Source organism: Salinicola endophyticus (genome assembly GCF_040536835.1).
GTDB lineage: Bacteria > Pseudomonadota > Gammaproteobacteria > Pseudomonadales > Halomonadaceae > Salinicola > Salinicola endophyticus_A.
In genome coordinates this window covers 2,161,876-2,218,539 of record NZ_CP159578.1, presented here as the reverse complement: position 1 = coordinate 2,218,539, position 56,664 = coordinate 2,161,876, and the positions used below count along the sequence as shown (strand labels likewise).

Genomic DNA, 56,664 nt, shown 5'->3' with positions numbered 1-56,664 from the left:
GCCCGGGGGGGCGCACGGCGCAGAAGACGTTGTCTGCGCGGTTGCCGCAGACCAGGTCTACCCCCTTGATCGCGGCACCGGCGGCAAGCGCCGCGGCTTCGAGCGTCCATGGCCCCATCCGCGTGTCGTTATCCAGCGTCTGCAAGCCGTTTTGGGGACGCTGGCTCGCGAGTGTTTCCAGGTAGTCTGGGGCGTGAACGCGCGCCAGAGCGAGCGGCTTCGCCGGGGGCGCTTCCGACTGCATGGTCTGTTGCAGCAGGCCGCTGAGCATCAGGCGCTTGCGAATCACCTCGAGGCGTACGGGCGCTTCCGGGTGCGAGCCGCCCATGTCGTGCCGAGCGAAGTCGGGGTGAGTGAGGTACGACGTGATCATCGGCGGTTTCGACCCTCCGGGGCGCTGGCGTGCTGGGGTACCGATCCCATGGGTTCGGGCGGTATGGCTAAATCCAGACCAGGGCTCAACGTGAGAGCGCTGAGCGTGTAGGGTTGAAATAACCATAACCCGAGCCGTGAGGTCCACCGTGGCCACGCAATTCCTGCGTCGATTTTTCGCGCCCCAGTCACTGGTCGTGATTGGAGCGTCCCCCAAGCCCGAGTCGCTGGGAGGAGTGGTATTGCGCAACCTGCTGGAAGGGCAGTTCGACAAGCCGCTCTGGGCGGTCAACCCGCGCGGCTACGCCGACGTGCATGGTGTCGAGTGCCTGCGCCGCATTGCCGATCTGCCACACCCGCCCGATCTGGCCGTGATCTGCTCGCCGCTACGCAGCCTGCCCAAGGTGATCGACGACTTGAGTGCGATCGGGGTGCGTGCTGCACTCATTCTTTCCGGAGGCGCCTCGCTCGAACGCGAGGCGTCTTTGCGTGGGCGCCTGCAAAAGGCGACCCGGCGTTCGGGCATGCGCGTACTGGGGCCGGAGTGTCTGGGGGTGGCGGTACCCTCCTGGCGGCTCAATGCCACCTATGCCGCGCAGCCGATCGCCGATGGCAGCGTCGCCTACCTGGGGCAGTCGGGCATGCTCGGCAATGCCATGATCGACTGGGCGGCGGGGCGCGAAGTGGGGTTCTCGCACTTGGTCACCCTCGGCGACAGTCTCGATGTGCGCCTGCCCGATATCATCGACTATCTCAATCTCTCCAGCAAATGCCGGGCGTTGCTCCTGCACCTGGAGAGTATCCGCAATGCGCGTCATTTCATGACCGCCCTGCGTGACGCCTCGCGCAACCGTCTGGTGCTGGCGATCAAGAGCGGGCGTACGCCCCAGGCCACCCTGGACCAGCTACCGGAAACGCCTGGTATCGAACGCCGCGACGCGGTGATCGAGGCCGCACTGGCGCGGGCCGGTGTGGTACGGGTGGAGGACTCCGATGAGCTTTTCGATGCACTGGAGACGCTCTCCCGACTCAAGCCGCCGCGGGGTGATCGCCTGGCGATCGTCTCCAACGGCGTGGGGCCGGCGCTGCTGGCGATCGACAAGCTGATCGATGGCGGTGGCCAGCTGGCGGAATTCGGCGAGACCACGGTGGCCGCGCTGCTCGAGTCAGGACTCGATGTCAGCCGGCCAGGGCGCAATCCGATCGATCTCGGCGGCTCGGCGACCCCTGCGGACTATCTGGCGGCGCTCGATATCGTCACCCGCGATCCCCAGGTGGACGCGGTGCTGGTGCTCCATGCGCCGACCCGGCTGGCGCCAGCGCAAGCCACCGCCGAGGCGCTGATCGCGGCGCGGGAGCGCTATCGCCATCGGCTGCTGGTGAGCTGGATGGGGCTCAAGGAGGCGCTGGTGGCAAGGGCGGCGTTCAATCGCGCCGGCATTCCCAGCTACCTCTCGCCGGAGAAGGCGGTGCGTGCGTTCCTGCACCTGGTGCGCTATCGCCGGGTGCAGGCGCTACTGCACGAGACGCCCCCCTCGCTGCCGTTCGACTCCAGTTCCGAGATTCGCCAGCGCTGCCATGCGCTGATCGAAGAGTCCCTGAGCCGCGGGCGTGATCGCCTGACCCACGAAGAGACCGCCCAGGTGCTCGCGGCCTACGGTATCGACAGTGCGCCCAGTCGCTATGTGGCGGATTTCGAGGAGGCCGAGCGTGCCACCCAGACACTGCCGGGGCCCTGGGCCGTCAAGGTGGTGCACCGCGACAACTGCGAGCCGTTTCGCTACTGGCGGGAAGCCTCGCGTCAGACCAGCGCGCTGGCCCAGGACCTGGAGCAGCCCGGCAGTGTGGTCGATGCGGTGGTGCGTCTGGGTGAGCGTATCGCCGAGACGCTGCCGCAGAGCCCCATCTACAGCTACTGCCTGCAGACCATGCAGCGCGGCAAGGGCTCCTGGCAGCTGAGCGCCGGTATCACCCGCGACCCCGAGCTGGGTCCGGTGATCGTCTTCGGCAGCGGCGGCTACAAGATCGACGTGCTGGCGGATCGCCAGATCGCGCTGCCTCCGCTCAACATGCGCCTGGCCGAGGAGCTGATCGATCGAACCCGGGCCGGGCGGCTGATTCGCGCCCATAGCGAGGATGCCGCCGCGGAGATCACCCAGGTCGCGCAGCTGCTGGTCAAGCTGTCGCAGATGGCGGCGGATCTGCCACGGCTGAAGGGCCTCGAACTCAATCCCTTGCTGCTCAATCGCGACGGGCTCACTGCGGTCGACTTCGCCCTCGATCTGGGCGAGCGCGCGGTGCAGGCGATCATGCCTTATCCCGAAGAGCTGCGTGAGACGGTGACTCTGGCGGGCGACGAAGTCGAGGTACGGCCGATCCGTGGCGAAGACGCGCCCTTGATCACCCAGTTCCATACCCGGCTCTCGGAGCAGAGCATTCGTTACCGCTATTTCCACCACAAGGCGGTGCTGTCGATGCGCGAGCTGGCCCAGCTCAGCCAGATCAATTATGACCGCCAGATGGCGTTCATTGCGGTTCGTCGCTCGTCGCCCGCCGAGACCGATGGGGCGCAGGAGGTGCCTCGGGAGGAGATGCTCGGCGTAGTCAGAGTGTGGAACGATCCCGACAATATCCGCACCGAATTCTCGATCATCGTGCGTGATGACCTCCACGGGATCGGACTCGGGCGGCTACTGATGGAGAAGATGATTCGCTACAGCCGGCAGGTGGGCACCCTGGTCATGGTCGGCACCGTGATGACCGACAACCAGCCGATGCGACGGCTGCTCAAGCAACTGGGATTCACGCTCGTCACCAATCTGGAGGAGGGTGTGATCGAGGCGACGCTGAAGCTCAATGCGCCGCAGAGTGAATGGCAGCGCCACCGTCTGGAGGCGGCGCTGGATTGATGCCGGCTGAGGCACGATGCGTCGAGTCGATGCCGGCGATGTTGCCATCGAGTGGTATAGCGCAGAGGAGGGGAGGAACCGAGCGCCACGGTATCGTGCGCCAGCAGAAATGACGCCTTGAATGGGTTTCCAATTACAAATTATCGCCGTTTGAAGGGTTTTTCATAATTTCGTATGATGCGACCGGGCCGAGCGCGTGTAAGCCATCAGAAACACTGCGTATCCAAAGCAACACAGTGTGTCTTCGGCGGCCTTTTGGTGACACTCGCGCGGGACCTTTTTGCTCAGCCAAACCAGGCCACAAAATGACAAACGCACAGCAAGCCAAGATTCAAGTTCGTAACTTGAGCAAGGTGTTTGGTAGCGACACCAAGAAAGCGCTCCAACTACGTGACCAGGGACTCAACCGGTCCCAGATTCTGGAGCAAACGGGGCAGACACTCGGCCTTTCCAATATCGATTTCGACGTCCATGAGGGCGAGCTCCTGGTCATCATGGGGCTCTCGGGGTCAGGCAAGTCCACCCTCATCCGCTGTCTCAACCGTCTCATCGAGCCCACCGAGGGCGATATCATCATCGATGGGGAGAACATCCCCCAACTGAGCGAGAAGGCGCTGCTGCAGTGCCGTCGTAAACATTTCTCGATGGTGTTCCAGAACTTCGCGCTGTTTCCCCACCGTACGGTGCGCATGAATGCCGAGTATGGGCTCGAGATTCGCGGCATCCCCAAGGAAGAGCGAGCCAAGAAGGCAGCCGATGCGCTCAAGCAGGTCGGGCTCGAAGGGTGGGAGGACTCCTATCCCAACCAGCTCTCCGGCGGCATGCAGCAGCGCGTCGGCCTGGCCCGGGCGCTGGCCAACGACTCCAGCGTACTGCTGATGGACGAGGCCTTCTCGGCGCTGGATCCGTTGATCCGGCGTGACATGCAGCAGGAGCTGATCGAGCTTCAGCACCGCATGCAGAAGACCACGATCTTCATCACCCACGATCTCGACGAGGCGCTCAATATCGGCGACCGCATCATCCTGCTGCGCGATGGTGAGGTGGTTCAGATCGGTACGCCGGAAGAGATCCTCACCTCACCTGCCGACGACTACGTGGCGCGCTTCACCCAGGGGGTCGACAGATCGCGGGTGGTGACGGCACGTCGGGCCATGCGTCCGGTAAGGGCGACTGCCCGCATCGAAGACGGTCCGCGTACCGTGCTGCGCAAGATGGTCGAGAGCAGTCTCGACTCGATCTATGTGATCGACCGCGAACGCAAGCTGCTGGGCGTCGTCGATGCCGAGAGGGCCGACGAAGCGGCCAAGGCCGGCTCGGACTCGATTCGTGACCTGATCGATGACGACTATCCCTGCGTCGGGCCGGACGAATCGCTCTCCCGGCTCTATTCCATGTTCACCAAGCGGCACTGTCCGATTGCCGTGGTCGACGAGGAGCAGCGGCTGCTCGGTGTGGTGGTCAAGGGCGCAGTACTCGAACAACTGGCGACGGCGGGAGACGCATAAATGGACTTCGAGATTCCAAGAATTCCGCTCGGCAATTGGATCGAGAGCGGCCTCAACTTTCTGACCACCGAGTTCTCCGGGGTGACGCGGGCCATCTCGCGCACCACCCAGGCGGGCATCAATCTGCTCAACGACGGCCTGATGTGGCTACCGGAGTGGGCCCTGCTGGGGCTGATCGTGCTGCTGTGCTGGCGGCTCAGTGGGCATCGGCTCGCCATCGGCGCGGCCCTGGGTCTGGCGCTGATCTGGAACCTGGGGCTGTGGAACCCGATGATCCAGACGCTGACCCTGGTGGTGATCGCCACGCTGGTCGCCGTGGTGATCGCGCTGCCGCTGGGAATTCTGGCTGCGGTCTCCGATCGCTTCTATCGTGTGATCATGCCAGTGCTGGATTTCATGCAGACGATGCCGGCCTTCGTCTATCTGATTCCGGCGATTCCGTTCTTCGGTATCGGTTCGGTCTCCGGCATCTTCGCCACGGTCATCTTTGCGATGCCGCCAGCGATCCGCTTCACCACTCTGGGGATCCGACAGGTGCCCACGGAACTGGTCGAGGCCGCCGATGCCTTCGGTTCCACGCGGACCCAGAAGCTGGTCAAGGTGCAGTTGCCGCTGTCGCTGCCGACGCTGATGGGCGGGATCAACCAGACCATCATGCTGTCGCTGTCGATGGTGGTGATCGCGGCCATGATCGGTGCCAACGGTCTGGGTAGCGAAGTGTGGCGGGCGATCCAACGCCTGCGCCCGGGCGATGGGTTCGAGGCGGGCCTTGCGGTGGTCATCATGGCCATGCTGCTGGACCGCCTGACGCAATCCTTCCGCGGTCGCAAGCGGGCCAAGTGACGAAGTGCCGCCAGTGCACGGCTGGCGGCGTTCTGTCACCCGAGTTCGGCGCGTCGGCTCAGGCCGCCGCGAACGCTGCCGCCCGCGGCAGCCTCGGGTCACGGCGTACAGGCCGCGACCCGGATCGGTACCGAGCGTTAGTACGTCAAGTCAGTACGTCAAGCCAAATCAAGCACAAGAAGGGGAAGTCGATGACACGCAATCTACTGTCGCAGTCGGTTCGTTACACCATGCTGGCCATGGCCGCGGGGATCAGCCTGGGTGCCGGCACTGCCCAGGCCGAGGAGAGCAAGGGCACGATCAACCTCGCCTACGTGGAGTGGGCGTCGGAAGTCGCCTCCACCAACGTGGTACGCGCGGTGCTCGAGCAGGAGGGCTACAAGGTCAACATGGATTCGCTCTCCGCCGCGGTGATGTGGCAGGCGGTGGGCACCGGCGATGCCGATGCCATGGTCGCCGCCTGGCTGCCGACTACTCATGGTGACTATCTGGCCAAGGTGAAGGACAAGGTCGAAGACCTCGGGCCCAATCTCGATGGCACCAAGCTGGGGCTGGTGGTGCCCGAGTACACCTATGAGAAGGTCTCCTCGATCGCCGATCTCAACGCCAACGCGGATCTCTTCAATGACAAGATCGTCGGCATCGATCCCGGTGCCGGCCTGATGTCGATGACCGAAAAAGCGATGAAAGATTACGACATCGACAACCTCTCGCTGCAGTCGAGCAGCGGCGCGGCGATGACTTCTGCCTTGAGCAATGCGATCAAGAACCACGAGGATATCGTGGTCACTGGCTGGACTCCGCACTGGATGTTCGCGCGCTGGGATCTGAAGTATCTCGAAGACCCCAAGAAAGCTTACGGTGACGCCGAGCACATCGACACTGTCGTTCACAAGGGGCTCAAGGAGCGCATGCCGCAGGCTTACGCGATCCTCGACAACTTCTACTGGACGCCGGAACAGATGAGCGAGGTGATGCTGATGAACCAGGAGCCGGGCAGCGACCCGTACGCGAACGCCAAGAAGTGGGTCAGCGAGCATCCTGAGTTGGTCAAGAAGTGGACCGAAGGCACTGCCGAGTAAGCTGGCGGCCGAGTCCGAACGAGAACGCCCGGTCATGACGACCGGGCGTTTTTGTTGCTGCCTGTTGTTGCCCGTTGCTACCTGAAGGGGCCTGCTCGACGGGCGCTACCTACCTGCCTGAGGGGCGTCGTCGGCCCGGGCGGTCATCGCCTCAGGGGGCCAGGCGGGTGCGGTGCCAGGTGGCGTCGTGCTCGTCGTGGCGTGAGTAGCGCACACGGTCATGCAGGCGGCTGCGCTGCCCCTGCCAGAACTCCATCGCCTGCGGCACCACGCGGTATCCGCCCCAGTGCGGTGGGCGCTCGACGTCCTTGCCCGCATACACCTGCTCGAAGCGGGCCAGGCGCTCCTTGAGCCAGTCGCGCCCGGGAATCTCCACGCTCTGCTGGGAGACCCAGGCCGCCAGCTGACTCTTGCGCGGGCGGCTGGCGAAGTAGTCGTCCGAGCGTTCGAGTGTGACCTTTTCCACGCGCCCCTCGACCCGCACCTGACGCTGCAGGCCGGGCCACCAGAACACCAGTGCGGCGTGGGCGACGTGGGCCAGCTCGTTGCCTTTCTGACTCTGGTAGTTGGTGTAGAACAGCAGACCGTCGGGATCGACCCCCTTGAGCAGCACGATACGCGCGTGCGGATAGCCGGCACCGTCGACCGTGGCCAGGGTCATGGCATTGGCGTCGAGCCCCTCACTGGCGATCGCCTGCTCCAGCCAGTGGTCGAACAGTGCCATCGGGTCGTCGGGGGTGTGCTCGGGTGCCAGGGACTCGCCCTCGTAGTCGCGGCGCAGGCCGGCCAGGTCGCTCATGATGGTTCTCCGTTGGCGTGTCTTTGACTGTCATCATTGCAGCCCGGTGGCCGGCGTCAAGCCGTTCCTCACTCGGGCGGCATCATGCCGCGGCGGCGTGCAGTGCGAAAACCGCGCCACAGGCCAGCCAGCCACCGCATGCATAGGCCAGATTCCAGCGCAGCATGTGGCGCGCCTTGATACCGTAGCGCACGCAGATCGCCAGGTTGCTCCCGGAGAGCGGGCTGCTGCCGGTGCCCAGCGCCCAGCTCATCAGAAACAGCATGCCGAGCAGCGTCGGGTCCGGGTGCAGCGGTGCCACCAGTGGCGCCAGGGTGGCGATACCGATCAGCGGATGCACCCCGGTGAAGGCGATGACCACGATCAGCCCTAGGGCAAACCACGCCTGCCAGTGGCCGAAGTGCGACAGCGGGAGGTCGAGCCCCTGGGGCAGGCTCGCCAGCAGCGCGCTCAATCCGGTGGAGATGACCCCAGCGGCGAGAAACAAGGCGAACTGTGGCGCCAACCCTTGCAGCCCTTGGGTGAAATGGCGTCGCAGACGCGTGCGGCGGTCGTCACGCGGCATCAGCAGCAGCGCGAAGGGCGGTGCCACCAGGGCAATGATCAGCGGGATCGAGAGTGCCGGCCACAGCAGGTGGAGGGAGATCACCGCGAGCGCCAGTAGACACGGTAGCAGCAGGGCGCTGCGCTCGATCGGGTAGCCCTGGAAGGACTCATCCAGACGCGCCACGTCGGCCAGGTTGACCAGCAGCAGCGCCGCACCGGCCAGCAGGCCCCAGGGCAGCAACGCCAGATAGTCGAGCCCGGGCGCGTAGGTGAGCGCCACGCCCATGGCGACGAAGAAGGGCGACCAGGTCGCGGCGGCGGCGAAGCTGCGACCGAGGATGGCCGCCTGGGTGCGGTTGAGGCGGCCGTCGCGCTGCATGCGCTCGCCGAATAGAAACACCACCGAAAGATTGATCGCGGCGCCGAACAGATGCGCGCCCAGCAGCGTCCCCAGACGGCTGCCGCTGCGCGTTTCACCGCTACGCACCGCCGGGGTCGCCAGGGTCAGGAAGCTGACCCCGGCGAACATCATCAGCAGTGTCTGGTTGGTGGTGAAGGCGTGCCACAGCGGGTATGGCGTACCACGTGCCAGGGCGACTCCCCAGAGCAGGGCCCCCGCGGCCAGCAGCAGCCCGGCCTGCCGACGTGAGGCGCGCGGTAGACCACGCAGCAGGCGCAGGGTCGCCAGCCAGGCGAGGATCGCCGCCGGCCATAGCGGCCAGTGGAAGAGGCTGGCGATGACGCTGAGCGCCAGCATGGCGAGGATCAGCGCACCGGAAGGCCTCATGAGGAAGGGCGTTGGCGTGGACTCTGGCTGCGGAAATAGCGGAAGGCGGAGACCGCAAGCGCCGCCGCGGCCAGCATCTCGACGATCACCAGCGCTGAAACGCCGCCATTGGCCATGATCAACCCGCCCTGGGCCAGGTAGAGCAGACCCACCGCGGTCAGCCACAGATGGCCACGCCGGCGGCGCAGCAACAGCGTTGGCAGGAACAGCAACAGCGGCAGCGCCCGAACCACCAGGGCCGCGGCTTCCGCGTGAGCCTGTGAGTAGCGCCAGATGCCGCCGAGGATCAACAGCGCCAGCAGCACCAGATAGGCGATCCACACGCCACGGCGTGCCTTGATCGAGGCGTCTGACGAGGTATCGGCAGAAGGCTCGGCTGCGGGTCCCTCACTCATCCGCGCGCCTCCCGCATTCGTTTCAGACCCAGCGACAGTTCGGCGATACGCCGGCCCTGGGCACGGGCCAGGTGGCGCTCGTCGTCGTCGACTTCACGCGAGCCATCGGCGCCGGCGACATGGCTTGTGCCGTAGGGCGTGCCGCCACTGCGGGTATGAATCAGGCGGGTCTCGCTGTAGGGCACGCCGGCATAGACCATGCCGTGGTGCAGCAGCGGGATCAGCATGGTCAGCAGGGTGCTCTCCTGGCCACCGTGCAGGCTCGCGGTGGAGGTGAAGGCGGTGGCCGGGCGATCCACCAGGACGCCGTTCATCCACAAACCGCTGGTGGTATCCAGAAAGTACTTGAGCGGCGCGGCCATGTTGCCGAAGCGAGTCGGGCTGCCGAGTGCCAGGCCGGCGCACTGGCGCAGGTCCTCCTCCTCGACGTAGATCGCCCCCTCGTCGGGAATCGTCGGTGCGGTCGCTTCGCTGACCGGGGAGACCGCCGGAACGGTGCGCAGACGCGCCTCGATACCGGCCACGCTGTCGACGCCCTTGGCCAGCTCATCGGCCAGGGTCCGGGTAGCGCCGTGACGCGAATAGTAGAGCACCAGCACGTAGGGCAGGTCGGTGCCTCGGGTAGCGCTGTCAGAGTCCATCGGATCTCCTCGGAAGTCGGTGGGGTAGCGGAGACGGCCTTGTCGGCGAGGCGTCGAGTGGCATTCAGATCAGCTGCAGCACGGCCTGCGGCGGCCGCCCGATGACCGCGTACTCGCCATCATCGGCGATGGGACGCTGCAGCAGACGGGGGTGCTCGGCAATGGCATCGAGGATCTGCGCCAGGGTCGGGTCGTCGATGCCCAACTGGCGCCACTCCGACTCGTCGCGGCGCAGCATCAGCGGGGCGTCGTCACCCAGGCGACGGGCCAGTGCCGCGAGCTGTTCGCGGTCGAGAGGATCGTCCAGATAGCGGTGCAGTGTGACATCGATGCGCCGTGATTCGAGCAGCGACAGGGCTTCGCGTGATTTGGAACAGCGCGGGTTGTGATAGAGCGTGAGCGTGGCCATGGCGCCTGCTGGTTTCGATCGGGGGAAGAGTCTGTATTGTACGGTCGCCCCGGATCGGGCTCAAACGAGAGCCCATGTGGGGCGACCTGCTTTACCCGATTTATACCGTTATCTTTGATCTTGAGGTTTAAGATCTACTGATCGATGAGTCGGTAGATCCAGACGATGCCGCCATCTTCGAGCTTGACGCTTTCGCGTTGATAACGGACACCGACGCGCTCATAGCGATCGAGCGCGCGTAACTCATCCGGGGTGACGCTGATGATCTCGCCGTCGACCTGACCCTCGTCATCCGCGATCACATCGAGGTCCTGCTTGCGGTAACCCGCTAGTGTAGCGGGGCGGCTATCGCCGGCACGGCCGGTGACCAGCCAGCGGATCCAGCTCTGACGCAGCGTACCGTAGACAAAGACATCCTGGCGCGGAATACGCGTATCCACCATCGCCGGCTCGGCAGGGTGGTAGCCGTAGGGGCTCTTGTAGGTGTACCAGAACCAGCCCGCTGCCGTGGCCAGCAGCACCAGGAGCGCGATGAAAATCCATTTCAGCGTACGTAGCATGGGCGTATCGGGATTCCTGAGCGTGAGGTTGGGGTGGTTGACCCGATGACCGGGGCGGCATATCCCGAGAGCATAGCGGTGCTCGCGCGATGGCGGGAGTCTACAGTCACGGATTGAGGCAGTCGCTGATCCTCGTGCTAGCATTCGAAGAGGCTGATTCGCCTGTCAGCCATGTGTCATCACGCTGTAGTCATCCCGTGGTATCACCCCATCGCCCGCGGTGCGGGGTGCCCGAGCCGATCACAGGAGGAGCGCCATCATGAGTCATGCCACCAACGAGCATCAGGCCTTCCGACAAGCTTTGGGCAGTGACGTTCGCCCGCTGACCAAAGGCGGCGACAAGGCCCGGGTCGAACGGCGTCGCGCAGCGCCCTCGGAAGCGCAGCTGGCCCGCCGCGAGAGTGCACAGCAGGGGCTCGCCGACGAGCGCGATTTTCTCTCCGACGAGTTCGTCGATCTGGTCGGCGCCCACGACCCGATCGAATACCGCCGTGACGGTATCCAGATCGGCGTCCTCGAACGCCTGCGCCATGGCGGCTACGCCGCCGAGGCGCGTCTGCATCTGCTGCGCATGCCGGTACTCGAGTGCCGGCGCGCGCTATTTGGCTTTCTCAAGGATGCCTACGCCCACGATCTGCGCAGTGTGCTGATCGTGCACGGGCGCTCCAGCGAGGACAGCGGCCGCGCCAACGTCGTGCGCTCTTATCTCCATCACTGGCTGCGGCAGTTCGAGGAGGTGCAGGCGTTTGCCTCGGCGCCACCGCAGCAGGGTGGGCTGGGCGCGACCTTCGTGATGCTGCGCAAGTCGGAGCGCGCCCGCGCCGCCAACCGCGAGCGCCAGCAGAAGCGCCGCGGCTAGAGGATGCGGGAGTCAGCGTAAAATCATAAAAAACCCCGGTGCTAACCGGGGTTTTTTCATCGGCGGGCCAGGCTCAGCCGGCTCGATGCTCGCGCAGACGGCGAACGAACAGCGGCTCGTGGAGATCCACCGCCGGCTGATAGCTGACGCTGAACGCGGTGAGCGCGCGCAGCGCCGATTCGATGTCTTGATCCTCGCGCAGGGCCAGGGCATCGAAGCCGCAACGGCTCATGTAGTAGAGCTGATCGATGAGCACATCACCGATGGCACGAATCTCACCGGCGTAGCCGAAGCGTTCGCGCAGCAGCCGGGCCAGCGTATAGCCTCGGCCGTCGGTGAAGGCGGGGAAGTCGATCGCGACCAGCGCCGCCTGCTCGAGGGTGGCGGCCAGTGCCGGCGTCAGCTCGGTATCACTGGGCAGCCAGGGCGCCAGCTCGCCGTCGGCGCTGTGCGCCTGCCACAGCGTCAGCGGCACGATCGCCGGACGGCTCTCCGGCAGCGTCTCGGTATCGCGCGACAGCACCCATGTATCCTCGACCTGCTGACCCAGCTTGAGCAGCGGCGCGCGAGTCGTGACGACTTCGCGTGTTTCGAGTGAGGTATCCGATTCAGGCATAGACCCGCTCCTTGAAAGCCTGGTGACCGACACGGCGATAGGTATCCAGGAAGCGCTCGTCGTCGAGACGCTTTTCGACGTAGACCTGGAGCACCTTGTCGATGACACCGGGCACGTCTTCGCGATAGAACGACGGGCCGAGGATCTTGCCCAGCGAAACGTCGTCGTCGGCGTTGCCGCCCAGCGAGATCTGATAGTACTCCTCGCCCTTCTTGTCGACGCCGAGAATGCCGATATTGCCCACGTGGTGGTGGCCGCAGGCGTTCATGCAACCCGAGATATTGAGATCGATCGGCCCCAGATCGTAGAGGTAGTCGAGGTCCTCGAAACGCTCCTGGATCGCCTGGGCGATCGGGATCGACACCGCGTTGGCCAGCGAGCAGAAATCACCGCCGGGACAGCAGATAATGTCGTTGAGCGTGCCTACCGTGGGGTTGGCCATGCCCAGAGCATCGAGCTGCTGCCATAGGGTCTCGATCTCGTCCACCGGCACGTCGGAGAGCACCAGGTTCTGCTCGTGGGTGACGCGCAGTTCACCGAAGCCGTAACGCTCGGCGAGCTCGGCCACCGCGTCCATCTGGTCGGCGGTAATATCGCCAGGGGCCGCCTCGCGCCGCTTCAACGACAGCGTGACTGCCTTGTAACCCGGCACCTTGTGGTCCATCACGTTGTTGGTGACGAAGCGCGCGAAGGCACGGTTGTCTTGCCGGAGCTGTTCGTACTCGGCGATGGCGGCGTCGTCGACCGGGCGGCGCGCCGGCTCGGGGAAGTGGACCCGGGCGGCCTCGACGGCGGCTTCGTTGAGGGTCTGCGAGCCATCCTTGAGATGCGCCCATTCGGCCTCGACGCGACGGGTGAACTCCTCGATGCCCAGCGCCTTGACCAGAATCTTGATGCGCGCCTTGAACTTGTTGTCACGGCGGCCGAACTGGTTGTAGACGCGCACGATCGCTTCGAGATAGGTGAGCAGGTGCTGCCACGGCAGATCGTCGCGCACCACTTCACCGATCATCGGCGTGCGCCCCATGCCGCCGCCGGCCAGCACGCGCACGCGCAGCTCGCCGGCATCATCGAGCCACAGTCGCAGGCCGATGTCGTGGACATGGATCGCCGCGCGGTCGTCGGTAGCGCCGGTCACCGCGATCTTGAACTTGCGCGGCAGATAGGCGAACTCGGGGTGCAGCGTGGACCATTGCCGGATCAGCTCGCACCAGGGCCGTGGGTCGACCACTTCGTCCTTGGCGATACCCGCGAACTGGTCGCTGGTGGTGTTGCGGATACAGTTGCCGCTGGTCTGGATGGCGTGCATCTGCACCTTGGCCAGGTCGGCCAGGATCTCGGGCACGTCCTCCAGCGCCGGCCAGTTGAGCTGCAGGTTCTGACGCGTGGTGAAGTGGCCGTAGCCGCGGTCGTAGCGGCGGGTGATCGCCGCCAGCGCGCGCAGCTGCTCGCTGCTGAGCATGCCGTAGGGGATGGCGATACGCAGCATCGGCGCATGGCGTTGAATATAGAGACCGTTCTGAAGGCGAACGGGACGGAATTCTTCCTCGCCCAGCTTGCCGGCGAGGTAGCGATCCATCTGGTCGCGGAACTGGTTCACGCGCTCATCGACGAGCGTCTGGTCATAGGCATCGTAGCGATACATCGGGCCGAATCCTGCTAGTCATGGATTGCCAACAAGGGCACCTTAGCGCCTCTGCTTTATTCTACAAAAGAATAAATGATCATAATTTGTTGCTTAAGCGTTATTAGCCGCCGGGTCACGCTCATGACGCCTGGGCGGCCGGCGCCACCGCATCGTCCGGATCATAGGAGAGCACCGGGGCCAACCAGCGTTCCATCTCGGGCAGAGCGAGCCCCTTGCGCGCGGCCAGCGCCTCGACCTGATCGCGGCCGATCTTGCCGGTGGAGAAGTACTTCGACGCCGGATGCGCGAAGTACCAGCCGGAGACCGCCGCCGCGGGCCACATGGCGAAGCTGTCGGTCAGGGTGAGACCGCTGTGCTCGGTGGCGTCCAGCAGCCTGAACAGCGTCGCCTTCTCGGTATGATCGGGGCACGCCGGGTAGCCCGGGGCAGGGCGAATCCCCTGATATTTCTCCGCGATCAGGGCGTCGTTGTCCAGCGTCTCTTCGGGCACGTAGCCCCAGAACTCCTTGCGCACGCGCTCGTGCAGGCGCTCGGCAAAGGCCTCGGCGAGGCGGTCGGCCAGGGCCTGGACCAGAATCGCATTGTAGTCGTCGCCGGCCGCCTCATAGCGCTTGGCCAGCTCGTCCGCGCCGTGTCCGGTGGTGACGGCGAAGCCGCCGATCCAGTCGAGCTGATCGCGCTCGCGGCCATCCGCGGCGTAGCGCGGGGCGATGAAGTCGGCCAGGCTGTAGCAGAGCCCGTCGCGCCCCTTGGTGCTCTGCTGACGCACATGGTGAAGGCGCTCGATGACCCGCGAGCGCTGCGGGTCGGCGTAGACCTCGATGACATCGTCGTCGACGCTGTTGGCCGGCCACAGCCCGATCACCCCCCGCGCGCGCAGATGCTTTTCGTCGATCAGTCGGCGTAGCATCGCCTGGGCGTCGCGAAACAGGTTGCGTGCGGCTTCACCGACCACTTCGTCGTCGAGAATGCGCGGATACTTGCCCGCCAGCTGCCAGGTCATGAAGAAGGGGGTCCAGTCGATGCGCGGAACCAGCTCTTCGAGATCGTAGTCGTCGAATACCGTCAGGCCGGGCTGTGCCGGCGTCACCGGGGTGAAGTTCTGCCAATCCGCCTGGAATCGACGCTGGCGTGCCTCGGCGTAGTCCAGGTCGGCCGCCTTGGGCCGGCGCTTGGCGTTACGTTCGCGCACCTGATCGTACTCGCGCCGGATCTCGGCGACATAATCCGGCTTGAGCGTGGGCGAGAGCAGGCGGCTGGCCACACCCACGGCGCGCGAGGCGTCGCTGACGTAGATCACCGGCTCGGCGTACTGGGGGGCGATCTTCACCGCGGTGTGGGCCTTTGAGGTGGTGGCGCCGCCGATCAGCAGCGGCAGGGTGAAGCCCTGGCGCTGCATCTCCTTGGCCACATGAACCATCTCGTCGAGCGACGGTGTGATCAGCCCTGAGAGGCCGATGATGTCGGCACCCTCGTCGCGGGCGGTCTTGAGGATCTTCTCCGCGGGGACCATCACGCCGAGGTCGATTACCTCGTAGTTGTTGCACTGCAGGACCACGCCGACGATGTTCTTGCCGATATCGTGGACATCGCCCTTGACCGTGGCCATCACGATCTTGCCCTTGGACTGGCTCTCGCCGGACTTCTCCGCCTCGATGTAGGGGATCAGATAGGCCACCGCCTGCTTCATCACACGGGCCGACTTGACCACCTGGGGCAGGAACATCTTGCCCGCACCGAAAAGATCGCCGACCACGTTCATGCCATCCATCAGCGGGCCTTCGATCACCTCGATGGGGCGCTCGGCCGCCGCCCGCGCGGCTTCGGTATCCTCTTCGATGTAGGCCGTGATGCCCTTGACCAGAGCGTGCTCGATGCGCTTGTCGACCGCCCAGCCGCGCCACTCGAGATCCTCCTTCTTCGGCCCTCCAGCGCTATCGCCACGATACTGCTCGGCGATCTCGAGCAGCCGCTCGGTGCCATCGCTGCGGCGATTGAGGACGACGTCCTCGACCGCCTCGCGCAGGGCTGCGGGGAGATCGTCGTAGACCGCCAGCTGGCCGGCGTTGACGATACCCATGGTCAGGCCGGCCTTGACCGCGTGATAGAGGAAGACCGAGTGGATCGCCTCGCGCACGGTGTTGTTGCCGCGGAACGAGAACGAGACGTTGGACACCCCGCCCGAGATCATCGCATGGGGCAGGTGCTCATGGATCCAGCGGGTGGCTTCGATGAAATCGACGGCGTAGTTGTCGTGCTCCTCGATCCCGGTGGCAATGGCGAAGATATTGGGGTCGAAGATGATGTCCTCGGCGGGGAAACCGATATCATCCACCAGCAGCCGATAAGCGCGCTCGCAGATCTCGGTCTTGCGCGCGAAAGTATCGGCCTGGCCCTGCTCGTCGAACGCCATGACCACGATGGCGGCACCGTGACGCCGACACTCGGTGGCCTGGTGGCGGAACGACGCTTCGCCCTCCTTCAGCGAGATCGAGTTGACGATCGCCTTGCCCTGGATGCACTTGAGACCGGCTTCGATGATCTCCCACTTGGAGGAGTCGACCATGATCGGCACCCGGGCGATATCGGGCTCGCCGGCGATCAGGTTGAGGAAGCGCACCATCGCCTCCTGCGACTCCAGCATGCCCTCGTCCATGTTGATGTCGATCACCTGGGCGCCGTTCTCGACCTGCTCCAGCGCCACTTCCAGGGCGGTGGTGTAATCCTCTTCCTGGATCAGGCGCTTGAAGCGCGCGGAGCCGGTGACATTGGTGCGCTCACCGACGTTGACGAACAGCGACTGCGCCTCGATGTTGAACGGCTCGAGCCCCGAGAGGCGGCAGGCGGCGGGGCGCTCGGGGATCTGCCTTGGCGCCAGGCCGTCGACCGCGCGCCGGACTGCGGCGATATGCTCAGGCGTGGTGCCGCAGCAGCCGCCGATCACGTTGAGCATGCCGCTCTCGGCGAACTCGCGCACGATCGTGGCCATCTCCTCGGCGCTCTGGTCGTACTCGCCGAACTCGTTGGGCAGGCCGGCATTGGGGTGCGCGGAGACGAAGGTATCGGCCTTGAGCGAGAGCTCCTCGAGGTAGGGGCGCAGCTCCTCCGCGCCCAGGGCGCAATTGAGCCCCACCGCCAGCGGTCGCGCATGGCGCACCGCGTTCCAGAACGCCTCGGTGGTCTGCCCGGAGAGGGTGCGCCCGGAGGCGTCGGTGATGGTGCCGGAGATCATCACCGGTAGCCGCTTGCCGCGCGCTTCGAACAGCGCCTCTAAAGCGTAGATCGCCGCCTTGGCGTTGAGGGTGTCGAAAATGGTCTCGATCAGGATCAGATCGGCGCCGCCTTCGATCAGCGCGCTCGCGGCTTCGGTATAGTTGTCGCGCAGGGCATCGAAGGTGACGTTGCGCTTGGCCGGATCGTTGACATCGGGGGAGAGCGACGCCGTGCGTGAGGTCGGGCCGAGGACTCCGGCCACGTAGCGCGGCACGCCGCTCTCGGCGGCCACCGTATCGCAGGCCTCACGGGCCAGGCGGGCAGCTTCGCGATTGAGTTCGGGTACCAGTGCCTCCATGCCGTAGTCCGACTGCGACAGCCGGGTGGCATTGAAAGTGTTGGTCTCGACGATATCGGCGCCCGCTTTCAGATAGGCGCGGTGGATCGCGCCGACCACTGCCGGCTGGGTCAGGGTCAGCAGGTCGTTGTTGCCCTTGAGTTCACTGGGCCAGTCGGCGAAGCGTTCGCCGCGGAAATCGGCCTCGTCGAGGCGGTATTCCTGAAGCATGGTGCCCATACCGCCGTCGAGAATCACGATGCGCGCTGCGAGGGTCTGGGTCAGGGTCTCGATCGACGGTCTGCGGTGAGCGGCCATGCGGATCTCCTGCGGCGGAAGGGCTCGGAAAAGGATAGTGGGTGCGCCGGAGCGCGCGCCTGGCTCAGTCGAGCGTGACGGGGGCCACAGGGTAGCAGAAAGCGCGGGCGGGGGAGACTCGCCGGGACTGTCGGAGGAATACCGGCACTTTCCTGACTAAATCACTCGGGATTGTCTTGGGGGCTGCTTTTTTCTACCATGGTCACCATCCACGAGACCCAAGCCTCTAGCGTCACGCCGTCTCGTTTCACCACTTCTCAAGCAGAGTTCGCAGCGACATGAGCCAACCGATTCAGATCACCGAAAGCGGACAGGAGTACCTGGCCGAACTGCTGGCCAAGCAGAACGTCGAGGGCATTGCGGTGCGGGTGTTCATCACCCAGCCGGGCACGCCCTACGCCGAGACCTGCCTGGCCTACTGCCGCCCAGGCGAAGAAGAGCCCAGCGACGAGCGCCTCACGCTGGAGAAGTTCGATGTCTTTTTGGACAAGAACAGCGTGCCGTTCCTGGAAGAGGCCGTGGTCGACTTCAATCCGGACCGCATGGGCGGGCAGCTGACGATCAAGGCGCCCAACGCCAAGATGCCCAAGGTCAATGCCGATAGTCCGCTGGAGGATCGTGTCAATTACATCCTGTATAGCGAGATCAATCCCGGGCTCGCGGCGCATGGCGGTGAAATCCGCCTGATCCAGCTCACCGACGAGCAGGTCGCCGTGCTGCAGTTCGGTGGTGGCTGTCAGGGCTGTGCCGCGGTCGACCTGACGCTGAAGGAGGGGGTCGAACGCACCCTGATGGAGCGTATCCCTGAACTCGCCGGTATTCGCGACGTCACCGACCATACCGATACCACCAACGCCTACTACTGATCAGGTCCTGCCGGGGGCTGCCACCGGCACCAACGCCTGTCTCGAAAAGCGCTCATCCGAGCGCTTTTTTCATGCCTGTTGATCCGGGCGAGCGGCGGCAGCGCTGGAACAGGGAGCCCGAGGGCGCAAGACCTGACAGCCCGCTGTTTATCTCGTCATAATCTAATATTGGAGCACGGCAAGGCACGCTTCACGCCTTGTGGCAGGCAGGCCGTCATCCCATAACAACAGCGACAGGCGAACATGCGATCAACGAAAGTAGGGGTAAAGCTAGTGGGCGGGCTGATGGCTGGTCGGTTGGCCGCAGTAGCGCTGTGCGCAGCGCCGATCCTGGCCCAGGCCGCCACGGCGATCACCATTGGTACCGGTGACGCCAACGGCGTCTACTGGCCTACGGGCCAGGCGATCTGCCGCTTCTACGAGGCGTCCACCGGGCAGCAGTGCCAGGCGCGTATCACCGGCGGCTCGCACTACAACGCCACCGCCGTGCGCAATGGCGATCTGACGTTCGGTATCGTGCAGTCGGATATCCAGTACGCCGCGCTGAACGGTAGCGGCCTTTACTATGACAGCGGCCCCGCGCCGGATCTGCGCTCGCTCTTCTCGTTGCATTCGGAAGCCTTCACCGTGGTCGCGACGCTCCCCGAGATCCAGCGCTTCAGCGATCTGCGCGGACGACGGGTCAATGTCGGCAACCCGGGCTCCGGCCACCGGGTCACGCTGGACGCGCTGCTTGCGGTACAGGGCCTGTCCGAGAACGTCTTCGCCCTGGCCGGTGAGTTACGCCCGGAAGACATGCTTCAGGTGCTCTGTGCAGGGCGTCTCGACGCCTTCGTCTACGTGGTGGGGTTTCCCTCGCGAGCCATCGAGGCCGCCACCCGCGACTGCCAAGGCCACCTGGTCAGCGTCGAGGGGATGGGCGTGGAGAGGCTGCTCGAGCGCTATCCCTACTACACTCGGGTCAGGATTCCCGGCGGCACCTATGCTCACACGCCCGAGGATATTCGCACTTTCGGCATGCGCGCGACCTTGTTGACGCGCGCAGACGTCGACGAAGAGACCGTTCATGCTCTGGTCGCGGCGGTATTCTCGCATATCGAGACGTTGCGAACGCAGCACGCCTCATTAGCCGCATTGACACCCGATGAGATGAGCAGCGCGGGGCTGACCGCGCCACTACACCAAGGCGCGCGGCGCTACTACGAGGAGGTTGGACTGCCGCTGCCCGAGCCCGCTCCGCACTAAAGGAGCGTTCTCGGACAGGTGAGGGGGAGGAGGGGGGAGAGAGAAGAGACGTTCAGACGGCGGTCGGGGGTAGCGCCGCGCGTGAGAGGCGCTCATGCAGCTCGCGGTTGGCCGCGCGCAGATTCTTGAGCTCGGCCTCCATGCGCTGCTTTTCCTGCTGCAGTGTCTGCTGCCGATCATCGCTCAGACGGCGTTCGCTCTCTAGCTGCTCGGTGTGCACTTTGTCGGCACGCAGCGACTCCTGCAGCTGGGTGTACTGCCGGCGCTGCTCGGAGAGGTCGATCTGCAGCCGCTCGCTGCGTTGATCCAGTGTCGACAGGCGCTGTTCATACTGTTTTTCCTGCTTGAGCCGTTCCTGGCGCGCCTCGTCGAGCAGGACCATCAGGCGGCTTTCGGCGGCTTCGTGGCGCTTCTCCTCCTGGCCCAGCTTGGTCTGATGCGTCTGCTGCTGCTTGGCCAGCGCCTCGCGATGCTGGCGCTCGGCCTGTTCCAGCGCCTGCTGGTGACGCTGGCAGGTCTGCTCCAGTTGGGCCAGGCGTTTCTGCTGCTGTTGCTGCTGTGCCTGCAGCGCCTGTAGCTCCGCCTGCAGATGAGCGGCTTCATTGGTCTTGTTCTCGAGCCGCTCCTGGGCGTTGAGCATATGCTCGTTGAGCGCAGCGAGGCGCTGTTCGGCGTCTTCGCACTGGCGCTGCGCGGCCTGACTCGCCTCGTTGGCGTCGAGGATCTGCTCGTCGGCCTGCTGGCGATAGAGCGCAAGCTTCTCGTAGGCGGCCTGCTGCGCCTTGTCCCAGATATCGGCGACCCAGCCTTCGAGTAGCTCTGGACGCTCTTGGGTACGTGGAATGTTGCTGACCACACCGCTGTCCTGGCGCAGACGCCATTCGCGCAGGTGGTCGCTGATGGTGGTGTAGCTGCCGGTACCGAGGAAGTCGCGAATTTTCTGTACGCTGATCGTTTCATCGCGATGTTTCAACGTCTCGATGGCGCGGCAGACGTCTTCGTAGCGGATGCCGTTACGAGCCATAGGGTGCTCCCTGTGCCTTGATAGTATTTTCAGAAGCGCTTCTGTGGCGCTTTCATTCGTCCTGCCGCCGGGCCCGGGTCGGCGGATGGTGGCAGTCTCTTTGATAGCATAGGCCATTTACGTAAAAACGATACGTAAAATAGAAACGTAATGTGCCTGTCGCAGCTGTGGCTGGGGTAGGCCGGTCAGAGCCTCTATAATGGCGCGATCGACAACCAAGGAGAGCCCATGAGCATCGCACAGGCCCAGGCCGAACTGCTCGACGAATTCTCGATGTTCGACAACTGGATGGATCGCTATCAGTACATCATCGACATGGGGCGTCAACTGCCGCCGTTCCCGGAGGCGGAGCGCACCCCGGCACACAAGATAGAAGGGTGTCAGTCCAATGTGTGGATGACCGCGACGCCGGAAGCAGGGCAGTTACGTTTCCGTGCGACCTCGGATGCGGCGATCGTCAGCGGGCTGATCGCGATTCTGCTGCGCATCTACGACGATCGCGAACCGCAGGAGATCCTCGACAGCCAGCCGACCTTCCTCGCCGAGCTGGGGCTCGACAAGCATCTGTCACCCACGCGCAACAATGGGCTGCATGCGATGCTCGAGCGTATTCATGCCAACGCGCGTGAGGCTCAGGCCGCTTGAGACAGCCGAGACGGGCAACGCGCGCCTGACGCTAAGGGGCGTCGCGATCGATGTCGCGACCGGGGGCAGACGTGTCTGTATCGGGCGAGCTGGCGTGATGGGATGCCGCGCCGGGGCTGTGATGCCTTGCGCCACTGCAGCGATGACGTGGCTCGGGCACCGGGTCGACGCCCCCCGGATGCAACGGGTGACACTTGCTCAACCGCTTGAGCGTCAGCCAGCCACCACGCCACGGCCCGTGCAGTCTGATCGCCTCCAGCGCGTAGCTGGAGCAGGTCGGCCAGAAGCGGCAGCGGGGGCCGAGTAGGGGGCTGATCAGGTAGCGATAGCCCTGGATCATACCGGTCATCAGGGCAGCGGCGAGGCGGCGCAGCATACGATCAGCGTGATTTGCCGTAGAGCGCCTCGGGATCGATCAGCGGTTCGCGATCGACCTCACCGGCCTCTTCCGAGAGCCGAATGTAGAAGCAGTCACGGCGCCCGGTGTGGCAGGCGGGTCCGGTCTGTTCGACCTTGAGCAGCAGGGTGTCACCATCGCAGTCGAGGCGCGCCTCGACCAGGCGCTGGCGCTGGCCCGAGGTTTCGCCCTTGCGCCAGAAAGTCTGGCGTGAACGCGACCAGTAGCAGACCTGGCCGGTCTGCAGCGTTTCGCGCAGGGCGGCGGCGTTCATCCACGCCATCATCAGCACTTCGCCACTATCGTGCTGCTGGGCGATCGCCGGCATCAGGCCATCGGCGTTCCAGCGGGCGTTCTCGACCAGCTCGTCCAGCGGCACCCGAGTGCCGGGGGCAGCGGTCTCCAGATCGTCAAACAGGCGTGGCATGGCGTCTCTCGTCGGCTGGGGAAAATGATAGGTTTGCGGGACGGATTGGCGGGATATCAGGCGCGCTCGACGCCGTCGCGACAGGCATCGCAGGTACCCAGCAGCTCAATGGTCTGGCGCTGGATGGTAAAGCCACGCTCCCGCGCCGTACTCGCCAGTATTTCGCCGACGGCTTCCTGATGCAGCTCCTCGACACGGCCGCAGTGGCGACAGATCAACAGCTGGAAGCGATGTACGTGCTCCGGGCACGGGCACGCGATATAGGCATTGAGCGATTCGATGCGGTGCACCAGACCCTGCTCGATGAGAAAGTCGAGCGCTCGGTAGACGGTCGGCGGGCGCGCTGCGGCGTGTTCGTCGGAGAGCCGGTCGAGCAGATCGTAAGCCTTGAGCCCGCCGGGCGTCGCGGAGATCAGTTCGAGCACGCGACGGCGGATCGGCGTGAAGCGCACGCCACGTTCCTGGCACTGTTGGTCTGCCTGTCTGAGCAGGGCATCCGAGTCGATCATCGACAATCCCGAGCCGTTGTACAAAGAATTCGTCATTCTACGCGCTCACCTTGAGCAGAGCCACCGAGCACCTGGCCAGAGCGACGGAGACTGCGCGCGCGAGGGTAAAGCACTGGATACCCACGAGATCTGGAGGGCGCCGGTGAGGATCAGGAAGACTGTGACGCCAGTGGCTGTCTGCAGTGACGGGGAAAGCCTCCACATAGCATATTTAACATAATATATATTATGCGAAGTCGCGGTTGCCAAAGGCGAGGGTGGCAATGGCCATTCATCACCGCGTTCCGGCGCTTCCTTTTGTGTGCTAGCGCGTCTTCGGTGCCTTCGTTCCGTATCGGATACAGCGCATATTGGCCTGGTCTGAGTGCGCTCGCCCCGGCATGATGGGCGGCGTTCTTCTCCTGCGCCTGACACCGGGGCCATCACGTAGACTGTGCTGGGCCTTCAGGGCGCACGTCGCGTGCCGATGGACTAGTCTGAGTGGCGTCACCAGCACGGTCGCCAGGCACCCTATGACGCTCAGTGTCATAGGGTGTGGCAGGCAGTGCGACAAATCGCCACACGCGCGGCACTTTGCCGCCACCGGCCTGCTGGGCAAGGTTTTTTTAGGTACAATGTCGTCCGCGAAATCCCTACTTCGTTGGCGACTTGTCGAGGCCGATGGCAACGGCGGTCCTCGTCATTCGAGTTGTCAGCCCTGGCGAGCGGCGTATGATGCAGGCCGCTAGCCGATGTTGCAGGGCCAAAAGCTTTCCTCCACTGGGGTCGTGAGATGAGAAAAAGGAACTCCCTCAAGTATTTGAGTGTGATGACGTGGCTGACCGTACCACTGCTGTTGAGCGGTTGCGGTTCGGCACTGATGGACCCTAGCGGTCCTGTCGGTCAGGGGCTCAAGTCGCTGATCATCACCGCTTTCGGTTTGATGCTGATCGTGGTCATTCCGGTCATCGTGATGACCATCCTGTTCGCCTGGAAGTATCGCGGCACCAACCTGGCGGCCAAGTACACGCCGAACTGGGAGCACTCCAACGTCATCGAGCTGTTCGTATGGGCCATCCCATGCGTCATCATCCTCTTCCTGGGGATTCTCACCTGGCAGACGTCGCACACTTACGATCCGCACAAGCCGATCGCCAGTGAAGACGAAACCATGACCATCGATGCGATCTCGCTCGACTGGAAATGGCTGTTCATCTATCCCGAACAAGGCATCGCCACGGTCAACGAGCTGGCCATTCCGGTCAACACGCCGGTGCACTTCCGGGTCACCTCGGGCACGGTCATGAACTCGTTCATGATTCCCAACCTGGGCAGCCAGATCTACGCCATGGCCGGGATGAACAACGATGTCTATCTCGAGGGCAGCAAGCTCGGCACCTTCCGTGGTCGTTCGACTCACTATAGCGGCGAAGGTTTCTCGGAAATGCTGTTCGATGCCCATGTGACGTCGCAAGCCGATTTCCAGGCCTGGGTCGACAAGGTCAAGCAGTCGCCCGACACGATGATGTTCCCGGACGACTACAACAAGCTGGCACAGCCGACCATCGGCGCGCCGGTGCAGTATTTCTCGCAGGTTTCGCCCGACTTCTACGGCGACCTGATCAGAAGCTACAAGTCTGGTCACGGTGGTCCGCAGAGCCATGGCGAGCACAACCAAGCACAGGAGCCTTCAATGCCCATGAGTGCGCAGGCAGCGGAGTAACGTCATGTTCGGAAAACTCAGCTTAGATTCGATTCCCTACCATGAGCCGATCATCATGGTCACGGCGACGGTCATCGGAATCGTCGGCGCCCTGGTCGTCGGGCTCATTACCTACTATCGCAAGTGGGGCTATCTGTGGCGCGACTGGATCACCTCCATCGACCACAAGAAGATCGGGATCATGTATTTCCTGGTCGCCCTGGTGATGCTGGTCCGCGGCTTTGCCGACGCGATCATGATGCGTACCCAGCAGGCCATCGCGGCTGGTGGCGCCGAGGGCTATCTACCGCCCCACCACTACGATCAGATCTTCACCGCCCACGGTGTGATCATGATCTTCTTCGTCGCCATGCCCATGGTCATCGGTCTGATGAACCTGGTGGTGCCGCTGCAGATCGGCGCTCGCGACGTTGCCTTCCCGTTCATGAACAACGTCAGCTTCTGGCTGTTCGCTGCCGGCGTCATTCTGGTCAACATCTCGCTGGTCGTCGGTGAATTCGCCAAGACCGGCTGGCTCGCCTATGCGCCACTATCGGAGTTGCAGTACAGTCCGGACGTCGGGGTCGACTACTGGATATGGTCGCTGCAGATATCGGGTATCGGGACGACCCTGACCGGTATCAACTTCTTCGTCACCATCCTGAAGATGCGCACCAAGGGTATGACCCTGTTCCGCATGCCGATCTTCACCTGGACGGCGCTGTGCACCAACGTCCTGATCATCCTGTCGTTCCCGATCCTGACCGCGACCATCGCCCTGCTCACGCTGGATCGCTACCTGGGGATGCACTTCTTCACCAATGACATGGGCGGCAGCCAGATGATGTACGTCAACCTCATCTGGGCCTGGGGCCACCCTGAGGTGTACATCCTGATCCTGCCGGCGTTCGGTGTCTTCTCCGAGGTCATCTCGACCTTCACCAAGAAGCGCCTGTTCGGCTACAAGACCATGGTCTGGGCCACGGTGGCGATCACCTTCCTGTCGTTCATCGTGTGGCTGCACCACTTCTTCACCATGGGTGCCGGTGCCAACGTCAACGCCTTCTTCGGCATCACGACGATGATCATCGCGATACCCACGGGTGTGAAGATCTTCAACTGGCTGTTCACCATGTATCGCGGGCGTCTCGAGTTCACCGCGCCGGTACTGTGGACCATCGGTTTCATCATCACCTTCACCCTGGGTGGCATGACCGGTGTCATGCTGGCCGTGCCGGGTGCCAACTTCGTGCTGCACAACAGCCTGTTCGTCATCGCCCACTTCCATAACGTCATCATCGGCGGCGTGGTCTTCGGCATGCTGGCTGGCTTCACTTACTGGTTCCCGAAAGCGTTCGGCTTCACCCTGAGCGAGAAATGGGGCAAGCGCTCCTTCTGGTGCTGGCTGGTCGGCTTCTACATGGCCTTCATGCCGCTCTACGCGCTGAGCTTCTTCGGTGCCATGCGTCGCATGCAGTCCTACGAGCAGACCGAGTGGCAGCCGCTGATGATCGTCGCCTGGGTCGGCGCCGTGATCATCGCCCTGGGCATCGCCTGCATCGTGATCCAGCTCGTGGTGAGCATCCGCGACCGCGAGAAGAACCGCGACGTGACCGGCGACCCGTGGGACGCCCGTACCCTGGAGTGGTCCACCTCTTCGCCGCCCCCGAACTACAACTTCGCCCATCTGCCGGAGGTTCACTCCATCGACAGCTACTGGGAAATGAAGCAGCAGCCGGGTGGCTTCAAGCGTGAGCTGTCGACCCACTTCGAAGACGTGCACATGCCCAAGAACACCAACGAAGGTCCGATCCTGGGGCTGTTCAGCCTGATCTTCGGCTTCGCCCTGGTGTGGCACATCTGGTGGCTGGTCGCCGTCGGCGCCATCGGCATGTTCGTGACCTTCATGGTGCGTATCCACAACGATGACGTGGACTATCACATCCCCGCTGCCGAGGTCGAAAAGACCGAGCGTGAATACCACAAACGGTTGGAGATGCAGGCGTAACCATGGCAACCGATACCCTGACTAACCACGACGCTCATGCCCACGACGGGCATGAGCACCACGATGCCGGCGCGATGAAGGTGTTCGGCTTCTGGATCTACCTGATGAGCGACCTGGTGATCTTCGGATCGCTGTTCGCCACCTTCGGGGTCCTGGGCACCGCCACCGCCGGCGGCCCGACCTCGCAGGAGATCTTCGAGCTGCCCTTCGTGCTGGTCGAGACCTTCCTGCTGCTGGTGAGTAGTTTCACCTTCGGCCTCGCCGTGCTGGCGCAGAACGCCGGTGATCGCGGTGCTGTGCTCAAGTGGCTGGCCGTGACCTTCCTGCTCGGCTTCGGCTTCGTCGCGATGGAGGTGTACGAGTTCCATCACCTCATCGTCGCGGGCCACGGGCCGGATCGCAGCGCCTTCCTGTCGTCCTTCTTCACCCTGGTCGGCACCCACGGGCTGCACGTGACCTTCGGTCTGATCTGGATCGCGACCATGTTCATCCAGATCTCGCGCCGCGGTCTCGACAGCGTCACCAAGCCGCGCATGCTGTGCCTGAGCCTGTTCTGGCACTTCCTGGACATCGTCTGGATCTGCGTCTTCTCCTTCGTCTACCTGTTTGGAGCCATGTAACCATGAGCGATATCCATACCTCTCATGACGGCGCCAGCCATGGCAGCTACAAGTCGTACTTCATCGGCTTGGTCCTTTCGATCGTACTGACGCTGATCGCGTTCGGTGTGGTCATGGCCGGCGGCTTCAGCGTACCGGTGATGATGGTGACCGTGGTGGTCACCGCCATCGCGCAGGTGCTGGTGCAGCTGGTCCTATTCATGCACTTGAATACCAAGGCCGAGGGCGGTTGGAACTTCATCGCCATCGTCTTCACGGTCGGTATCCTGGGGCTGATCATTGGTGGTTCCCTATGGATCATGCACAACATCCACGTCAACATGATGCTGAACTAAGCACGCAAATGGCCCTCAAGCCCTATTTGCTGCTGACCAAGCCCGGCATCATCTTCGGCAATCTCGTAACAGTCATCGGCGGCTATTTCCTGGCCGCCGGTGGCCGTTTCGATCCCCTGCTGTTCTTTGCTGCGGTGATCGGCACCTCGTTGGTCGTGGCCTCCGGCTGCGTCTTCAACAACGTGATCGATCGGGACATCGACCAGCACATGGCGCGCACGCAGTCGCGCGCCATGGTCACCGGTCAGATCTCGATTCCGGTCGCGCTGTTATTGGGTAGCGTACTCGGTGTGCTCGGTTTCGGTCTGCTGGCGTGGCAGACCACGGCGCTGGCCACCGGTTTCGCGGCCTTCGGGTTCGCGATCTACGTCGGTGCCTACAGCCTCTATCTGAAACGCCATTCGGTCTACGGCACGCTGGTCGGGAGTCTCTCCGGGGCCTCGCCGCCGGTGATCGGCTACTGCGCCGTCAGCGGTCAGTTCGACCTGGGTGCCCTGCTGCTGCTGATCATTTTCAGCATCTGGCAGATGCCCCACTCCTACGCGATCGCGATTTTCCGCTTCAACGACTACGCCTCGGCGTCGATTCCCGTGCTGCCGGTCAAGTGCGGCATCAGGGTGGCCAAGCGGCATATCGTGGTCTATACCGCGCTGTTCGTGGTGGCGTCGGTGATGCTGAGTGTGGCCGGCTACACCGGCTGGATCTACGCGATCGTCGCCGCTGCGGTGGGTCTCTACTGGCTGGTGATCACCCTGCGCGGCTACCGCGCGGAGGATGATAGGGCCTGGGCACGCAAGGTGTTCGGTTTCTCGATCATGGTGGTCACCGCGCTGAGCGTGATGATGTCGGTCGACAGCCGCCTGCCGATGGCGGAGTCGATCGTGTCGCTGGCACTGGGCTGATCCGCGCCAGTGGCGACATGGCGTGATGTCACCGACATCCCGGCCGGTTCGCCAATGATCTGGCGCTCATGAATGGCATCGATGAATATTGCACCCATAAATAAAGACGGGCAGCCCTGAGGCTGCCCGTCTTTTTTCTACCTGACTCTTTCTGTCGTTCAGCTCACGCTTCCGGCGGCGCGTAAGAGCCGTCTTCGCGGTGGACCTCGCGGCCCGTCAGCGCCGGCAGGAAGACACAGGCCACGGTCATGCCCTTCTCCTTGCCGCGCAACCAGTGCTCGTCGTGCTGATCGAGCAGATACATATCGCCGGCCTTGATGGTGTGGATCTTGCCATCGGCTATGGTTTCGACTTCACCCTCGCCCTCGTAGCAGAACACCGCCTCGATATGGTTCTTGTAATGGATATGAGTTTCCGTGCCCGGGTGGATCCGGGTGATGTTGAAGGAGAAGCCACAGTTGTCGTCGGCCAGCATCAGACGGGTGCTGTCCCAGTTGCCGTTCTCGGCTTCGACGAAACGCTCGGTCTTACGGCACTCTTCCAGGTTACGTACGATCATCGATTCTGCTCCTTGAGGATGAATACGAGGTCTGCCTCGCACGAGGCAAGACCCGCGGTGACACGTATCCAGCGCGGGCGCCCAGGCGACCGCGCTGGCAAGTGGCAAGAGACGTCATGTCTCAGCCGATGGCTTCTTCCACACTGCGCTCGAGAATATCCAGGCCTTCGAGCAGGTCTTCGTCGCTGATCACCAGCGGGCACAGGCACTTGATCACCTGGCCATCATGGCCGGCGGTCTCGATGATCAGGCCGTTCTCGAACGCCTTGGCCGTGATCTTGTCGGCGATCTCGCCCTTGCGCACGTCGATGCCGCGCATCAGCCCACGGCCGCGCTCGCTCGCTTCATGGCCACGCTCGGTCAGCCAGGCGGCGATCCGGGTGAAGCGCTCTTCGACGATACGCCCCTTGCGCTGGACGTCGCGCTCCAGCTTGTCGTCGCGCCAGAAGTGCTTGAACGCGGCGGCCGCAGTGACGAAGGCCATGTTGAAACCACGGAAAGTGCCGTTGTACTGGCCCGGTTTCCACTTGTCCAACTCGGGGCGCATCAGCACATGGGCGAACGGCAGACCGTAGGCCGAGAGCGACTTCGAATTGGTCACGATGTCCGGCACGATGCCGGCATGCTCGAAACTGAAGAACTTGCCGGTACGCCCGCAGCCGGCCTGGATATCGTCGACGATCAGCAGGATGTCGTGGGCCCGGCAGATGCTCTCCAGGCGTTTCAGCCAGTCGAGGCCGGCGGGGTTGATACCGCCCTCACCCTGCACGGTCTCGACGATGACACCGGCGGGCACGTCGAGGCCGCCGGAGTTGTCGCCCAGCAGCTTCTCGAAGTAGTCGAGGGTGTCATTGCCGTCACCGAGATAGCCGTCGAACGGCATGAAGCTAGCGCCCTGGGTGGGAATGCCGCCGGTGGCTTCGCGGAACTTGCGGTTACCGGTGGTCGCCAGTGCCCCCATGGTTACGCCGTGGAAGCCGTTGGTGAAGGTGACGATGTTGTGGCGGCCCTTGGCGACTCGCGCCAGACGGATCGCCGCCTCGACCGCGTTGGTGCCGGTCGGCCCCGGCAGGTGCACCTTGTAGTCGAGACCGCGCGGCTTGAGGATCACTTCTTCGAGGGTTTCCAGATAGTCGCGCTTGGCCTGGGACCACATGTCGAGCCCGTGAGTGATGCCGTCACTGGTGATGTAATCGACCAGCGCTTCCTGCAGCTTGGGGTGATTGTGGCCGTAGTTGAGCGTGCCGGCACCGGCGAGAAAGTCGATGTACTCGCGCCCGGCCTCGTCGGTCAGACGCGCGCCCTTGGCCGTGGTGAAGACGGTCGGGAAAGAGCGCGAATAAGTCCGTACCTCGGACTCCATACGTTCGAGAATCTGGGTCTGCATGCAACCTCCCTGGCTGGTGATGCGTGATGGATGGCATGTGAAGACGGCTCGGCAGCGTAGTGTGACCGGCTGCCGGCGCCGGAAGTCAGATGTGCTGCGGGTCGAACGGACCGATACGGACGAGATTCTCCGGGTCGTGTTCGCCCCCGAGCTGATCGGTGGAGAAGTATTCGCGGCTGATCAGCGGTGCCTGCCAGCGATCCGCCAGCCGCTTGAATAGCCCCCAGGACGCTTGATTGTCCGGGGTGATGGTGGTCTCGAGATGGTTGACGCCCGCCAGCTCCGGGCGGCTCAGCACCGCTTCCACCAGGCGGCGGGCCAGCCCGGTACCGCGTGCCTTCTCACCTACCGCGACCTGCCACAGAAAGTAGATGTCGGGTGCTGCAGCCTTGACGTAGCCGGAGACGAAACCGACGATCTCGCCCTCCTCGGTGGTCGCCACGGCGCAGCTGTCGCGGAACTGCGTTGCCAGCAGCAGATAGGCGTAGCCGGAGTTCACATCGAGCGGCGGGCACGCCTTGACCAGCTCGTAGATGCCCCAGCCGTCCTCCGTGGTCGGCTTGCGGATGAACAGCGGCATGTCGGGCTTGCCGACCACCGCATCTGCCACCGTGGGTCTGGCCAGATCCGCCGAAGGGGTGAATGCCGGGTTGGGGTTGGTCATCTTGTCCATCGCCATTACTAATGTCTTAACAGGATAACAAGGTGTTGCGCCTGCTTCAAACGGCAGGTTATCCACCCATCCGATTTCAATAAACAATGGTTATGTCATATTGACGAGCGTCGCAGAGACAGCGTCAATCGACCTCTCCCAGTCTAGACCAGCCGGGAAAAAACGCCCGGGGCGGGATCTCAGAGCGCCAGTGGAAGCAGGTGGAAGTCATATCCGCCAACGCAAACGGCCACCCGAAGGTGGCCGTTTGCGTGCGCTTTGCCGCCAGCCTCAGCGGCGGGTGACGCTGCGCATGGTGACGAACTCTTCCGCCGCTGTCGGGTGGATACCCACGGTGGCATCGAAGTCGCGCTTGGTCAGCCGAGCGCGGACGGCGATGGCCAGACCCTGGATGATCTCGCCGGCTTCTTCACCGACCATGTGGGCGCCGACCACACGGTCGCTCTCGTCATCGACGATCAGCTTCATCAGGCAGCGCTCGTCACTGCCGGAGAGGGTATGCTTCATCGGCCGGAAGTCGGCGCTGTAGACCCGGATCGCCGCATAGCGCTCACGCGCGGCCTCCTCGGAGAGCCCCACGGTACCGATATTGGGGTGGCAGAAGACGGCGGTGGCGATATCGTCGTAATCGAGCGCCCCCGGGGTGCTGCCATCCTGGTGATCGACGAAGTGATGCGCCACCAGGTGCATCGCCTCCGCCAGCGCCACGGGGGTCAGCTCCGGACCGCCGGTGACATCGCCAATCGCCAGGATCGACGGAATCGAGGTCTCGAAACGCTCATTGACCTTGAGCGTGCCATCATCGTTCAGCGCCACGCCGAGGGTGTCGAGACCCAGCCCCTCCAGGTGCGGGCGGCGGCCGGTGGCCGCGAGTACCGCATCGACCTCGAGGCTCTCGCCATTGGTCAGGGTCACTTCCAGACCGCCGTCGACCTGACGAATCCGCTCGATGTTGGCCTCGAAGTGGAGGTTGACGCCCTTCTTGGCCATCTCGTCGCGGGTGAACTCGCGTACTTCCTGATCGAATCCACGCAGGAACAGGTCGCCGCGATAGATCAGATGGGTCTCGGCCCCCAGGCCATTGAAGATACTGGCGAACTCTACCGCGATATAGCCACCGCCCAGCACCAGGAAGCGCTCGGGGAAGCGCTCGAGATCGAATACCTGGTTGGAGCTAATGGCGAGCTCGCTGCCTTCGAATGGCGGAACCCAGGGCCAGCCACCCACTGCCACCAGGATCTTCTCGGCGCTGATGCGCTCGCCGTCGATCTCGACGCTATGGGCATCCACGACCTTGGCGCGGCCGTTGATCAGGGTCACGCCAGCGTTATCGAGCAGCCGCCCGTAGATCCCGTTGAGACGCGTGATCTCAGCGACCTTGTTGTCGCGCAGCGTGGCCCAGTCGAAACGGGGCGCCTGCGGCAGAGTCCAGCCGAACCCGGCACTATCCTCGAAGGCGTCATGGAAGTGAGCGGCGTAGGAGTAGAGCTTCTTCGGCACGCAGCCGACATTGACGCAGGTGCCGCCGAGGTAGCGATCTTCGGCCACCCCCACGCGCGCGCCATTTGCCGCCGCGGTTCTCGCGGCACGTACGCCACCGGAACCGGCGCCGATGACGAACAGGTCGTAATCGTAACTCGCCACTATCTGACTCCTTGGAAAATGTTGTCGCGATCATACCAGCCCAGTTCGGGGGGCGGGAAAGACCTTGCCTATCAGGGCCATATATCCAGCCAATGCGACCCGCCCGCCGACCCGGTCATCGCGCCAGCATAGTCGGCTCACGCCCGCTCCCCGGATATCTCACCCGCGCTTCTCGACATGGCCCGATCTCCCTTCCGGGCATCTCACTACGCATACCGATCGGAATAGCCTAGAATTCTTCCCTTCGTGCGGCGTCCAGCCGTCCGTCTCCCTTCAGGTTTCAGGTGACCCCCATGAGCATCGACACGCTCCTCAAGCAGAACCGTCAATGGGCGGACAGCATTCAGCAACAGGACCCCGATTTCTTCACCCGCCTCTCCCAGCAGCAGAATCCCGATTATCTGTGGATCGGCTGCTCCGATAGCCGCGTACCCGCCAACCAGATCGTCGATCTGCCGCCGGGCGAGGTGTTCGTCCACCGCAATGTCGCCAATCTGATCTATCACAACGACATGAACTCCCTCTCGGTGGTGCAGTTCGCCGTCGACGTGCTCAAGGTCAAGCACATCATGGTGGTCGGTCACTATGGCTGCGGCGGGGTCAAGGCCTCGATCACCGGCGGCGAGCACGGTATCGTCGACTACTGGCTGCACAGCGTCAGTGAGCTATACCAGCAGCACAAGCGTGAACTCGAGGCGTTGCCACTGGAGGAGCAGGTGGACCGCTTGTGCGAGCACAACGTTCGCCTGCAGGTCGCCAATCTGTGCCGTACCAAGATCATCCAGCGCGCCTGGGAGCGCGAGCAACCGCTGTCGGTTCACGGCTGGGTCTACGGGCTCAAGGACGGCCGCGTCAACGACCTCGGCTGCACCGTATCGCGTGCCGACCAGACCGGCACCATCCGCATCATGCCCGGCGCCTGCTGAGCGCCACGCGACTCGCTTTCTCGTGGATCGCCGCCGGGCTCCATCCGGCGGTGACCGGTCGCTGCCAACGACCTGGCCGACCGTGCCCTCCAGGTGGACCCGGCGTGACACCTCGCCGCCGATCGATGACAACCGACAAGCACTTCGATGAGGCACGCATGCGTAACAGCACCCGACTCGAGGCCCGGCTGACCGTTCTATTCGCGGCGCGATCGCGATGGCGGCTCCTGAGCGTGCTCGTGCTCTGCGTCAGCGCGCTCTCGGCGACGGTCCGCGCCGACGATGTCACCCTCGACGTGGCCTACGACACCCTGCCGGTCTCCCTCGATATCCATGAGCAGCTCACGGTGGGCGTGCTCAGGCTTGCGCACCTGGCGTTCGACCCGCTGGTGCGCTGGGATCGCCACCTGGGGCTAGAACCGCGCCTCGCCACCGCCTGGGAGCGCCTGGATGACACCACCCTGCGCTTGCATCTGCGCCGCGGCGTGCACTTCCACAGCGGCAACCTGTTCACCGCCCGCGATGTCGCCTGGACCGTGGCACGGCTCAAGCGTAGCCCCGACTTCAAGGCGATCTTCGCCCCTATCGTCGACGTCACGGTGGTCGACGATGCCACCGTTGACCTGCATACGCGACGCCCCTTCCCGCTGCTGCTCAACCTGGCGACCTACATCTTTCCCATGGATAGCCGCTTCTACAGCGGCAAGCGCCCGGCGAATACCGCTGATGGCCAAAGCCAGGACAAGGCGGCGATCGTCAAGGGCGGCGATACCTTCGCCTCACGCCATCTGTCGGGTACCGGGCCGTTCGAGGTCACTCGTTTTCAACCCGGCGCACGGATCGAGCTGACACGTTTCCCCGACTATTGGGATCACGCCTCACCGGGCAATGTCGAGCACCTCTCGGAGGTGGCGATCGGTGAGAGCGCGACCCGGGTGGCCGCCCTGCTGGCCGGCGACGTCGACTTCATCGCGCCGGTGCCGACCACCGCCCTGACCCGCCTCGAGCATGCCCCGGGGATCGATCTGGTGACCATGCCCGGGGTACGCATCACCCTGCTGCAGCTGAATCAGCGTCGGGTGCCCGCCTTCCGCGATCGCCGCGTGCGCCTGGCAATGAACTACGCCGTCGATCAGCGGGCGATCGCCAAGCACCTGCTCGAAGGGTTCGTTACCCCGGCGGCGCAGATGTCACCCGAAGGGTATGCCGGTCACGACGATCAGCTCACCCCGCGCTACGATCTGGCCAAGGCTCGGCAGCTGATGCGCGAGGCCGGTTATCCGGATGGCTTCGAGGTCACGCTGATGGCGCCCAACAACCGCTATGTCAACGATGCCCAGACCGCGCAGGTGGCACTGGCCGTGGCAGCGATGTTGGCCAAGATCCATATCCGGGTCGATTTCAAGACGCTGCCGAAGAATCAGTACTGGACGGAGTACGACCGCCGCGCCGCCGATATCATGATGATGGGGTGGTACTCGGATACCGGCGACTCGGCCAACTTCTTCGAGTACCTCACCTTCTGCCCCGACAGGCACAGCGGCACCGGTCAGTACAATGCCAGCGAGTACTGCAACCCGGAGCTCGACTCATTGGTGGCACTGGCCAACAGCGAGACCGACATGCGCCGCCGCACCAGCATGCTGCGGCAGGCCGAAGCGATGGTCTACGCCGATGCCCCGTTCATTCCGCTCTACTGGCAGAATCTGGCCTGGGCGGCGTCCGATCGGGTCGCTATCGAGCCGGTGCTCAACGTCATGAACATGCCCTACCTGGGCGATGTGGTGGTGACACCGCGCGCTGGAGAGACCCACAGCCGCTGAGCGCGCTGTGGAAAGGAGACGCTGGATGTCGATGACGCGCTTTCTGTTCAAGCGCTTGCTGCAGGCGGTAGGGGTACTGCTGGCGATCAGCCTGATCGCCTTCGTGCTGCGCGACGCCTTGCCCGGGTCGGATGCGGCGGGCAGCGGCGCCATCTGGCGTCGCTATCTGCAGTTCCTGGGTGAGCTGTTGCGACTCGATTTCGGCACCTCGAGCTTCTTCCATCGCCCGGCGCTGGAGGTGGTTCTGGGTTATCTGCCAGCAACCCTGGAGCTGGTGCTCGCCGGCAGCCTGCTCACCGCCCTGCTCGCCGTGCCGCTGGGGATCTACAGCGCGATCACGCCACACGCCGCCGTGGCGCGCCTGATCTTGCGCCTGGCCGCCCTGGGCGTCTCGCTGCCGGTGTTCCTGACTGCCATTCTGTCGATCCAGGTGTTCTCGCTGGGCCTTTTCAGTAGTTCAGCCGACGCCACCACGGGCTGGCTACACGGCCTCGGCGGCATGCCCGCCTATGGCCGCGGCAATCCAACGCCGCTATGGGGCGGCTGGGCGACCAACTTCGCCTCGTGGCAGGGTCTCGCTTATCTCACCCTGCCGGCGCTGTCACTGGCCGCGGGCATGTTGCCGCTGTTCGTGCGCCTGATCCATACCGAGATGCGTCGCGTGCTGGCGAGCGACTATATCCGCTTCGCCCGCGCCCGCGGGCTATCGCCGCTGCGCATCTACGCCTGGCACGCGCTCAAGAATGCGTTGCTGCCGGTGGTGACTCTGGGCGGTATCCAGCTCGGCTCACTGATGGCCTACACCCTGCTGGTCGAGAGCGTGTTCCAGTGGCCCGGGGTGGGGCTGATGTTCCTCGATGCGGTGGAGCGCGGCGACCGCCCGCTGATCGTGACCTATCTGCTGGTGGCCGGCGTGCTGTTTCTGCTGATCAATACCCTGGTCGATCTCTGCTGTCGGCTGCTCGACCCTCGCGTCGTGGCGCCGGGAGGGCTCCAGTGAATCCGGTCTCCTCCTCGGCATCGCCGGGTCCGCTGGCGAGCGCGCTCCGTGGCCTCGCGCAGCGTCGCCGGCTCTGGCTGTGCCTGGGCCTGTTCCTGCTCCTCGCGGGCGCGGCGCTGATCGCCCCCTGGCTTGCCCCCAGCGATCCCTACGATCTGTCCCAAGTCGAGCTGCGCGACTCCCTGCGCCCGCCGTGGTGGCTCGCCGACAGCCTGCCCGGCCACCCGCTGGGCACCGATATCCAGGGCCGCGATCTGCTCTCGCTGATGCTCTACGGCGCGCGGGTCTCTTTGACGATCGGCTTCGGCGCGGTGCTGCTGCAACTGTTGCTGGGGGTGACCCTCGGGCTGCTCGCGGGCTATCGCGGCGGGCGCCTCGACGCCCTGCTGATGCGCTGGGCGGATGTCCAACTGGCGTTTTCCACCCTGATGATGGCGATCGTGATCGGGGCCGTGGTCAAGGCCGCTTTCGGTGGTGCCTTTTACGGCCACTACGGTATCTGGCTGCTGATCCTGATCATCGGCCTCAGCGAGTGGCCGCTCTACGCGCGCACGGTGCGCGCCAGCGTGATGGCGGAAAAGCGCAAGGAGTATATCGAGGCGGCGCGGGTGCTGGGCTTCTCGGCGCCGCGTATCGTGCTGCGTCATCTGCTGCCCAATACCCTGCCGGCGCTGCTGGTGATCTCCGGTGCCCAGATCGGCCAGGCGATCATGGCCGAAGCCGCACTCTCCTTTCTCGGCCTGGGCATGCCCGAGACCCAGCCATCGCTGGGGTCGCTGATCAAGTCCGGGTTCGACTATCTGCAGTCCGGGGCCTGGTGGATCACCCTGCTGCCGGGGGGCTATCTGGTACTCACGGTGCTGGCGGTCAATCTGCTGGGTGACGCCTGGCGCGAGCGTCTCGACCCGTATCAGGCCCCCGTTGCACTCATCTTGAGGGGAGGATAGCGCGCATGGCACTGCTGGAAGTCGACGATCTCAGCGTGCGCTTCACCCTACCCGGGGTGGCGTTGGAGGCGGTGGCCGGGGTTAGCTTTCGCCTGGGGCGCGGCGAGCGCCTGGGCATCGTCGGGGAGTCCGGCGCGGGCAAGTCGGTACTCGGTTTCAGCCTGGTCAATCTACTCACGCCTCCGGGTCGTGTCGCCAGCGGCCGCATCCGCCTCGAGGGGCGCGAATTGACCACACTCTCCGAGCGGCGCTGGCGCGGCATCCGTGGCAGGCGCATGGCAATGGTATTCCAGGACCCCCGCGCGACGCTCAATCCGGTGCTCACCGTGGGCCAGCAGATGCACGAGACCCTGCGCGCCCATCGTCGTCTTTCCCGACGTCTGGCGCGCAGGATGGTGCTGTATCGGCTACACCAGGTGGGTCTCGAAGCACCGGAGAGTCAGCTCGCACGCTATCCACACCAGCTCTCCGGTGGCCAGTGCCAGCGGGTGGTGATCGCCATGGCGCTGCTGCTCGACCCGGACATCATCATCGCCGACGAACCCACGACCGCGCTGGACGTCACCACCCAGGCCGAACTCGTCGCCCTGCTCACCTCACTCTGCCGAACCCACGACCTGAGCCTGATCGTGATCTCCCACGATCTCGCGGTAATCCAGCAACTGACCCAGCGCGTGCTGGTGATGTATGCCGGTCGGGTGGTCGAGAGCGGGCCGACGCGCGAAGTGATCAACGATCCCCAGCACCCCTACACCCAGGCGCTGATCGATGCCCTGCCGCAGATGTATCCGCCGCGGGCACCGCTGCGCCCGATCCCCGGCAGTCCGCCCGCGCCCGGCGCGGGACCCGCTGGCTGCGCCTTTCATCCGCGCTGCCGCTACCGCCATGCCGCGGATGACGAGCTGCGGCGGCGCTGCGAGGGCAGCCCACCCGAGCTCATCCCCAGCAGCGGCAGCGAGGTCGCCTGCCACTGGGTGGCGCAATTGATCGACCACGACATGATCGGCCACGAGGCGATCGACTCGGCGGAGGTGCACCATGAACCGCTCGGCTGATGCTACGGCTACGCCAGTACCTACCCCGGCACCCGCGCTCGGCGCCCTCGGCCAGCCCGCGGATGTGGCGCTGCCGCTGCTCGAGGTGCGCGGGCTGAGCCACCGCTATCGCCTGCCGCGGGGCGTGTTCGGTCGCCGCCGGCCCGTGGAGATCCAGGCCCTGGAGGCAGTCAGCCTGACGCTCTGGCGCGGCGATGCGCTGTGCGTGGTGGGCGAGTCGGGCAGCGGCAAGTCGACCCTGGCACGGCTGATCATGGGGCTGCTGAAACTCGAGGTGGGCGAGGTGCACTATGCCGGGTCGCGCATCGACCATCTCGAGGGCCGCCAGCGTCAGCGCTATCGCCGGCACATGCAGATGATCTTTCAGGACCCCTATGCCTCGCTCAACCCGCGTCTGCGTATCGCCCAGACACTGGAAGAACCGATCCGCGTGCACTTCCCGGAAGCATCGCGCCAGCAGGCGCGCGAACGGGTCGACACCCTGTTGAGCGACGTCGGGCTCGATCGCGGCTGGGGCGAGCGCTACCCCCACGAACTCTCCGGCGGACAGCGCCAGCGCGTGGCCATCGCCCGGGCGTTGAGCGTCTCACCGGAACTGATCGTGGCCGACGAGCCGCTGTCGGCGCTGGATCTCTCGGTCCAGGCTCAGGTGCTCAATCTGCTCGTCGACACCCAGCTCGCCCGCCGGCTGACCTATCTGTTCATCAGCCATGATCTCGCCGTGGTCGAGTACCTGGCGACCCATGTCGCCGTGCTCTACCGGGGCACGCTGTGCGAGGTCGGGCCGGCAGCGCAGATCTTCGCCGCGCCGCGCCACCCTTACACCCGGGCGCTGCTGGCAGCGCGGCCGCGTTTCGACGAGGCCGGCGCCCAGTGCGTCGCCGGCAGCGCCGATACGTCCTCTGCCATGCCGGCCACTCGGGGCTGCGTCTACCGTCACCACTGCCCCCTGGCCACGCCGCTCTGCGCGCGTGAACCGCCAAGCCTGGAGGCACTCGGCGACGGGCATGCGGTCGCCTGCCATGCCATCGACGCCAGCGCCGTCCCGGGGGACACGCAGGCGCAATCGCGCCCGGGATCATGACAGCGTCACGCCCTTGAATTCGATTCATCACAGAGAGCCGCATGGAACTACGCTGGCTGGAAGACTTCATCGTCTTGGCCGAAACCCGCCACTTCTCCCGGGCTGCCGAACAGCAGAACGTGACGCAGCCGACTTTCTCGCGCCGCATCAAGCTGCTCGAAGAGGCGATGGACGCGACCCTGGTCAATCGCCAGACGATGCCGCTGAGCCTGACCCCCGCGGGTGAAGAGTTCCTGACGCTGTGCAAGCAGATCACCGAGCGGGTGCGGATGACGCGCGAGCGCTTGCAGCATCTGCATCACGACGCCACTCGGCGCCTCAGGCTGGCGGCACCGCAGAGCCTGCTCACCCACTTCGTGCCGGGGTGGCTCGAGCAGCATGCACTGCACGCCCGGATCGAGCCCTATCTGCGCGCCACCAGCTGGCTGATTGGCGACTACGTCGAAGCGCTCGAACGCGGCGAGGTGGATCTGGCGCTATGCTACTGGCCCGAGGGGCGAATTGCCCTGGACCTGGATCTGAGCGGCCTGCGCTACCTGACGCTGGGCGAGGAGCTGCTGGTGCCGGTGAGTGCCGCTGATGGCGCCGGTATGCCGCGTTTCGCCCTGCCCGGTGACAAGCGCCGCCCGCTGCCGCATATCGCCTATCATGCGAGTGGGCTGATCGCCGCCGCGCTCAGGGCACACTGGGACCGTTCGCGCCAGGAGGTCCATCTGAGCACCCTCAACGAGAGCGTGCAGACCTCCAATATCCGCGAGCTGGTGCTGCAGGGCTATGGCCTGGGCTGGCTGCCCTTCCGCACCGTGCGTCAGGCCTTGGCCCAGGGCGAACTGACTCGTGCCGGCGACCGCCGCTGGGACGTGCCGCTGTCGGTCCGTCTCTATTTTCGTCACGATGGTCGCCACCCGGCGCTCCACGACACGCTGGCTCAACTTCAGGAAGGACTCGATGACCTTCACCGATCGCGATAGCGCCCACCGGGCTCACCTCGACCGCCTGCAGCAAGCCTACGCCGAGCTGCTCGAGCACACCGGTTTCGATGCCGTGCTGCTCTACAGCGGTCACGCTCGCCCTCAGCATGGCGATGACCAGGAGAGCAGCTTCAGTGCCTTCGGGCATTTCGTTCACTGGACCGGCGCCCCCCACCACCAGCATGAGTGGCTGTGGATCGCCCCCGACACCACGCCGCGCTGGTTCTACTACGCACCCACCGATTTCTGGCACCTGCCGACCCCTCCGCCACAGGGGGTACGCGCCGTGTGTCTCGACCCGACGCCGCTCTCCCAGCCGACCACGGCGGCGGCGCTGATCGGCGCCCACCCGCGTGTGGCCGTGCTCGGCGACGTACCCGCGGATGCCGTGCCCGCCACCGCCACGCTCAATCCGCCCAGTCTGCTGCACGCGCTCGATGAGCTGCGGCTCTACAAGGACGATTACGAGAGCGACTGCCTGCGCCTGGCCAACCGGCAGGCCCTGGCCGGTCATGCCGCGGCCCGCGAGGCATTCGCCGCCGGCGCCAGTGAGCTGGATATCCAGCTCGCCTATCTGGCGGCCACGCGTCAGCGCGAAAGCGAGCTGGCCTATCAGAACATCGTCGGCATCAATGCCCACGCCGGTACCCTGCACTACCAGCACTACGCCACCCATGCGCCGGATACCCTGCGTTCGCTGCTGGTGGATGCGGGGCACCGCCATGCCGGCTACTGCTCCGACATCACCCGTACCTGGGCGGCGCTCGATGCCGACCCGCTGTTCGCACCGCTGATCGAGGGGGTCACTGCGTTTCAGCAGCGGCTGATCGCCGAACTGGCGCCGGGGGTCGACTTCGTCGACCTGCACCAGCGCATGCATCACTACCTGGGCGCCCTGCTGGCTGACACCGGGGTCGTGCGCGGCAGCGCCGAGGCCGCGGTGGCCAGCGGTCTGACGCGGGCCTTCTGTCCCCACGGCCTGGGCCACAGCCTCGGCGTGCAGGTGCACGATGTCGGTGGCCGTCAGCGTGATGCCAGCGGCACTCCGTTACCACCGCCGACGGCTGACCCGGCACTGCGCCTGACGCGGACACTGGCGCCCGGCATGGTGGTGACGATCGAGCCCGGGCTCTACATCATTCCGTTCCTGCTCGCCCCCTTCCGCGAGGGTCGCGAGCGCCAGGCGGTCGACTGGGATCTGGTCGACCGGCTCACCGACCACGGCGGTATTCGCATCGAGGACAACGTCCTGATCACCGCCGAGGGGCATGCCAACCTGACGCCCGCCTCGGCGCTCGACGCGCGGTGATGGCGACCGACAGGCAGCCGTGGGCGTTCTCCGCGGCCTTCGATCCGCCCGCCGCACTGCGCAACCGCCATCTGCAGACCCTGCTGCCGCGCCTGCTGCCCAAACGTGCGCTGGCTCGGCGTACCGAAGTGGTCAATCTCCCCGACGGCGATTTCGTCGAGCTGGCCTGGGCGGAACCGGCCCCTCGGGATCCAGAGGCACCGATCTTCCTGCTGTTCCATGGCCTGGAAGGGTCGTTCGATTCACCGTATGCGCGCGAACTGCTCTACCAGGCGAGCACGCTCGGCTTTCGGCCGCTACTGATGCACTTCCGCGGCTGCGGGGCGGCGCCCAATCGCCTGCCCCGCGCCTACCACTCCGGCGATACCGCCGACGCCTACTGGCTCATCGGCCTGCTCGCCCAGCGCTATCCGCACGCGGCGATGGTCGCCGCCGGCGTCTCGCTGGGCGCCAACATGCTGCTCAAGCTGGTCGCCGAACAGGGTCGCGACGACTTGGGATTGCGTGGCGCCATCGCCATCAATGCCCCGCTCGACCTGGCCGCCTGCGCCGATGCCCTGGATCAGGGTGCGGCACGGCTCTACCAGCGCTATCTGCTGGCCCAGCTCAAGCGCAAGGTGGCGATGCGCATGGCCAGCGCCCCCTTCCCGCTGGCGCTGACGCCCAAACGGCTGGCCGCCCTGCGCACCTTCTGGGACTACGATGACGCGGTGACCGCCCCGCTGCACGGCTTCACCTCGGCCAGCGACTACTATCGCCGCGCCTCGGCCGGCCCGCTGCTGGGCGAGATCGAGGTGCCTACGCTGATCCTGCACGCCAGCGACGACCCTTTCATGCCCAGCGACCTGCTCGCGCGGATCGCCGTGCCTTCGGCGAGCACGCGTCTGGAGGTGGCGACCCACGGCGGCCACGTGGGCTATGTCGAGCGGCGTGGCGGGCGCTTCAGCTCTTGGCTGTCGCGTCGCGTTGGCCAGCAGTTGCTGACCTGGATACCGCAGCGGGAGGTGCCGCTGACGCCGGCGCCGCATTCGGCGCTGGAAGAGCGCTGAGTAGCACCAGGCGTGAACGCAGCGTAGAGAAGTGCAGAGAGATAAGTGCGGAGAGTCGTGCGTCGCTGAGCGGGGGCCGGTCTAACCGGCCCCCGTGCATGGGTAGGCGTTGATCGGTGCGGGATCGGCCTCGGGTGCAGAAGTGCCTCAGGCCGAGATCGGGCAGCTCACGCCGGTGCCTTTCAGCCCGCAGTAGCCGTTGGGATTCTTGGCCAGATACTGCTGGTGATACTCCTCGGCGTAGTAGAACCTCTCCAGCGGGGCGATCTCGGTGGTGATCGGTCCCAGACCGCGCGCGGCCAGCGCCTCTGCGTAGTCATCGCGGCTCGCCTCGGCGATCTCGCGCTGCTCGGCGTCGAGGGTATAGATCGCCGAACGGTACTGGGTGCCGAGATCATTGCCCTGGCGCATGCCCTGGGTCGGATCATGGGCCTCCCAGAATACGGCCAGCAGCTGCTCGAGCGACAGCCGCTGGGGGTCGAACACCACCCGCACCACCTCGGCGTGGCCGGTCATCCCGGTGCAGGTCTCGTCGTAGGTCGGGTTGGGGGTGACGCCGCCGGCGTAGCCCACCGCCGTGACCAGAACGCCATCGAGTTCCCAGAACAGCCGCTCGGCGCCCCAGAAGCAGCCGAGACCCAGCACGATCTCCTGGCTGCCGGCGGGGAACGGCGGCAGCATCGAGGCGCCGTTGACCCGGTGCACGCCGCTCGGGGTCAGCGGGGTGTCGCGGCCCGGCAGGGCCTGGCTGGCATCGGGGAGCGTAGCGGGACGTTGCTTGAACATGGTGTGTCTCCTGGTGGTCACGGGTGGGCGGCATGTCGAGCCTGCCCACCCGCGCCGGCGCGTGGCCGCGATCTTCAGGGGCCGCCGCTGCGGCCCAGACTGAAGGTGTAGATGAGATCCAGCGCCTGGGCCGCCCCCGATACCGCCTGCAGATAGAGATTCTGGATCAGGCGGTAACGCAGGGTCAGCTCGGCGATGGGAGAGAATATGCCGACGCCGTAGCTCACCTTCAAGTCATCGAAGACATAGCCGCTGACCACGACCTGGCTATCGTCGCCGGAGCCGGACGCATCGAGGCTCAGATCCTGCACCCCGAAGCTCTCGCCCACCTTGCCCACGGCACTGCCGGTCTGCGACAGCGACAACCCGATCAGCGCCGAGGTCAAGGCATCGTCACCGCCGCCGCTGTCGTCCGGCGCGCGCCCGCGCAGGATGTAGGAGAGCGCGCGGCTCTCGCTCATCGCCGGCTCGGAGAAGATGGTCAGGCGCGGCGCCGAGGCCGGGCCGGTCACCCGCAGCCCGGCGATCACGTCGTCTTCGGTGGTGTCAGGATTGCGGATCGCCTCGAACTGCAGGTTCGGCTGCGACGCCGGCCCGCTGAAGATCACCTGCCCCTGACGGATGATCAAGTCCTGACCGAAGGAGGTATAGGTGCCGCCGATCAGTTTGACATCGCCGTATAGCTGCACCGGCCCGGTACCCTGGCGAATCTCCAGCTCGCCGCGCAGCTCGGACTTCAGCCCGTAGGCTTCGAGCTTCATGTCCGGCCCCAGGTGGAGCTTGACGCGGATATCGAGCTGCATGCCGGCATCGGCCAGGGCCTGGGCAGTGTCCGCCCCCTCGTCGTTGGCGCGCGCGGCGACTGCCGCCTGCTGCCGGCGATCCTGCTCCTCGGTGATGATCACGGTATCGCTGCTGGGTACCTGCGCCGAGGCCGGTAGCTGGCCGATCTCGAGGCGCGCCCAGGGCACGCTGACATCGCCCCGCACCTGCAGCCGCTGCGGCGTGGCACGGATCTGCAAGTCCGGCGCGATGCGCAGGCGTCCGTAGGCTGGCATGGCGACCAGAATCGGCTGCTCCTTGCCGTCGATATTGACGTTGGCGCGCCACTCGGCGGGGTCCTGCCAGTCGGCATCACCACTCAGCGCCAAGCGTCCATCCTCGCTCTGCACGTAGCCGTCGAGGGTCGAGGACTGGCCGGCCAGCGCCAGCGTCAGCCGGGCATCGGTCACCGCCACCGGTGAGACGCCCCCCTTGACCTTGACCCCGTCGATCACCAGGTTGCCGTTCAGCGCCGGCTCAGCGATGCTGCCGCCGAGCGCCACGTCACCATTGATGGCCCCTTCCAGCTGGCTGATGCCAGCGACCAGCGGGCGGTAAGGCGAGAAACGCAGATCATCGACGGCGAGCCAGCCCTGCAAGCGTCCCTCACCGGCGGGGTCGTCGATCTGCGCCTGCAGCTGCACCTGCCCGGCATCGGCGAGATTCAGGGTGACATCGGTTCGCGCACGCTGCTGATCGGCGTCGAGCGTCAACGCCACCCGCGCCGCCGGTACCTGCCACGGCGCCCCGCGGGCATCGACCCCCGAGACCTGAGCCTGGGCATCGATATCGGCCTTGGCGGTCCAGGCCTGACCACCGCGGGACCAGCTGGCGATGAGCTTGCCGGCGGTGCTGCCGGCGACCCGCCAGCCCTCGGGCATGAAGTCATCCAGCAGTGCCATCGGAATCTCGTCCAGCGCCAGCGCCGCCCGTCCCTGGTCGGCCGAGGCGGTCATGCGTTCGGTCAGACAGAGCGCGCCGCCCTGGCGGCGATCGAGACAGAATGGCGCCAGGGTCACACTGGCGGCCTGGAGGTCGGCGCTAAAATCGAGCGCGTCGCGCAGCGCGAGATCGCCATAGTCGGTGGCCGCCGATAGCGACGCCAGGGTGCCACGATAGTGGCGATGCGCGTCGTCCAGGCCGCCACGCAGGCGCAATGCCAGTTGCGATGCCGGCAGCCCCTCGCCACCGGCCACATCGAGCGACAGCTTATGCTGCGACAGCCGCCCGCCGAGGCCAAGCTCGAGGCGGCGAATCTGCTGGTTGGCGGCGGCGATATCCGCCGCTTGCAGGTCGACGTCGAACTGCGGGTCCGCAGTGCCGGTGCTATTGGCCTTCAGCGCCAGCTGCCCCACGCGACTGTCGCCATAGGCAACGCCGCTGCCGTTGAGTTCGAGCGTCACGCTCGGCTTGTCGAGCGTGCCACGACCCTGGAACTGGCCGCGCAGCGCGCCGGCCAGCTGGGGCAGAATCGTGCCCAGCGCGGGGGCATCGATACGCCCGTCGATGTTCAACGTGTGGTCGATGCTGCCTGTCGCCGTTACCCGGTTACGCCCTTGACGCAGGTCCAGCTGGCGAATGTGCCAGGCCATGTCGCTGTTGCCGTCGAGGCTCGCCGCCAGGCGCAGCTCGCGCTGCTGCAGGCGACCGTCGATGTCGAGCTGCGGCAGTGCCAGCTGCCAGCCGCCGTCGTGACCCATGGCGAAGGCGGCCCGGGCCTGACCGTTGAGCTGTCCGGTGACGGCCTGGGTGAAGGCTTCCAGCGGCAGCCGGCTGAGGTCGAGGCTCAAGTTGGCCGAGAGCAGCGGTGTCCAGCGCACACTGCCTTGACTGCGCAGTTCGCCGCCGTCGCTGGCGACCTCGAGCGGCTGCCAGTGGAATGCCTGCAGGTCGCCTTCGCCACGCACGCCGAGGGTGACCGGCGGCAGGCCCTGGCCCTGCCCGGCGAGATCGAGCCGCGCCTGGTAGGCCGCCAGCGACCCCGACAGCGACAGCGACAGCCTGTCGAGCCGATACTGCGGCGCCGACGCCGGCACTGGCGCGACGCCGGCGAGATCGCGGGCACTGCGAATGGCGCTGGCATCGAGCCCTTCGGGGAGCGCGCGGAACGCGGCGAACGGCTGCTGCGCGAGCGGCCAGCGCAGGTCCTGGCCGTTCAGCTCGAGGGTGAACGGCAGCCCCGGGGCAAAGGCTTGCAGCCGCGCCTTCAACGTAGCGTCGGCGACGCCTTGGGTATGCAGCGTCAGGTCCAGATCGGCCAGCGTGCCGGAGACGTCGAGGGTGGTCTGTTGGCCATAGAGAGGCGCGCGGGTGATTCGGCTACGCAGCGCGAGCGCGATCGGCACTTCGCCGCTGAGCTCGACCCGGGCGCTGAGCTCGGCCTGGCCATCCGGCGAATCGAGAGTCAGCCGACGAATCTCCAACTGGCGATCGACCGCCGCCAGCGACAGCGTCAGGCGATCGAGCCGCTGCGGCGTGGGCCCGTTCAGGCTGACGTCGCGGATCGTCAGACTGGGCACCTCCAGCTGTAGCGGCAGCGCAAAGTCGGGCAACTGTTGGCGCAGCGCCTGGAGCTGTTCCTCGATTGCCGCGACCCGCGGATCGGCGGTGTCCGTCGCCGCCGCCACATTGGCCGCCGCGGCCAGCGTCAGCGGGGACAGCACCAGCGGGGGTAATGTCTGCGACGGTGTGGCGCTAGACGGTGTCTGATCGGCGCTTACCTTGCTGCCGGCCGTCGCTGGCGTCCGCCCGCCGGACGCCTCGCTCGTACTGGCTGACGCCGTGGCGGCGCGCGCCGGGGATGTCGACGGGTAGAGGCTCTCGGCCGCCGCCAGCGCCGCGGGGCTGATCACGCCATCGCCCAGCGAGGCCTGCGCCAGCGTCTGCGCCAGATCGTCATCGGTGGCCGCGGGCAGCGTGATATCGACACCCGCCAGGGTCGTCGGCGACAGCGTCAGCCGGTTGCCCTGCATGCTGGCGCCGGTCTGGAAGTGATCCCAGTGCAGCGCGGTACCGTCGGCGAGTTCGACCCCCACGTCGTTCAGACGTACCTGACGGATCTCGATCGGCAGCGGCACCGCAATCGGCCCCAGCGCCCCACCGCTGTCCTCTTGCGGCGGGGGCGGCACCTGGGTCTCGCTGGCCGCCAGGCGAATACGCGCACCGGAAAGCGTGAGGTCGTCGAGGCACAGCCGCCCTTTCCACAGGCAGTCGTCACCCCAGGCGAGGTGCAGGTGCGCCACCCGCAGCGACAGCGGGCCGGCGTCGAGCGCCAGGTCGTCGATGGTCAACTCGTCGAGCGGCGCGCCCTCGAAGCGCGTTGCCTGGACCCACCCGCGCGACTGCGCCTGCTCGAACAGCCACTGCGAGCCCCAGGATGACAGCGCCACGCCGGCGAGCAGCAATATCAGTCCCAGCAGCCACAGCAGCAGCCAGAGCGCTAGCCGAATCAGAACTCCGGTCCGATGGAGAAATGGAGACGCCAAGAGTCCTCCTCGTCGTCAAACGGATGGGCGATATCGAAGCGAATCGGCCCCACGGGTGATATCCAGCGAATGCCCAGACCGGCACCGGTCTTGAGCGTGTTCGGCCACCAGTCGTCGAAGGCGTTGCCGCTGTCGATGAAGCTCGCGCCCCAGAAGTTGCCACTGAGGTGGCGCTGGTATTCGAGGCTGCCGGTGAGCATCTGCTGGCCGCCGAGCAGCTCGCCGTCGGCGTTCTCCGGTGACAGGCTCTCATAGCCGTAGCCGCGGATGCTCTGGTCGCCACCGGCGAAGAAACGCAGCGATGGTGGCACCTTGTCGAAGGTATCGGTGGCCATGGCGCCGCCGCCGAGGCGCCACAGGAAGCGGTTCTCGCTGCCCAGCATACGGATCCACTGGGTGCTGAAGGTGGTCCTAACGAAGCGCGCGTCCGAGCCCCAGGCGGGGTCCGACCACTCCAGCGTGAGCTGCTGCCGGTCCCCCCAGCTGGGAAAGGTCGGATTGCGCTTGCGTGTGCGTGACCAGCTGATCCCGGGATAGAGCAGCAGTACCGCGTCGTCCTGATCGGCCTGGGTGAAGTCCTCGTAGGTGGTCTGCCAGTAGAGATCCTGATTCCAGCCGTTGGCGAACTCCCAGTGCCGCGCCAGCTGCACCGAGCTCTCGAAGCTCTTGGTGTCCTCGTTGTCGACGCTCTCCAGGCCGTAGCGCAGGTGGTAGCTGTCGCGCAGCGGGTTGGCCAGGGGAATGGTGTACTCGCCCGAGAAGCGCTGCTCCGGCGACGACAGGTAGAGCGAATTGGTCAGGCTGTGGCCGTAGCGGTTGAGCCACGGCATGGTCCACGAGAACTGGGTGCGCGGTCCCACGTCGGTGGCATAACCGATACCCACCTCGAACTGGTGGCGATCGGCCGGGGTCACTTCGACATCCACCGGCACCACCTTGGGCTGGCTATCGGTCAGCTCGCGCGCGGCGCGCAGCCCCGGGCCGCCGAGCACGCGGGCGTTGTCAGCGGTGGTATCGCGCCCGGTCGCCTCCTGCCACCACAGGCTGGGCGCGAACGAGGGCGTATCCTCGTTGACCCGCGGGCGCACCGCGACACCACGGAACCAATCGGTCTGGCCGAGATTCTGATTGAGGGTGGCGAGGTCGCCAGCAATATACGGGTCGCCCGGGGCGAATGGCACCAGGTTGCGCAGCCGCTCGGGCTCGATCTGGCTGCCGCGGAAGCGCACGTGGCCGAAGCGGTAGCGGGTGCCGCTGTCGAGCTCCAGATAGATGCGCGCACTCTCCTCCCACGGGCGCACTTCGATGCGCTGCTGGCTGAATCGCGCATCGAAATAGCCGCGTTCCAGCGCCAGCGTCGAGAGCCGGCTCTTGAAGCCATCGTAGCGCGAGTGCACCAGCGGGTCGCCGACCTTGAGCGGGTTGTTCGCCATGGCCTTGGTGAAGGCGTCGTCCTGGCGGGCATCGCCCTCGAGCTCGGCATCGACCTTGGTGATTCGGGTGCGCTCGCCGGGCTTGACGTCGATCACCACCCGCGCGTTGTCCTTGTCCGGGTAGTGAGTGGCCAGGGTCGCGCCATAGTAGCCGTAAGCCTGCAGCGCCTGCTCGGCGCGCTGCCGTACCACGCCGTCGAGGCGCTCGCGGGTGGCCTGACTGTCAGGTTCCAGCTCGGAGAGGATATTGACGATATTGTCGGCCGGCGCGCCGCTGATGCCTTTCACCTCCACATCCAGCGCCCAGGCCTGACTTGCAAGGGGGAGTGTGGCGATGGGTAGTGTGAGTAGCGTCAGTCCCGTCCGTAGGACCTTGAGCTGGGGCATGCATCAGCCTCCGCGGCGCTGCAGTTGAGAAACGTCGGTGATCAGACCGGTGACGCGCCGCGTCAGCTGGGCACGGCTCGCCTCCAGGGAGGCGATGCGCTCGTTCAAGGTCTTCATCTGCGCGCTGCTGATTCCCTTGGGCAGATTGGCAAGACGTGACTGCAGCGATTCGATCCCTGCACTAAGAGCGGTCTGACCCTGACGAAGTTCCGCCACGGCGCTGCGCAGCTGCTCGATCGACTGCGCCGAGGGCACCTTACGCCCAGCCACATCGTCGACCCGCTGGTCGAGGTCGGACAGCTGCGTGCTCAATTGATCGACGCGCTTGGGCAGATCGTTATCGGAAGCCGCCTCGAGCGCCTCGGCCTGGCTCTTCTGCGTCTGGGCCAGCGTGTCGACCCGCGCCACTAGCGCCTGATCCGCCTTGGCGTTCTCAGCCAGTGCCTGCTCCTGTTCGGTGAGCTGTGTCGCCTGCCGCTGCTGGGCCTCGCTCAGCGTCTGCAGACGAGTGGCGAGGGTGGCGCGGGCATCCTTGGCGGTGCTCTCCAGCGCCGAGAGCGAGGTCTGCAGCGCCGCGATGACGCCCTGCTGGTCGTCCAGGCTGCTTTTCAGCGCGGCCACGCGCGTCTCGAGATCGTCGCTGCTTCCCTGGGCGACCCGGGTCTCGAGGCTGCCGACAGCGGCGCGCGTGGCCTCGAGCTGACCGCGCAGGCGGTCGAACTCGCCACGCAGGCTCTCTCCCGAGGCGTCCAGGGTATTGCCCGTGGCGTCGAGGCGCTGATTGAGCTTGGCGAGTCGCGCCTCGAAGGCTTGCCGGTCCTGCCAATACTGCCAGCCGCCGGCGGCGAGCGCGCCGCCGAGCAGCAGCGTCAGGCACCACAGGGGCCAGACTCGCGGTGGCCGGCGCCCGGCAGACGGACCAGCGCCATGGCTGCCATGTGAGCCTGCGCGGCGCACGCTCATATCGCCGCGGTCGGGAACGATCGTCTGCGCAGTGCGCGCCTCGTCGGAATTGGGGGGCATTGCCGTCGTGTACCTTAACGATGAAGATGCAGACTTGGGAAACGCTGCATGCTGGATTCAGCATCTCCCTTGAGATCTGGGATGAGCGCCGGGCAGCCGACGCGGTCGACCCCGGCGCTCACTGCGTCACGTTACGTGAAAGCGCCCCGCAAGCCTAGGCTTGGCAGCGCTTGCCAGGCATGCTAGCCAGCGCGCAATCGCGTTTCACGGCCACAGTTAAAACCACATGCCCCAGCTACATGATCTCCCACCCACACGCTTCACCGCTACCAGGAGCCCCATGCCGACGAGAGCGACGCCAGACGTCCGATTCGAACTTCCCGCGCTCCCCTTCGAGCGCCACTCGCTGGAACCGGCACTGTCACGGGCCCAGATCGATCTGCTCTACAGCCACTACCACCGTCAACAGTTGACGACCCTGAACGCGGCCCTGGCCGCCGACGACCCGCGCTCGTTGGCGACGCTTGCCGCCGAAGGCCCCGCGCAGCTGCGCCCGGCGGCGGTCCAGGCCTGGGGCATGACGCTGTTCTGGCACGGCTTGGCGGCGCGCCCGTCAGCACCCGAGGCGGTATTGAAGGCCCGCCTGGCACACGATTTCGGTGACTGGGAACGGTTCGCGTCGATCTGGAGAGAGCGCGTGGTCGAGTCCGCACCGGGAGGCTTCAGCTGGCTGGGCGTGGCCTCGGACGAGACCCTGACACTGAGGGAGACGCCCGAGGGCGAACTACCGCCGGGGATACGGCCGCTGCTGGCCATCGCGCTGTGCGAGGAGGCGTATCGCATCGACTTCGGCGACGACCGCAGCGCCTACTTCACGGCGCTGTGGTCGCGCTTCAACTGGGAGACGGTCACGCTGCTGCTCGGCCTGCCGCCCGTGAGCGCGCAGGCAATGTGACACGCTGAATGAGACCACCGCCAATGGCGGTGGTCGGGGGTGGCCTCAGGCGCGACGGCCGATACCGCGGTAGACGAAACCGCGCGAGGCCACGTAGGTGGGATCGAAGATGTTGCGCCCATCGAGGATCAGCGGCGTCTTCAACGCCTGCAGCAGACGCCGCCAGTCCGGGTTCCAGTAGCACTTCCACTCGGTGACCAGCATCAGCGCGTCGGCCCCTTCGCAGGCGGCGTAGAAATCCCCTTCGACGAATTCGAGCTGCGGATGCGCCGGATAGAGTTCCGCCAGCGCGTGGAGGGCCGCCGGATCGTGGATCTTGACCTTGACGCCCTGGGCCCACAGCGCCTCGAGGATGGTCAGCACCGGTGCCTGGTCGATGCGCGCCGTGCCCGGCTTGAAGGCCGCGCCCCAGATGGCGATCGTGCGCCCTTCCAGCTCGCCCTGGAAGTGATTCCACAGCTTGCGGAACAGCGTCTCCTTCTTGCTCTCGTTGATGTCGAGCACGTGCTCGAGCAGATGCGACTCGCGCCCGGTAGAGTGCTGTACATCGGCCAGGCGCATCAGATCGCGGGAGAAGTTGGGACCGCCAAAGCCGCAGCCGGGATAGAGATACTCGAAACCAATACGAGTATCGGCGCCCATGCCCTGGCGCACGTACTCGACGTCGACGCCCAGGGAGTCGGCGAGCCCTGCCAGCTCGTTCATGAAGCTGATACGCGTGGCCAGCATGCCGTTGATCGCCAGCTTGGTCAGCTCGGCAGCCTTGCGCGGCATCAGCTGATAGACCTCGTGACGCCGACTGAAGGCGCGCAGCAGTTCACGGATCTGCTGGGTCGCCCACTCGTCCTCGCTACCCAGCAGCCAGTGTGCCGGGCGGGTGAAGGTGTCCCAGGCACGCCCCTCCTCGAGCCGATCCGGCAGCGCCACGGCAATCTGGCTGGCGTGGCCCAGCTGCGCCTCCAGCTTCTCGGTCTGCCCCACGGGGAAGGTCGAGTTGTTGACGATCACCAGGGGGGTCGTCTGCCGCCCCGGCACCTCCTCGACATAGCGCTCGGCAGCCTCGCGCTGATCCGGCGACAGCGCCAGCCAGTGCACTTCGGCATCGCTCTCCGGGCCCACCCGATCGACGATGGCGAGCTGCCCCGAGGCTTCGCCGGCGAGAATCTGATCCTTCAGGCCCGGCTCGCTGATCAGCCAGTCCGCCCGGGAGAGGCTCTCCCAGGGAAAGTCGGCGTGCGGCATCCAGGTCACCTGATGCCCTACCGAGCAGAGCGCCGCAGCGGCGGTGGCCGCTGCCAGTTCGCTACCGTGTACGACCACCCGCATGGCGTTATTCCTCGGCTGCGTATTGCTTGACCAACTCGCGGAACCCCTCGCCCAGCGTCGGGTGCTTGCGCCCCAACGCCAGGGTGGCTTCCAGATAGCCGAGCTGACTGCCGCAGTCGTAGGTCTGGCCCTGCATGCGGTAGGCCTCGGCACCGGATTCACGGCGCAGCGCCTCGATGGCATCGGTCAACTGGATCTCGTTGCCGGCACCCGGCCGGGTCTCGGCCAGCAGCGAGAAGATCTCGCCGGGCAGCAGATAGCGGCCGATCACCGCCAGCGTCGACGGCGCCTCCTCGACCTTGGGCTTCTCGACCACACCGGTCATCGGCGCGCTCTGCCCGGCGACCGGTTCGTCACCCTCGAGTGCGACGATGCCGTACTTGTAGGTCAGCTCGTGGGGCACGGTCTCGACCATGATCTGCGCCTTGCCGCTGGCCTCATAGGCCGCGATCATCCCGGCCAGATCGTTCTGCGGCGCGTTGTCGTCATCGATCAGCACGTCCGGCAGCAGCACCGCGAACGGCTCGTCGCCGACCACCGGGCGGGCGCACAGGATCGCGTGGCCCAGGCCGAGCGCCTCCGGCTGACGCACGCTGATGATGTTGACGTCGTCGGGGATGATATTGCGCAGCTCGTCGAGCAGCGCCTGCTTGCCCTTGGCCTCGAGCTGGGTCTCGAGCTCGAAGTGCTTGTCGAAGTGGTTCTCGATGGCGCTCTTGGACGAATGGGTGACGAGTACGATCTCCTTGATCCCCGCCTTGACCGCCTCGCTCACCACGTACTGGATCACCGGCTTGTCGACGATGGTGATCATCTCCTTGGGGATCGCCTTGGACGCCGGCAGGCAGCGGGTGCCGAAGCCGGCAACGGGCAATACAGCCTTGCGAATCATCGTGTTATTCCTTCCTTTCCTGGATGTGATAACCAGCTTTGCGCCGCGTGCAAAAGCGTGACGATCGGTATCGGGTCGCCTGACCCCTGTCGCCGTAGCTTAACGGCGCAGGCGCCGAAAGCACAGTCGCAGAATGTCGACACCCGGTGTCGCATCGCAGCGTCTTGCGAGCGAACGCCCCGGGGTTTTATCCCCGCATGGCGCCCAGCAACGTCTGCGTCCATAGTAGACTATGCCTCCAATTCGCCAGGCGTCGCCGCCAGGATGGCGGCGACGCCCATGCTGCCCCGGCCCGGGGCACTGTCAGTCTCTCGAGTGCAAGGAATCTCTGCATGGCACAATCGCAACACGACAACGTCGATCACGCCGAAATCGCCAAGTTCGACGCGCTGGCGAGCCGGTGGTGGGATCGAGAAGGCGACTTCAAGCCGCTGCACGATATCAACCCGCTGCGTCTGGGCTTCATCGATCGCCACGTGGCACTCGCCGGCAAGCGCGTGCTGGACGTCGGCTGCGGCGGTGGCATTCTCAGCGAGGCCATGGCCCAGCGCGGTGCCGATGTCGTCGGCATCGATCTCGGCGAGGCGCCGCTGGCGGTGGCGCGGCTGCACCAGCAGGAGTCCGGGGTCGAGGTCGACTACCGCCACGCGAGCGTGGAGTCGATGGCCGAGGCCCATCCGGGCGAGTTCGATGTCGTCACCTGTCTGGAAATGCTCGAGCACGTGCCCGACCCGGGCGCGGTGGTAAAAGCCTGCGCCAAGCTGGTGAAGCCCGGCGGCCACCTCTTCTTCTCGACCATCAACCGTAATCCCAAGTCCTACGTCTTCGCGATCATCGGCGCCGAATACGTGCTCAGGCTACTGCCGCGAGGCACCCACGATTATCACAAGCTGATCCGCCCCTCCGAACTCTCGGCGTGGTGCCGCGAGCACGGGCTGCGCCTGCGCGACCAGACCGGACTCACCTACAACCCCTTCACCCGCCACTATCGACTCGACCCGCACGACGTGTCGGTCAACTACATGGTGCACGTGACACCCCAGTGGGGCGACGGCGAGATCAACGAGACCGACGCACCGCGCAACGCGGAGACGCCGGCATGAGCCAGCCGGCGCTGCCCGCCGGCCTGCTGTTCGATCTCGACGGCACGCTGGTCGACACCGCACCGGATCTGGCGGCGGCGACCAACCGGCTGCGTTACCACCACGGCCTCGCCCCGCTGCCCTATGACACCCTGCGCGCCCAGGTCTCCAACGGCGGCAGCGCCCTGGTGACCCTGGCCCTGGGGCTGTCGCTGGAGCACCCCGATCATGCCGCGGCGCGCGACTATCTACTGGCACGCTACGGTGAGGCGGTGGCCGAGCACAGCCGGGTCTTCGACGGGCTGACACCGCTGCTCGAGGCGTGGCAGACGGCCGGGCACCCCTGGGGGATCGTCACCAACAAGCCGCGCCGCTATGCCGCGCCGCTGGTGGAAGCGTTGGGCCTGAGCCCCGGTGTCCTGGTCTGCGCCGACGACCTGCCGGTGCGCAAGCCCGACCCGGAGCCGCTGTGGTTCGCGGCCCGCGAGCTGGGCGTCGCCCCGGCGGATTGCTGGTATATCGGCGATCATCGACGTGACATGGAAGCGGCCCACCGCGCCGGCATGACCGCCGTAGCCGTACGCTATGGCTATATCCCCGAAGACGAACCCACCGCCGACTGGCCGGCGGATCGCTGGTTCGAGAGCGGCTCGGCGCTGGCCGCCGCGCTCGTCGAGATGTAGCCGCTCGGCGAATCGCTGCAGCACGGCACGCCGGCCTCCCGTCTTGCGAGAAGCCGGCGTCCAGCGCTCACATCGATCCCGACCTCAGCTCTGGGTCTCTGCGCCAGACTGCGCCTGGCCGGAGGCCTGCTGAATGGCGTCGATCATCGCCTCGCCGTGCGCTTCGATGAACTTGTCCCACACCGGCTTCACCGCCTGCTGGAAGTCCGCGGTATCGACGTCCCGGTTCACCTGCATGCCCTTCTGCTCGAGCTCGCGGACCATCGATTCGCTGCGCTGGATGTTCATCTCCCGCTGCATGCGGGTGGCGTCTGCCGCCGCCTTGCGCACGATCTTCTGCTGCGCCGGGGTCAGGCCATCGAAACGCCGTTTGTTCATCACCAGCGTCAGCGCGGCATAGGCGTGATTGGTGAGTGATAGATACTTCTGCACCTCATTGAAGTTGAACGACACCACGATCCCCAGCGGGTGATCCTGGGCGTCGACCACACCGGTTTCGAGCGCGGTGTAGAGCTCATTGACCGGAATCTGCTGCGGGTTGGCGCCGAGCAGCTCGAACATGTCGTTGAGCGCGATGGAGTTGTTGACGCGCATGCGCAGACCCTCGAGATCCTTGGGCTCACGGATCGGGCCACGATTGTTGGTCATTTCGCGAAACCCGTTCTCGGGGAACGCCAGCCCCTCGAGACCGAACTCGCCGAGCTTGGCCATCACCTGCTGCCCCGGCTTGCCATCCAGCGCGCGGTAGGCGGCCTCATGGTCCGGGAACATGAACGGCAGCGTAAACGCCGCCGCTTCCGGCACCAGACCGGTGAAGTTGTTGAGCCCCGAGAGGGTGATATCGATGATCCCCGAACGGGTGCCGTCGATCATCTGGGCGTCGTTGCCGAGCTGGCCGTTGGGAAATATCTGCACCTGAAGC

The 56,664-nt window shown here is 65.4% G+C and carries 50 protein-coding genes (2 of these 50 cut by a window edge); 25 read left to right on the top strand and 25 right to left on the bottom strand.

Features of this window, described 5'->3' with window-relative positions; all coding sequences use genetic code 11:
• Positions 1–373, bottom strand: partial view of a histone deacetylase family protein gene (locus ABV408_RS09990; RefSeq protein ID WP_353978833.1) — the 5' end (the start) only. The gene continues 563 nt to the left of window position 1, outside the view; 373 of the gene's 936 nt are visible here — the first part of the coding sequence; its start codon is at positions 371–373; its stop codon lies off the left edge, out of view.
• Positions 374–521: 148 nt separating this feature from the next.
• Here ABV408_RS09990 and ABV408_RS09985 point away from each other — a divergent pair, with 148 nt between their 5' ends.
• The 4 genes from ABV408_RS09985 (at position 522) to ABV408_RS09970 (ending at position 6,714) form a co-directional block, all read left to right on the top strand.
• The gene (locus ABV408_RS09985) at positions 522–3,281 is read left to right on the top strand and encodes a bifunctional acetate--CoA ligase family protein/GNAT family N-acetyltransferase (RefSeq protein ID WP_353978832.1); all 2,760 of its coding nucleotides are present in this window, start codon (positions 522–524) and stop codon (positions 3,279–3,281) included.
• A 305-nt stretch (positions 3,282–3,586) separates the two neighbouring features.
• Positions 3,587–4,789, top strand: coding sequence for a glycine betaine/L-proline ABC transporter ATP-binding protein (locus ABV408_RS09980; protein WP_353978831.1), 1,203 nt, complete (start codon positions 3,587–3,589; stop codon positions 4,787–4,789).
• A complete protein-coding gene (locus ABV408_RS09975; RefSeq protein WP_353978830.1) occupies positions 4,790–5,632 on the top strand; it encodes a proline/glycine betaine ABC transporter permease in 843 nt (280 codons plus the stop codon). It begins immediately after the preceding gene.
• Positions 5,633–5,823: 191 nt separating this feature from the next.
• Entirely contained in the window at positions 5,824–6,714 is an 891-nt protein-coding gene (locus tag ABV408_RS09970) for a glycine betaine ABC transporter substrate-binding protein (RefSeq protein WP_353978829.1), read from the top strand.
• Between the two features lie 151 nt (positions 6,715–6,865).
• Here the strand turns inward: ABV408_RS09970 and pdxH are convergent, their stop codons facing one another.
• From pdxH to ABV408_RS09940, 6 genes are all read right to left on the bottom strand, one after another.
• Positions 6,866–7,516: a pyridoxamine 5'-phosphate oxidase gene (gene pdxH, locus ABV408_RS09965; protein ID WP_353982224.1), complete on the bottom strand. Its 651-nt coding sequence runs from the start codon at positions 7,514–7,516 to the stop codon at positions 6,866–6,868.
• A gap of 79 nt (positions 7,517–7,595) precedes the next feature.
• Complete coding sequence (locus ABV408_RS09960) at positions 7,596–8,846, bottom strand: hypothetical protein (protein WP_353978828.1); 1,251 nt, start codon at positions 8,844–8,846, stop codon at positions 7,596–7,598.
• Positions 8,843–9,241 carry a DUF2069 domain-containing protein gene (locus ABV408_RS09955; protein WP_353978827.1) on the bottom strand — a complete coding sequence of 133 codons (399 nt, stop codon included), beginning with the start codon at positions 9,239–9,241 and terminating at the stop codon, positions 8,843–8,845. The genes ABV408_RS09960 and ABV408_RS09955 overlap by 4 nt, the downstream gene beginning before the upstream one ends.
• Entirely contained in the window at positions 9,238–9,882 is a 645-nt protein-coding gene (gene wrbA / locus ABV408_RS09950; RefSeq protein WP_353978826.1) for an NAD(P)H:quinone oxidoreductase, read from the bottom strand. The genes ABV408_RS09955 and wrbA overlap by 4 nt, the downstream gene beginning before the upstream one ends.
• A gap of 64 nt (positions 9,883–9,946) precedes the next feature.
• Positions 9,947–10,291, bottom strand: a complete 345-nt coding sequence (arsC, locus tag ABV408_RS09945; protein ID WP_207035582.1) for an arsenate reductase (glutaredoxin) — start codon at positions 10,289–10,291, stop codon at positions 9,947–9,949.
• A 134-nt stretch (positions 10,292–10,425) separates the two neighbouring features.
• A complete protein-coding gene (locus ABV408_RS09940) occupies positions 10,426–10,851 on the bottom strand; it encodes a gamma-glutamylcyclotransferase family protein (RefSeq protein WP_353978825.1) in 426 nt (141 codons plus the stop codon).
• A gap of 259 nt (positions 10,852–11,110) precedes the next feature.
• Between ABV408_RS09940 and smrA the strand changes: the two genes are divergently transcribed.
• Positions 11,111–11,710, top strand: coding sequence for a DNA endonuclease SmrA (smrA, locus tag ABV408_RS09935; RefSeq protein ID WP_353978824.1), 600 nt, complete (start codon positions 11,111–11,113; stop codon positions 11,708–11,710).
• Between the two features lie 73 nt (positions 11,711–11,783).
• Here smrA and ABV408_RS09930 read toward each other — a convergent pair whose 3' ends face one another.
• The 3 genes from ABV408_RS09930 to metH all read right to left on the bottom strand — a co-directional run bounded on the left by ABV408_RS09930 (position 11,784) and on the right by metH (position 17,842).
• Positions 11,784–12,326 (bottom strand): DUF934 domain-containing protein, encoded by a 543-nt coding sequence (locus tag ABV408_RS09930; RefSeq protein WP_353978823.1) that lies wholly within the window; start codon positions 12,324–12,326, stop codon positions 11,784–11,786.
• Positions 12,319–13,971, bottom strand: a complete 1,653-nt coding sequence (locus tag ABV408_RS09925; protein WP_353978822.1) for a nitrite/sulfite reductase — start codon at positions 13,969–13,971, stop codon at positions 12,319–12,321. The genes ABV408_RS09930 and ABV408_RS09925 overlap by 8 nt, the downstream gene beginning before the upstream one ends.
• Positions 13,972–14,092: 121 nt before the next feature.
• On the bottom strand, positions 14,093–17,842 hold the full coding sequence (metH, locus tag ABV408_RS09920; protein WP_353978821.1) for a methionine synthase: 3,750 nt from the start codon (positions 17,840–17,842) through the stop codon (positions 14,093–14,095).
• A 278-nt stretch (positions 17,843–18,120) separates the two neighbouring features.
• On the opposite strand from metH, the gene nfuA reads away from it, so the two are divergent.
• Together nfuA and ABV408_RS09910 are read left to right on the top strand one after the other, a co-directional pair.
• Positions 18,121–18,708 carry a Fe-S biogenesis protein NfuA gene (gene nfuA / locus ABV408_RS09915; RefSeq protein ID WP_110677772.1) on the top strand — a complete coding sequence of 196 codons (588 nt, stop codon included), beginning with the start codon at positions 18,121–18,123 and terminating at the stop codon, positions 18,706–18,708.
• A 285-nt stretch (positions 18,709–18,993) separates the two neighbouring features.
• Positions 18,994–19,953, top strand: coding sequence for a TAXI family TRAP transporter solute-binding subunit (locus ABV408_RS09910; RefSeq protein WP_353978820.1), 960 nt, complete (start codon positions 18,994–18,996; stop codon positions 19,951–19,953).
• A 52-nt stretch (positions 19,954–20,005) separates the two neighbouring features.
• Here ABV408_RS09910 and ABV408_RS09905 read toward each other — a convergent pair whose 3' ends face one another.
• A complete protein-coding gene (locus ABV408_RS09905; protein WP_353978819.1) occupies positions 20,006–20,977 on the bottom strand; it encodes a DNA-binding protein in 972 nt (323 codons plus the stop codon).
• Between the two features lie 228 nt (positions 20,978–21,205).
• Here ABV408_RS09905 and ABV408_RS09900 point away from each other — a divergent pair, with 228 nt between their 5' ends.
• Complete coding sequence (locus ABV408_RS09900; RefSeq protein WP_353978818.1) at positions 21,206–21,622, top strand: SufE family protein; 417 nt, start codon at positions 21,206–21,208, stop codon at positions 21,620–21,622.
• 31 nt (positions 21,623–21,653) lie between these two features.
• Here the strand turns inward: ABV408_RS09900 and yidD are convergent, their stop codons facing one another.
• The 3 genes from yidD to ABV408_RS09885 are packed head-to-tail and all read right to left on the bottom strand — an operon-like array spanning position 21,654 to position 22,955.
• Positions 21,654–21,998, bottom strand: coding sequence for a membrane protein insertion efficiency factor YidD (gene yidD, locus ABV408_RS09895; RefSeq protein WP_353978817.1), 345 nt, complete (start codon positions 21,996–21,998; stop codon positions 21,654–21,656).
• Between the two features lie 4 nt (positions 21,999–22,002).
• On the bottom strand, positions 22,003–22,446 hold the full coding sequence (gene hisI / locus ABV408_RS09890) for a phosphoribosyl-AMP cyclohydrolase (protein ID WP_353978816.1): 444 nt from the start codon (positions 22,444–22,446) through the stop codon (positions 22,003–22,005).
• Positions 22,447–22,502: 56 nt separating this feature from the next.
• A complete protein-coding gene (locus ABV408_RS09885; RefSeq protein ID WP_353982223.1) occupies positions 22,503–22,955 on the bottom strand; it encodes a transcriptional repressor in 453 nt (150 codons plus the stop codon).
• 808 nt (positions 22,956–23,763) lie between these two features.
• Here ABV408_RS09885 and cyoA point away from each other — a divergent pair.
• The 5 genes from cyoA to cyoE are packed head-to-tail and all read left to right on the top strand — an operon-like array spanning position 23,764 to position 28,501.
• Positions 23,764–24,657, top strand: coding sequence for a ubiquinol oxidase subunit II (gene cyoA / locus ABV408_RS09880; RefSeq protein ID WP_353978815.1), 894 nt, complete (start codon positions 23,764–23,766; stop codon positions 24,655–24,657).
• 4 nt (positions 24,658–24,661) lie between these two features.
• The gene (gene cyoB / locus ABV408_RS09875) at positions 24,662–26,644 is read left to right on the top strand and encodes a cytochrome o ubiquinol oxidase subunit I (RefSeq protein ID WP_353978814.1); all 1,983 of its coding nucleotides are present in this window, start codon (positions 24,662–24,664) and stop codon (positions 26,642–26,644) included.
• Between the two features lie 2 nt (positions 26,645–26,646).
• Positions 26,647–27,264, top strand: coding sequence for a cytochrome o ubiquinol oxidase subunit III (gene cyoC, locus ABV408_RS09870; protein ID WP_035473381.1), 618 nt, complete (start codon positions 26,647–26,649; stop codon positions 27,262–27,264).
• A 2-nt stretch (positions 27,265–27,266) separates the two neighbouring features.
• Positions 27,267–27,599: a cytochrome o ubiquinol oxidase subunit IV gene (cyoD, locus tag ABV408_RS09865; RefSeq protein ID WP_035473382.1), complete on the top strand. Its 333-nt coding sequence runs from the start codon at positions 27,267–27,269 to the stop codon at positions 27,597–27,599.
• Between the two features lie 8 nt (positions 27,600–27,607).
• Complete coding sequence (cyoE, locus tag ABV408_RS09860; RefSeq protein WP_353978813.1) at positions 27,608–28,501, top strand: heme o synthase; 894 nt, start codon at positions 27,608–27,610, stop codon at positions 28,499–28,501.
• A gap of 163 nt (positions 28,502–28,664) precedes the next feature.
• Here the strand turns inward: cyoE and ABV408_RS09855 are convergent, their stop codons facing one another.
• The 4 genes from ABV408_RS09855 to gorA all read right to left on the bottom strand — a co-directional run bounded on the left by ABV408_RS09855 (position 28,665) and on the right by gorA (position 32,764).
• The gene (locus ABV408_RS09855; protein WP_035473384.1) at positions 28,665–29,060 is read right to left on the bottom strand and encodes an ectoine synthase; all 396 of its coding nucleotides are present in this window, start codon (positions 29,058–29,060) and stop codon (positions 28,665–28,667) included.
• A 121-nt stretch (positions 29,061–29,181) separates the two neighbouring features.
• Positions 29,182–30,447: a diaminobutyrate--2-oxoglutarate transaminase gene (ectB, locus tag ABV408_RS09850; RefSeq protein WP_353978812.1), complete on the bottom strand. Its 1,266-nt coding sequence runs from the start codon at positions 30,445–30,447 to the stop codon at positions 29,182–29,184.
• A gap of 85 nt (positions 30,448–30,532) precedes the next feature.
• On the bottom strand, positions 30,533–31,111 hold the full coding sequence (gene ectA / locus ABV408_RS09845; protein WP_106420690.1) for a diaminobutyrate acetyltransferase: 579 nt from the start codon (positions 31,109–31,111) through the stop codon (positions 30,533–30,535).
• Between the two features lie 279 nt (positions 31,112–31,390).
• The gene (gorA, locus tag ABV408_RS09840; protein ID WP_353978811.1) at positions 31,391–32,764 is read right to left on the bottom strand and encodes a glutathione-disulfide reductase; all 1,374 of its coding nucleotides are present in this window, start codon (positions 32,762–32,764) and stop codon (positions 31,391–31,393) included.
• A 293-nt stretch (positions 32,765–33,057) separates the two neighbouring features.
• On the opposite strand from gorA, the gene can reads away from it, so the two are divergent.
• The 9 genes from can (at position 33,058) to ABV408_RS09795 (ending at position 42,928) form a co-directional block, all read left to right on the top strand.
• Positions 33,058–33,690, top strand: a complete 633-nt coding sequence (can, locus tag ABV408_RS09835; RefSeq protein WP_353978810.1) for a carbonate dehydratase — start codon at positions 33,058–33,060, stop codon at positions 33,688–33,690.
• Between the two features lie 158 nt (positions 33,691–33,848).
• The gene (locus ABV408_RS09830) at positions 33,849–35,513 is read left to right on the top strand and encodes an ABC transporter substrate-binding protein (protein ID WP_353978809.1); all 1,665 of its coding nucleotides are present in this window, start codon (positions 33,849–33,851) and stop codon (positions 35,511–35,513) included.
• 25 nt (positions 35,514–35,538) lie between these two features.
• Positions 35,539–36,513 carry an ABC transporter permease gene (locus ABV408_RS09825; protein WP_353978808.1) on the top strand — a complete coding sequence of 325 codons (975 nt, stop codon included), beginning with the start codon at positions 35,539–35,541 and terminating at the stop codon, positions 36,511–36,513.
• Positions 36,514–36,545: 32 nt separating this feature from the next.
• Positions 36,546–37,460, top strand: a complete 915-nt coding sequence (locus ABV408_RS09820; RefSeq protein ID WP_353982222.1) for an ABC transporter permease — start codon at positions 36,546–36,548, stop codon at positions 37,458–37,460.
• A gap of 5 nt (positions 37,461–37,465) precedes the next feature.
• Positions 37,466–38,515: an ABC transporter ATP-binding protein gene (locus tag ABV408_RS09815; protein ID WP_353978807.1), complete on the top strand. Its 1,050-nt coding sequence runs from the start codon at positions 37,466–37,468 to the stop codon at positions 38,513–38,515.
• Positions 38,499–39,599, top strand: coding sequence for an oligopeptide/dipeptide ABC transporter ATP-binding protein (locus ABV408_RS09810; RefSeq protein WP_353978806.1), 1,101 nt, complete (start codon positions 38,499–38,501; stop codon positions 39,597–39,599). The genes ABV408_RS09815 and ABV408_RS09810 overlap by 17 nt, the downstream gene beginning before the upstream one ends.
• A 41-nt stretch (positions 39,600–39,640) precedes the next feature.
• Complete coding sequence (locus ABV408_RS09805; RefSeq protein ID WP_353978805.1) at positions 39,641–40,570, top strand: LysR family transcriptional regulator; 930 nt, start codon at positions 39,641–39,643, stop codon at positions 40,568–40,570.
• Positions 40,548–41,879, top strand: a complete 1,332-nt coding sequence (gene pepQ / locus ABV408_RS09800; RefSeq protein WP_353978804.1) for a Xaa-Pro dipeptidase — start codon at positions 40,548–40,550, stop codon at positions 41,877–41,879. Before ABV408_RS09805 ends, pepQ begins: the two co-directional genes overlap by 23 nt.
• Entirely contained in the window at positions 41,879–42,928 is a 1,050-nt protein-coding gene (locus ABV408_RS09795) for a hydrolase (protein WP_353978803.1), read from the top strand. The genes pepQ and ABV408_RS09795 overlap by 1 nt, the downstream gene beginning before the upstream one ends.
• 147 nt (positions 42,929–43,075) lie before the next feature.
• On the opposite strand, the gene msrA is transcribed toward ABV408_RS09795, so the two are convergent.
• From msrA to ABV408_RS09775, 4 genes are all read right to left on the bottom strand, one after another.
• On the bottom strand, positions 43,076–43,714 hold the full coding sequence (gene msrA, locus ABV408_RS09790) for a peptide-methionine (S)-S-oxide reductase MsrA (RefSeq protein ID WP_353978802.1): 639 nt from the start codon (positions 43,712–43,714) through the stop codon (positions 43,076–43,078).
• A 74-nt stretch (positions 43,715–43,788) separates the two neighbouring features.
• Positions 43,789–48,021 (bottom strand): translocation/assembly module TamB domain-containing protein, encoded by a 4,233-nt coding sequence (locus tag ABV408_RS09785; protein ID WP_353978801.1) that lies wholly within the window; start codon positions 48,019–48,021, stop codon positions 43,789–43,791.
• A complete protein-coding gene (locus ABV408_RS09780; protein WP_353978800.1) occupies positions 47,985–49,841 on the bottom strand; it encodes an autotransporter assembly complex family protein in 1,857 nt (618 codons plus the stop codon). The genes ABV408_RS09785 and ABV408_RS09780 overlap by 37 nt, the downstream gene beginning before the upstream one ends.
• Positions 49,842–49,844: 3 nt before the next feature.
• Entirely contained in the window at positions 49,845–50,864 is a 1,020-nt protein-coding gene (locus ABV408_RS09775) for a hypothetical protein (RefSeq protein WP_353978799.1), read from the bottom strand.
• A gap of 280 nt (positions 50,865–51,144) precedes the next feature.
• On the opposite strand from ABV408_RS09775, the gene ABV408_RS09770 reads away from it, so the two are divergent.
• Complete coding sequence (locus tag ABV408_RS09770; protein WP_353978798.1) at positions 51,145–51,759, top strand: Fe-Mn family superoxide dismutase; 615 nt, start codon at positions 51,145–51,147, stop codon at positions 51,757–51,759.
• Between the two features lie 45 nt (positions 51,760–51,804).
• Here ABV408_RS09770 and ABV408_RS09765 read toward each other — a convergent pair whose 3' ends face one another.
• Entirely contained in the window at positions 51,805–53,085 is a 1,281-nt protein-coding gene (locus ABV408_RS09765; protein ID WP_353978797.1) for a nucleotide sugar dehydrogenase, read from the bottom strand.
• 4 nt (positions 53,086–53,089) lie between these two features.
• Complete coding sequence (gene galU, locus ABV408_RS09760; protein WP_353978796.1) at positions 53,090–53,977, bottom strand: UTP--glucose-1-phosphate uridylyltransferase GalU; 888 nt, start codon at positions 53,975–53,977, stop codon at positions 53,090–53,092.
• Between the two features lie 332 nt (positions 53,978–54,309).
• Between galU and ubiG the strand changes: the two genes are divergently transcribed.
• Together ubiG and ABV408_RS09750 are read left to right on the top strand one after the other, a co-directional pair.
• The gene (gene ubiG / locus ABV408_RS09755) at positions 54,310–55,080 is read left to right on the top strand and encodes a bifunctional 2-polyprenyl-6-hydroxyphenol methylase/3-demethylubiquinol 3-O-methyltransferase UbiG (protein ID WP_353978795.1); all 771 of its coding nucleotides are present in this window, start codon (positions 54,310–54,312) and stop codon (positions 55,078–55,080) included.
• Positions 55,077–55,742 (top strand): HAD-IA family hydrolase, encoded by a 666-nt coding sequence (locus ABV408_RS09750; RefSeq protein ID WP_353978794.1) that lies wholly within the window; start codon positions 55,077–55,079, stop codon positions 55,740–55,742. Before ubiG ends, ABV408_RS09750 begins: the two co-directional genes overlap by 4 nt.
• A gap of 84 nt (positions 55,743–55,826) precedes the next feature.
• Here ABV408_RS09750 and ABV408_RS09745 read toward each other — a convergent pair whose 3' ends face one another.
• Positions 55,827–56,664, bottom strand: the 3' portion of a protein-coding gene (locus tag ABV408_RS09745) for a DctP family TRAP transporter solute-binding subunit (protein ID WP_353978793.1). The gene runs 173 nt beyond the window's last position; 838 of the gene's 1,011 nt are visible here — the last part of the coding sequence; its start codon lies beyond the right edge, outside the window — the gene reads right to left on this strand; its stop codon occupies positions 55,827–55,829.

Excerpts from the sequence above, each read along its gene's own strand:
- ABV408_RS09980 (WP_353978831.1), top strand. The coding sequence starts at position 3,587 with ATGACAAACGCACAGCAAGCCAAGATTCAAGTTCGTAACTTGAGCAAG.
- ABV408_RS09975 (WP_353978830.1), top strand. The coding sequence starts at position 4,790 with ATGGACTTCGAGATTCCAAGAATTCCGCTCGGCAATTGGATCGAGAGC.
- ABV408_RS09970 (WP_353978829.1), top strand. The coding sequence starts at position 5,824 with ATGACACGCAATCTACTGTCGCAGTCGGTTCGTTACACCATGCTGGCC.
- ABV408_RS09960 (WP_353978828.1), bottom strand. The coding sequence starts at position 8,846 with ATGAGGCCTTCCGGTGCGCTGATCCTCGCCATGCTGGCGCTCAGCGTC.
- ABV408_RS09955 (WP_353978827.1), bottom strand. The coding sequence starts at position 9,241 with ATGAGTGAGGGACCCGCAGCCGAGCCTTCTGCCGATACCTCGTCAGAC.
- wrbA (WP_353978826.1), bottom strand. The coding sequence starts at position 9,882 with ATGGACTCTGACAGCGCTACCCGAGGCACCGACCTGCCCTACGTGCTG.
- arsC (WP_207035582.1), bottom strand. The coding sequence starts at position 10,291 with ATGGCCACGCTCACGCTCTATCACAACCCGCGCTGTTCCAAATCACGC.
- ABV408_RS09940 (WP_353978825.1), bottom strand. The coding sequence starts at position 10,851 with ATGCTACGTACGCTGAAATGGATTTTCATCGCGCTCCTGGTGCTGCTG.
- smrA (WP_353978824.1), top strand. The coding sequence starts at position 11,111 with ATGAGTCATGCCACCAACGAGCATCAGGCCTTCCGACAAGCTTTGGGC.
- ABV408_RS09930 (WP_353978823.1), bottom strand. The coding sequence starts at position 12,326 with ATGCCTGAATCGGATACCTCACTCGAAACACGCGAAGTCGTCACGACT.
- ABV408_RS09925 (WP_353978822.1), bottom strand. The coding sequence starts at position 13,971 with ATGTATCGCTACGATGCCTATGACCAGACGCTCGTCGATGAGCGCGTG.
- metH (WP_353978821.1), bottom strand. The coding sequence starts at position 17,842 with ATGGCCGCTCACCGCAGACCGTCGATCGAGACCCTGACCCAGACCCTC.
- nfuA (WP_110677772.1), top strand. The coding sequence starts at position 18,121 with ATGAGCCAACCGATTCAGATCACCGAAAGCGGACAGGAGTACCTGGCC.
- ABV408_RS09910 (WP_353978820.1), top strand. The coding sequence starts at position 18,994 with ATGGCTGGTCGGTTGGCCGCAGTAGCGCTGTGCGCAGCGCCGATCCTG.
- ABV408_RS09905 (WP_353978819.1), bottom strand. The coding sequence starts at position 20,977 with ATGGCTCGTAACGGCATCCGCTACGAAGACGTCTGCCGCGCCATCGAG.
- ABV408_RS09900 (WP_353978818.1), top strand. The coding sequence starts at position 21,206 with ATGAGCATCGCACAGGCCCAGGCCGAACTGCTCGACGAATTCTCGATG.
- yidD (WP_353978817.1), bottom strand. The coding sequence starts at position 21,998 with ATGCTGCGCCGCCTCGCCGCTGCCCTGATGACCGGTATGATCCAGGGC.
- hisI (WP_353978816.1), bottom strand. The coding sequence starts at position 22,446 with ATGCCACGCCTGTTTGACGATCTGGAGACCGCTGCCCCCGGCACTCGG.
- ABV408_RS09885 (WP_353982223.1), bottom strand. The coding sequence starts at position 22,955 with ATGATCGACTCGGATGCCCTGCTCAGACAGGCAGACCAACAGTGCCAG.
- cyoA (WP_353978815.1), top strand. The coding sequence starts at position 23,764 with ATGACGTGGCTGACCGTACCACTGCTGTTGAGCGGTTGCGGTTCGGCA.
- cyoB (WP_353978814.1), top strand. The coding sequence starts at position 24,662 with ATGTTCGGAAAACTCAGCTTAGATTCGATTCCCTACCATGAGCCGATC.
- cyoC (WP_035473381.1), top strand. The coding sequence starts at position 26,647 with ATGGCAACCGATACCCTGACTAACCACGACGCTCATGCCCACGACGGG.
- cyoD (WP_035473382.1), top strand. The coding sequence starts at position 27,267 with ATGAGCGATATCCATACCTCTCATGACGGCGCCAGCCATGGCAGCTAC.
- cyoE (WP_353978813.1), top strand. The coding sequence starts at position 27,608 with ATGGCCCTCAAGCCCTATTTGCTGCTGACCAAGCCCGGCATCATCTTC.
- ABV408_RS09855 (WP_035473384.1), bottom strand. The coding sequence starts at position 29,060 with ATGATCGTACGTAACCTGGAAGAGTGCCGTAAGACCGAGCGTTTCGTC.
- ectB (WP_353978812.1), bottom strand. The coding sequence starts at position 30,447 with ATGCAGACCCAGATTCTCGAACGTATGGAGTCCGAGGTACGGACTTAT.
- ectA (WP_106420690.1), bottom strand. The coding sequence starts at position 31,111 with ATGACCAACCCCAACCCGGCATTCACCCCTTCGGCGGATCTGGCCAGA.
- can (WP_353978810.1), top strand. The coding sequence starts at position 33,058 with ATGAGCATCGACACGCTCCTCAAGCAGAACCGTCAATGGGCGGACAGC.
- ABV408_RS09830 (WP_353978809.1), top strand. The coding sequence starts at position 33,849 with ATGCGTAACAGCACCCGACTCGAGGCCCGGCTGACCGTTCTATTCGCG.
- ABV408_RS09825 (WP_353978808.1), top strand. The coding sequence starts at position 35,539 with ATGTCGATGACGCGCTTTCTGTTCAAGCGCTTGCTGCAGGCGGTAGGG.
- ABV408_RS09815 (WP_353978807.1), top strand. The coding sequence starts at position 37,466 with ATGGCACTGCTGGAAGTCGACGATCTCAGCGTGCGCTTCACCCTACCC.
- ABV408_RS09810 (WP_353978806.1), top strand. The coding sequence starts at position 38,499 with ATGAACCGCTCGGCTGATGCTACGGCTACGCCAGTACCTACCCCGGCA.
- ABV408_RS09805 (WP_353978805.1), top strand. The coding sequence starts at position 39,641 with ATGGAACTACGCTGGCTGGAAGACTTCATCGTCTTGGCCGAAACCCGC.
- pepQ (WP_353978804.1), top strand. The coding sequence starts at position 40,548 with ATGACCTTCACCGATCGCGATAGCGCCCACCGGGCTCACCTCGACCGC.
- ABV408_RS09795 (WP_353978803.1), top strand. The coding sequence starts at position 41,879 with ATGGCGACCGACAGGCAGCCGTGGGCGTTCTCCGCGGCCTTCGATCCG.
- msrA (WP_353978802.1), bottom strand. The coding sequence starts at position 43,714 with ATGTTCAAGCAACGTCCCGCTACGCTCCCCGATGCCAGCCAGGCCCTG.
- ABV408_RS09780 (WP_353978800.1), bottom strand. The coding sequence starts at position 49,841 with ATGCCCCAGCTCAAGGTCCTACGGACGGGACTGACGCTACTCACACTA.
- ABV408_RS09775 (WP_353978799.1), bottom strand. The coding sequence starts at position 50,864 with ATGCCCCCCAATTCCGACGAGGCGCGCACTGCGCAGACGATCGTTCCC.
- ABV408_RS09770 (WP_353978798.1), top strand. The coding sequence starts at position 51,145 with ATGCCGACGAGAGCGACGCCAGACGTCCGATTCGAACTTCCCGCGCTC.
- ABV408_RS09765 (WP_353978797.1), bottom strand. The coding sequence starts at position 53,085 with ATGCGGGTGGTCGTACACGGTAGCGAACTGGCAGCGGCCACCGCCGCT.
- galU (WP_353978796.1), bottom strand. The coding sequence starts at position 53,977 with ATGATTCGCAAGGCTGTATTGCCCGTTGCCGGCTTCGGCACCCGCTGC.
- ubiG (WP_353978795.1), top strand. The coding sequence starts at position 54,310 with ATGGCACAATCGCAACACGACAACGTCGATCACGCCGAAATCGCCAAG.
- ABV408_RS09750 (WP_353978794.1), top strand. The coding sequence starts at position 55,077 with ATGAGCCAGCCGGCGCTGCCCGCCGGCCTGCTGTTCGATCTCGACGGC.